The 57671-nt window shown below is 45.9% G+C and carries 50 protein-coding genes (2 of these 50 cut by a window edge); 35 read left to right on the top strand and 15 right to left on the bottom strand.

The window, feature by feature from the left end:
- The 3 genes from pstC to pstB all read left to right on the top strand — a co-directional run.
- Nucleotides 1–858, top strand: partial view of a phosphate ABC transporter permease subunit PstC gene (pstC, locus tag PAHA3_RS17085; protein ID WP_062835774.1) — the 3' portion only. 111 nt of this gene lie to the left of the window's left edge; only the last 858 of its 969 coding nucleotides appear in the window; its start codon lies off the left edge, out of view; it ends in the stop codon at nt 856–858.
- Nucleotides 855–1766: a phosphate ABC transporter permease PstA gene (gene pstA, locus PAHA3_RS17080; RefSeq protein ID WP_062835773.1), complete on the top strand. Its 912-nt coding sequence runs from the start codon at nt 855–857 to the stop codon at nt 1764–1766. The genes pstC and pstA overlap by 4 nt, the downstream gene beginning before the upstream one ends.
- A 97-nt stretch (nt 1767–1863) precedes the next feature.
- Nucleotides 1864–2619: a phosphate ABC transporter ATP-binding protein PstB gene (pstB, locus tag PAHA3_RS17075; protein ID WP_062835772.1), complete on the top strand. Its 756-nt coding sequence runs from the start codon at nt 1864–1866 to the stop codon at nt 2617–2619.
- A 7-nt stretch (nt 2620–2626) separates the two neighbouring features.
- Here pstB and PAHA3_RS17070 read toward each other — a convergent pair whose 3' ends face one another.
- Complete coding sequence (locus PAHA3_RS17070; protein WP_062835771.1) at nt 2627–2896, bottom strand: hypothetical protein; 270 nt, start codon at nt 2894–2896, stop codon at nt 2627–2629.
- Between the two features lie 696 nt (nt 2897–3592).
- Between PAHA3_RS17070 and PAHA3_RS17065 the strand changes: the two genes are divergently transcribed.
- From PAHA3_RS17065 to PAHA3_RS17025, 10 genes are all read left to right on the top strand, one after another.
- Entirely contained in the window at nt 3593–4222 is a 630-nt protein-coding gene (locus tag PAHA3_RS17065; protein ID WP_062835770.1) for a hypothetical protein, read from the top strand.
- Nucleotides 4223–4240: 18 nt separating this feature from the next.
- Nucleotides 4241–4903 (top strand): hypothetical protein, encoded by a 663-nt coding sequence (locus tag PAHA3_RS17060; protein ID WP_062835769.1) that lies wholly within the window; start codon nt 4241–4243, stop codon nt 4901–4903.
- 136 nt (nt 4904–5039) lie between these two features.
- Nucleotides 5040–5213: a MarR family winged helix-turn-helix transcriptional regulator gene (locus PAHA3_RS30730; RefSeq protein WP_268801808.1), complete on the top strand. Its 174-nt coding sequence runs from the start codon at nt 5040–5042 to the stop codon at nt 5211–5213.
- Nucleotides 5214–5398: 185 nt separating this feature from the next.
- The gene (locus tag PAHA3_RS17055; protein WP_062835768.1) at nt 5399–5707 is read left to right on the top strand and encodes a hypothetical protein; all 309 of its coding nucleotides are present in this window, start codon (nt 5399–5401) and stop codon (nt 5705–5707) included.
- A gap of 12 nt (nt 5708–5719) precedes the next feature.
- Nucleotides 5720–6865 carry a leucine-rich repeat domain-containing protein gene (locus tag PAHA3_RS17050; RefSeq protein WP_062835767.1) on the top strand — a complete coding sequence of 382 codons (1146 nt, stop codon included), beginning with the start codon at nt 5720–5722 and terminating at the stop codon, nt 6863–6865.
- 640 nt (nt 6866–7505) lie between these two features.
- Nucleotides 7506–11045, top strand: a complete 3540-nt coding sequence (locus tag PAHA3_RS29915; RefSeq protein WP_153028231.1) for an S-layer homology domain-containing protein — start codon at nt 7506–7508, stop codon at nt 11043–11045.
- Nucleotides 11046–11258: 213 nt separating this feature from the next.
- A complete protein-coding gene (locus PAHA3_RS17040) occupies nt 11259–12206 on the top strand; it encodes a helix-turn-helix transcriptional regulator (RefSeq protein ID WP_062835766.1) in 948 nt (315 codons plus the stop codon).
- Between the two features lie 67 nt (nt 12207–12273).
- Nucleotides 12274–12777: an EVE domain-containing protein gene (locus PAHA3_RS17035; protein ID WP_062835765.1), complete on the top strand. Its 504-nt coding sequence runs from the start codon at nt 12274–12276 to the stop codon at nt 12775–12777.
- Nucleotides 12778–12999: 222 nt separating this feature from the next.
- The gene (locus PAHA3_RS17030; RefSeq protein ID WP_062835764.1) at nt 13000–13593 is read left to right on the top strand and encodes a YdeI/OmpD-associated family protein; all 594 of its coding nucleotides are present in this window, start codon (nt 13000–13002) and stop codon (nt 13591–13593) included.
- Between the two features lie 120 nt (nt 13594–13713).
- Nucleotides 13714–13971 carry a type II toxin-antitoxin system HicB family antitoxin gene (locus PAHA3_RS17025; RefSeq protein ID WP_062835763.1) on the top strand — a complete coding sequence of 86 codons (258 nt, stop codon included), beginning with the start codon at nt 13714–13716 and terminating at the stop codon, nt 13969–13971.
- Nucleotides 13972–13997: 26 nt separating this feature from the next.
- Here the strand turns inward: PAHA3_RS17025 and PAHA3_RS17020 are convergent, their stop codons facing one another.
- From PAHA3_RS17020 to PAHA3_RS17010, 3 genes are all read right to left on the bottom strand, one after another.
- Nucleotides 13998–15320, bottom strand: a complete 1323-nt coding sequence (locus PAHA3_RS17020) for an amidohydrolase family protein (protein WP_062835762.1) — start codon at nt 15318–15320, stop codon at nt 13998–14000.
- A gap of 423 nt (nt 15321–15743) precedes the next feature.
- Nucleotides 15744–16355, bottom strand: a complete 612-nt coding sequence (locus tag PAHA3_RS17015; protein ID WP_062835761.1) for a TetR/AcrR family transcriptional regulator — start codon at nt 16353–16355, stop codon at nt 15744–15746.
- A gap of 231 nt (nt 16356–16586) precedes the next feature.
- The gene (locus tag PAHA3_RS17010; protein WP_153028230.1) at nt 16587–17717 is read right to left on the bottom strand and encodes a hypothetical protein; all 1131 of its coding nucleotides are present in this window, start codon (nt 17715–17717) and stop codon (nt 16587–16589) included.
- A 439-nt stretch (nt 17718–18156) separates the two neighbouring features.
- Here PAHA3_RS17010 and PAHA3_RS17005 point away from each other — a divergent pair, with 439 nt between their 5' ends.
- The 3 genes from PAHA3_RS17005 (at nt 18157) to PAHA3_RS16995 (ending at nt 21172) form a co-directional block, all read left to right on the top strand.
- Nucleotides 18157–18426: a hypothetical protein gene (locus PAHA3_RS17005; RefSeq protein ID WP_062835760.1), complete on the top strand. Its 270-nt coding sequence runs from the start codon at nt 18157–18159 to the stop codon at nt 18424–18426.
- A gap of 200 nt (nt 18427–18626) precedes the next feature.
- Nucleotides 18627–19664: an ROK family protein gene (locus PAHA3_RS17000; RefSeq protein WP_062835759.1), complete on the top strand. Its 1038-nt coding sequence runs from the start codon at nt 18627–18629 to the stop codon at nt 19662–19664.
- 251 nt (nt 19665–19915) lie between these two features.
- On the top strand, nt 19916–21172 hold the full coding sequence (locus PAHA3_RS16995; protein WP_153028229.1) for an MFS transporter: 1257 nt from the start codon (nt 19916–19918) through the stop codon (nt 21170–21172).
- Nucleotides 21173–21369: 197 nt separating this feature from the next.
- Here the strand turns inward: PAHA3_RS16995 and PAHA3_RS16990 are convergent, their stop codons facing one another.
- Nucleotides 21370–21975: a DedA family protein gene (locus tag PAHA3_RS16990; RefSeq protein WP_062835757.1), complete on the bottom strand. Its 606-nt coding sequence runs from the start codon at nt 21973–21975 to the stop codon at nt 21370–21372.
- Between the two features lie 313 nt (nt 21976–22288).
- Here PAHA3_RS16990 and PAHA3_RS16985 point away from each other — a divergent pair, with 313 nt between their 5' ends.
- From PAHA3_RS16985 to PAHA3_RS16975, 3 genes are all read left to right on the top strand, one after another.
- Nucleotides 22289–25456 (top strand): GNAT family N-acetyltransferase, encoded by a 3168-nt coding sequence (locus PAHA3_RS16985; RefSeq protein ID WP_062835756.1) that lies wholly within the window; start codon nt 22289–22291, stop codon nt 25454–25456.
- The gene (locus PAHA3_RS16980) at nt 25443–26321 is read left to right on the top strand and encodes an amidohydrolase family protein (protein ID WP_062835755.1); all 879 of its coding nucleotides are present in this window, start codon (nt 25443–25445) and stop codon (nt 26319–26321) included. Before PAHA3_RS16985 ends, PAHA3_RS16980 begins: the two co-directional genes overlap by 14 nt.
- Before the next feature lie 269 nt (nt 26322–26590).
- Nucleotides 26591–27754, top strand: coding sequence for an iron-containing alcohol dehydrogenase (locus PAHA3_RS16975; protein WP_062835754.1), 1164 nt, complete (start codon nt 26591–26593; stop codon nt 27752–27754).
- 150 nt (nt 27755–27904) lie between these two features.
- On the opposite strand, the gene PAHA3_RS16970 is transcribed toward PAHA3_RS16975, so the two are convergent.
- Complete coding sequence (locus PAHA3_RS16970; RefSeq protein WP_062835753.1) at nt 27905–28330, bottom strand: hypothetical protein; 426 nt, start codon at nt 28328–28330, stop codon at nt 27905–27907.
- A gap of 25 nt (nt 28331–28355) precedes the next feature.
- A complete protein-coding gene (locus PAHA3_RS16965; protein WP_062835752.1) occupies nt 28356–28772 on the bottom strand; it encodes a hypothetical protein in 417 nt (138 codons plus the stop codon).
- A 256-nt stretch (nt 28773–29028) separates the two neighbouring features.
- Between PAHA3_RS16965 and PAHA3_RS16960 the strand changes: the two genes are divergently transcribed.
- On the top strand, nt 29029–31089 hold the full coding sequence (locus PAHA3_RS16960) for a methyl-accepting chemotaxis protein (RefSeq protein ID WP_167350896.1): 2061 nt from the start codon (nt 29029–29031) through the stop codon (nt 31087–31089).
- Nucleotides 31090–31188: 99 nt separating this feature from the next.
- Here the strand turns inward: PAHA3_RS16960 and PAHA3_RS16955 are convergent, their stop codons facing one another.
- The 6 genes from PAHA3_RS16955 to PAHA3_RS16925 form a co-directional block, all read right to left on the bottom strand.
- Nucleotides 31189–31575, bottom strand: coding sequence for a RidA family protein (locus PAHA3_RS16955; protein ID WP_062835750.1), 387 nt, complete (start codon nt 31573–31575; stop codon nt 31189–31191).
- A 19-nt stretch (nt 31576–31594) separates the two neighbouring features.
- Entirely contained in the window at nt 31595–32971 is a 1377-nt protein-coding gene (locus PAHA3_RS16950) for an amidase (RefSeq protein ID WP_062835749.1), read from the bottom strand.
- A gap of 193 nt (nt 32972–33164) precedes the next feature.
- The gene (locus PAHA3_RS16940; RefSeq protein WP_062835747.1) at nt 33165–34193 is read right to left on the bottom strand and encodes an ABC transporter substrate-binding protein; all 1029 of its coding nucleotides are present in this window, start codon (nt 34191–34193) and stop codon (nt 33165–33167) included.
- A gap of 34 nt (nt 34194–34227) precedes the next feature.
- Nucleotides 34228–35094 carry an ABC transporter permease gene (locus tag PAHA3_RS16935; RefSeq protein ID WP_062835746.1) on the bottom strand — a complete coding sequence of 289 codons (867 nt, stop codon included), beginning with the start codon at nt 35092–35094 and terminating at the stop codon, nt 34228–34230.
- Entirely contained in the window at nt 35094–35870 is a 777-nt protein-coding gene (locus tag PAHA3_RS16930; protein WP_062835745.1) for an ABC transporter ATP-binding protein, read from the bottom strand. The genes PAHA3_RS16935 and PAHA3_RS16930 overlap by 1 nt, the downstream gene beginning before the upstream one ends.
- A gap of 230 nt (nt 35871–36100) precedes the next feature.
- Complete coding sequence (locus tag PAHA3_RS16925) at nt 36101–37780, bottom strand: PucR family transcriptional regulator (protein WP_062835744.1); 1680 nt, start codon at nt 37778–37780, stop codon at nt 36101–36103.
- Nucleotides 37781–37997: 217 nt separating this feature from the next.
- Between PAHA3_RS16925 and PAHA3_RS16920 the strand changes: the two genes are divergently transcribed.
- The 4 genes from PAHA3_RS16920 to PAHA3_RS16905 all read left to right on the top strand — a co-directional run bounded on the left by PAHA3_RS16920 (nt 37998) and on the right by PAHA3_RS16905 (nt 40415).
- On the top strand, nt 37998–38474 hold the full coding sequence (locus PAHA3_RS16920; protein WP_062835743.1) for a hypothetical protein: 477 nt from the start codon (nt 37998–38000) through the stop codon (nt 38472–38474).
- A gap of 98 nt (nt 38475–38572) precedes the next feature.
- Nucleotides 38573–38911: a hypothetical protein gene (locus PAHA3_RS16915; protein WP_062835742.1), complete on the top strand. Its 339-nt coding sequence runs from the start codon at nt 38573–38575 to the stop codon at nt 38909–38911.
- 220 nt (nt 38912–39131) lie between these two features.
- Nucleotides 39132–39797, top strand: a complete 666-nt coding sequence (locus tag PAHA3_RS16910) for a Type 1 glutamine amidotransferase-like domain-containing protein (RefSeq protein WP_062835741.1) — start codon at nt 39132–39134, stop codon at nt 39795–39797.
- 192 nt (nt 39798–39989) lie between these two features.
- A complete protein-coding gene (locus tag PAHA3_RS16905) occupies nt 39990–40415 on the top strand; it encodes a hypothetical protein (RefSeq protein WP_062835740.1) in 426 nt (141 codons plus the stop codon).
- 154 nt (nt 40416–40569) lie between these two features.
- Here the strand turns inward: PAHA3_RS16905 and PAHA3_RS16900 are convergent, their stop codons facing one another.
- Nucleotides 40570–40932 (bottom strand): iron-sulfur cluster biosynthesis family protein, encoded by a 363-nt coding sequence (locus PAHA3_RS16900; RefSeq protein WP_062835739.1) that lies wholly within the window; start codon nt 40930–40932, stop codon nt 40570–40572.
- A gap of 288 nt (nt 40933–41220) precedes the next feature.
- On the opposite strand from PAHA3_RS16900, the gene PAHA3_RS16895 reads away from it, so the two are divergent.
- The 8 genes from PAHA3_RS16895 to PAHA3_RS16860 all read left to right on the top strand — a co-directional run bounded on the left by PAHA3_RS16895 (nt 41221) and on the right by PAHA3_RS16860 (nt 54343).
- Nucleotides 41221–42249 (top strand): LacI family DNA-binding transcriptional regulator, encoded by a 1029-nt coding sequence (locus PAHA3_RS16895; protein ID WP_062835738.1) that lies wholly within the window; start codon nt 41221–41223, stop codon nt 42247–42249.
- A 181-nt stretch (nt 42250–42430) separates the two neighbouring features.
- Nucleotides 42431–43702 carry an ABC transporter substrate-binding protein gene (locus tag PAHA3_RS16890; RefSeq protein WP_062835737.1) on the top strand — a complete coding sequence of 424 codons (1272 nt, stop codon included), beginning with the start codon at nt 42431–42433 and terminating at the stop codon, nt 43700–43702.
- A 101-nt stretch (nt 43703–43803) separates the two neighbouring features.
- Entirely contained in the window at nt 43804–44691 is an 888-nt protein-coding gene (locus PAHA3_RS16885; protein ID WP_036668619.1) for a carbohydrate ABC transporter permease, read from the top strand.
- Nucleotides 44684–45529, top strand: coding sequence for a carbohydrate ABC transporter permease (locus PAHA3_RS16880; RefSeq protein ID WP_062835736.1), 846 nt, complete (start codon nt 44684–44686; stop codon nt 45527–45529). Before PAHA3_RS16885 ends, PAHA3_RS16880 begins: the two co-directional genes overlap by 8 nt.
- Before the next feature lie 91 nt (nt 45530–45620).
- Complete coding sequence (locus tag PAHA3_RS16875; RefSeq protein ID WP_062835735.1) at nt 45621–47117, top strand: glycoside hydrolase family 30 protein; 1497 nt, start codon at nt 45621–45623, stop codon at nt 47115–47117.
- 366 nt (nt 47118–47483) lie between these two features.
- The gene (locus tag PAHA3_RS16870) at nt 47484–50522 is read left to right on the top strand and encodes a beta-galactosidase (RefSeq protein ID WP_062835734.1); all 3039 of its coding nucleotides are present in this window, start codon (nt 47484–47486) and stop codon (nt 50520–50522) included.
- Nucleotides 50523–50904: 382 nt separating this feature from the next.
- On the top strand, nt 50905–52263 hold the full coding sequence (locus tag PAHA3_RS16865) for a glycoside hydrolase family 43 protein (protein ID WP_062835733.1): 1359 nt from the start codon (nt 50905–50907) through the stop codon (nt 52261–52263).
- A 235-nt stretch (nt 52264–52498) separates the two neighbouring features.
- On the top strand, nt 52499–54343 hold the full coding sequence (locus tag PAHA3_RS16860; protein WP_062835732.1) for an RICIN domain-containing protein: 1845 nt from the start codon (nt 52499–52501) through the stop codon (nt 54341–54343).
- 129 nt (nt 54344–54472) lie between these two features.
- On the opposite strand, the gene solA is transcribed toward PAHA3_RS16860, so the two are convergent.
- Entirely contained in the window at nt 54473–55606 is a 1134-nt protein-coding gene (gene solA, locus PAHA3_RS16855; protein ID WP_153028228.1) for an N-methyl-L-tryptophan oxidase, read from the bottom strand.
- A gap of 131 nt (nt 55607–55737) precedes the next feature.
- On the opposite strand from solA, the gene PAHA3_RS16850 reads away from it, so the two are divergent.
- From PAHA3_RS16850 to PAHA3_RS16840, 3 genes are all read left to right on the top strand, one after another.
- Entirely contained in the window at nt 55738–56295 is a 558-nt protein-coding gene (locus tag PAHA3_RS16850) for a GNAT family N-acetyltransferase (RefSeq protein ID WP_062835730.1), read from the top strand.
- A gap of 109 nt (nt 56296–56404) precedes the next feature.
- Complete coding sequence (locus tag PAHA3_RS16845) at nt 56405–57160, top strand: exodeoxyribonuclease III (RefSeq protein WP_062835729.1); 756 nt, start codon at nt 56405–56407, stop codon at nt 57158–57160.
- Between the two features lie 235 nt (nt 57161–57395).
- Nucleotides 57396–57671, top strand: partial view of an alpha/beta fold hydrolase gene (locus PAHA3_RS16840; RefSeq protein ID WP_062835728.1) — the start only. Its footprint extends 708 nt past the window's final position; only the first 276 of its 984 coding nucleotides appear in the window; the start codon lies at nt 57396–57398; its stop codon lies beyond the right edge, outside the window.

The following is a 57671-nucleotide window of genomic DNA, read 5'->3' as shown; positions in this document are numbered from 1 at the left end:
TGGTCCAATAACCTGTTTCGCATGGTATGCATCGGCAGTACGATCTTTGTATGTTTGATTCTCTTATGTATCTTGATTCTCATGCTTCGTACGGGCGTTCTCACCTTTGCGGATGTGTCGCTGCGTGAATTCTTTTTCTCCACCAACTGGGACCCGGAAAATGAACACTATGGTGCACTGACCTTTATCCTGGGAACGCTGGCTCTTACGGGTCTCACCATGTTGTTCGCTATTCCAATCTCCGTCATCATTGCTGTGTTTCTGGCCGAAATGACACCCAAATGGCTTCGTCATATTCTACGACCTGTATTGGATCTGCTGGTGGGTATTCCTTCTGTGGTGTACGGTTTCCTGGGACTGACCATCCTCATCCCCTGGCTAAGGGATATTAGCGGACGTGATCTGGCTGACGGATTACTCGCTGCGTCGATTGTATTGACCATTATGGTACTTCCCACGATTAGCCGGATCAGCGATGATGCCATATCTGCTGTGCCGAACAAATACCGTGATGCAGCCTATGCACTCGGTACGAACCGATTCCAGACGGTGACTCGTGTTGTCTTACCTGCTGCAAAAGGTGGGATCATGTACGCCGTCATTCTCGGGATGACTCGTGCGATCGGTGAGACGATGGCGGTGGTGATGGTCATTGGTAATACAGCACAGCTCGCGAATAGTCTATTCACACCAACAGCTGTACTGACCAGTAATATCGTCATGCAAATCTCTAGCGTCGAATTCGATTCCACCTGGAATCATGGTCTGTACATGATGGGCTTTATCCTTCTCGCGATTTCGATCCTGATGATCGTTATCGTAAGATTGCTTCAGAAGAGAGGGGACCGAAACGTATGAGTGTGAAGAAGCAGGCGAATGCTGTCGCCCCATCTTATTCTTTTGGCAAACGGAGAAGTTCATCGATGGTGATGGATCGCCTCTTTACTGGCATGGTATGGGGCGTTGGCATTGTCGTCATTTTATTTATTGTTGGACTGTTATTTCTGCTACTGAACAAAGGATTGCCACTGCTCAGCTGGGATTTCCTATACGGTGTTCCGAGTGAGATTGAAGAAGGAGGAGGGATCGGCCCGGCGCTGTTCAACTCGTTCTATGTGTTGATTCTGTCCCTGCTCATCTCTATCCCTATTGGTATGGCGGCAGGTATATATCTGGCAGAGTTCGCACCTAACAATAAGCTGATCGAGACCGTTCGTATTTGCGTGGAGGGATTGTCATCTGTTCCATCCATTATCTTCGGATTGTTCGGTATTGCCTTGTTTGTGGAGTTTTTCGAAATTGGTCTTACCATTCTGGGCGCAGCCGTCAGTCTGGCTTTCCTGAACCTGCCTGTGCTTACCAGGGTAACGGAGGAATCCGTCAGGACAGTTCCGGTGGAACTTCGCAATGGATCATTCGCGCTGGGTTCAACGCATCTCCAGACGATCCGTCAAGTGTTGTTTCCGGTCGCTATCAACGGGATCATGACAGGCATCTGCCTGACGGCAGGCCGGGCATTCGGTGAGAGTGCTGTCATTATTCTGACCGCTGGGGTGTCTACCTCCGGGGAGATGTGGGACTTTAATTTGCTATCGCCGGGAGGAACCCTTGCCGTACATCTCTGGTACATTCAATCGGAAGCCATTGTACCGGATGCCGAGGAAATTGCGCAGAAAACCACAGCGGTGCTGATCTTTGTGGCGTTGCTCATTAATGTTCTGTTTCGTGTACCCTTGTGGCTGAATGCACGTAAAAATCAAGCTTGATGAAAAGAGAATGGCGCTAATCGGTATCCTATGGAACAACGCCAACTGTTTAAGCTAAATCTGCAAATCATTCCATTTCAACCCGGGAGGGCGCCTTGTGCAACCTATTATTGAGATCAACAAATTGAATTTGTATTATGGTCAGTTTCAAGCGCTGAAGGATGTTTCCATTGAAATTCCTGAGCGGGCAATCACTGCTTTTATCGGACCATCGGGTTGTGGCAAATCGACCCTGCTGCGTACGCTGAACCGGATGAATGACCGGATACCCGGCACACGGATTGAAGGTAAAGTTGCCGTAGGGGGAACCGACATCTACAGTGGTGAAGTTCATGTCGAGACCCTTCGCAAGAAGATTGGCATGGTCTTTCAGCAACCGAACCCTTTTCCAAAATCCATCTATGACAATGTGGCCTTCGGTCCCAAACAGCACGGTATCCATGGCAAGAAAAAGCTGGATGAGATTGTGGAGCAGAGCCTGCGTTCCGCAGTCTTGTGGGATGAGGTAAAAGACAATCTGAAGCGCTCTGCGCTAAGCCTGTCCGGAGGTCAGCAACAACGCCTCTGCATCGCACGAGCACTGGCAGTGGAGCCCGATATTCTGCTGATGGATGAGGCAACGGCTTCGCTTGATCCCGTCTCCACCTTCAAGATTGAGGAGCTAACGCATGAATTGAAGGAGCGTTATACCATCGTGATGGTGACGCATAACATGCAGCAAGCGGCTCGCGTATCCCAGCAGACGGTGTTCTTCCTGAACGGCGAAGTCGTGGAGTATTCCGCTACCCAAAGCATGTTCGCTGAGCCAGTAGATGTGCGTACGCAGGATTATATTAGCGGTAGATTTGGTTGATTGTTTATTAGCTGAGAAATGTGGAAAGTCTTTCAGATATGATCTGAAAGACTTTTTTTCTGTTTTCGATTCTTCCAGCAGACCACGTTGTTCCATTAATTGTGTCATAACCAACCAAAAGTCTGTTTTGCATAACCTCATCTCCGTCAGGATGTTTAGGAACAATAGATGCTCCATTTCCCACATTGAAATATCCTCTCGAGACCTCGTCATTTTCGGTTCCACACCCAACAGAGTTATGATTTCCGAACCCTGGCGTGGGACCGTAGAGTGGCATCCCTTAGCGTTCCTCTTTATCTACTAATTTAGTAAGTGACATAAAATTTGTTAAGATGGTGTTTTTTTTAATGCATATTACGATTCTTCTGTCGCTATCTATCATAATCAAATTGAAGCTTATAATATGTCTTTCTCTGAAAAGATTTCAAATGAAACTCACGGAGTCGGTCATACTTTATCACAAGCGCACCCAGTTACGTCTCAGAACTCTGTAATCACACAAGGTATTCAATCTATTGGAGTCCAAGCTTGGGACAAAGGATGTTTTAATGTAAAAATTTCCAAATTAAAAAAATAGTAATTTTGTGATATTAGTTTATGGAGACAAAACTAAATATTGTCAGTAGGTTTATTAAGTATCCACGCTTATAAGGATCAATATCTGGAAGTAAACAAACTACTGATCATGACGATTTTATTATTGTTCGAACACTAAAAGGAATTTTTGTTTGAATTGTAATTTTATGAGTTATATTTATATAGGTTCTGATTGAAAAGAACCTCCCTTTCTTCCTGTACACTGTAGAGTAAAAAAATTCAGAAAGGGGTTAGATGTTACGAATTTTTGGAAATTGGAAACATTTCTCATGCTTGGATCGTCTAGGTCATTGAAAAGCGAAATACTCCTATGCTGTTACAGGGTCAATACAAAGAAGGGAGAAAGAATTATTGAAAAATTGGAGGTAAATTTTGAATGAAAATTAAAAAAATTAAATCATGGTTTCATAAACCGATGCTTTTAACTATCCCTTTCATGCTTTTATTTCCAACAGTTACAAACGCTCAATTGACAAATGGTGATGCGTTTTATGCTAGTAATGGTTTTTCTAGTACAACAATTGCAGCAATCCCTTGGTACAATGACTCTTCCATTGGAGGATTGGGATACACTACTCATCTAAGTGACGCCCGCGCTTCATGGGATGCCGTTAATACTGCTAATATTGGATGGAGTAGTCAAAGTTCTGCTAGTGCAGCAACACTTAGGTTTTATGCTGTAAACGATGCAAACTTGGGTTATTACGGAATTTTTAAGCTTTACAATTCTTCAGGAACAGAAATTAGTTCACAGCTTGAAACCCCTGGCGTAAGCTGGTATAAAGCAAATATTGTAATTGCTAATGCTAACGTTAATTCTTCGAATGCTAGTATCAAAAAACTAACTAGAGCAGAGACACAAGACATGATTCTGCACGAAATTGGTCATGCCATTAGTTTGAGACATCAGCCTGATACTGCGACTTCAGTTATGAGAAAAAACGATCTTACTATTTATGGAGCACCTACAACACTCGACAAAAATAATGTAGGATGGAAATACTAATTTAAGGAGGGTTACACAATGAAATTACGCATAGCTATAATTCCCGTCTTAGCAGTTGCCATGGGAGTTGTGATATACGCGGGCAGCACTACTCTAGGTCAGGAAAAAATCTCATCTGAATCTAAGGCTACGGCTGTCCAACCAGTCAATAAAACAATTCAACCAAAAGAGTACAAGATCGCTACCAATGAAGCCAAATTGATCTATTATAAGGATTTCAATTTACTTGATTCAGGCACAGAAATTGTTGTTATTGGGCATGTAGTTAACGACAATGGATTATATGATGTGAAGACGGATGACGGGGTGGTAATAGACCAATTAAGCCAAACTTCCATTAAAATTGATGAAGTTCTAAAGGGAGAAATACCAACAGATAATCCAGTTACAGTTATGGAATCTGCTGTGATTAAAGATGATGTGTTGGTTACATTGGAAGGTTACGTGAAAATGAATGATCAGGATCAGTATCTTTTGTTTTTAAGAAAAACTGGCGATAACACTTATGCAATCAATGGTACTTTCCAAGGGAAATTTAATATAGAGCAAACAAAACCAGAAGAACCATTTCAAGGTTTTACTATTAACGAAGAGCAATTAGATAAGGTTGAATATATTGGCGATGATCTCGAACATTTCAATACTCTGAAAGAAGAAGCACTAAATAAGTATGTAAAGTAAGTAGCAATTATATAAACTTAAAGAAGCCATATCTCTTTAGTTGAGAACGGCTTCTTTATTTGGTTTTACTTAGTCCGTAATCTGCCAAGTGTTTTGGTGCAACCCTGCAACCTACTACTTTTCACCTGTCCGCTAGTTGTACTCCTATGGTCCAACAAGTCCCCCGGCTTTGGCAGATGCAACTGAGATGGACCATAGCTCGGTCAGCCAATTAATCAAACAACTCAAAAATTCGGGATATGTAAGTAAAAAGCCAGACCCCGAAGATCGTCGCGGGGTGTTGCTGTTTCTTACAGAACTTGGTCAATAATCTCGACGATAGGTGCGTTTAAGGAGAAGGAGTCAGCTTTTTAAGAAACTGGATCGTTTCATCGCCATGCATGCATCGGCAGTTAATAGATTAGAAGTGTTGTAAGTAAAGTGTTAAAGCTACGGATTAAACGAAAGGTGACCGATATAAGAGGATGGGACTACTAGTATATACTTTCGGAGTGGATGATTATTAAAATTTGGATGCTTGTTCCAGCAGAAAAATCTATGCGTATTGAACTGGAGTCGTTTGAGCGAGAAGATGAACGAATGGATGCTTATTTTAAGGGGAATAGCGAGCATTGGGGGCCACCGGTATTCGTGACTAAACGAAAAGGTAACAAGAGTGATTGTATTAAATATACTATTACTTTTTTAGTGTTTTCGAAAAAAGCAAAAGAAGTGTTGACTCCTTTGATCGGAAAGGACGTCGAGTTCCTGCCTCTGATTCATGAGGAGCACGACATGTTCGCTGTAAAGGTGAATCGGATGTAGAATTTCATCGATATGACCAATCCAGTTAAACGAAGAATGGGTTATGGTTTTTTCTCGGAATACATACACATCCTACCAGAGAGAATTGAAGTGGATGCGCATTTGTTCTGTTTACCCCAACACCACCATTTAAGATTTTTTGCGACAGACACATTTAAAAAAGTGGTGGAAGAGCATAAGTTGAAGACCTTTCAATTCATTGAGGTATGGGATACGGAAAACACAGAGGAGATGAGAAAAGAACGTCTGAAAACATATGATCAATACTATGATGCTCTTGCGGACCGACAGCAGGTTCCATATGAAAGCGCAAGAAGCATGGTCGCATTAGGAAATGTTTTTCGTCATGATAATCACATATTACTTCAGGAAGATGACCAATTTCTGTTTGGGAAAATACTTGATAACGAAACTATTCAATGGATAAGGCCCACTTATATCCCACCCATATATTTTGAATGGCAATGGTACATGTATGAGTATTCTGAATGTGAGAGTGCTAGACAAGAGTATTTCGCAGAGGTATCCCACAGAGTAAACGGGCTAAAAGGAACGAAAGTTCTCTTCAAGGATGAAATTCTGGAACGCAGTATTCGGGTAGAGCTTCAAGTTTTCAAGGAGAATCTGACGGATATTAATCTTCTTCAATTAAGAAATATATTTCGTTATCATGAAAAAGGAAACGTTTACTATCTGGACGGAATCCAGTATGCCAAAAATCTGAAAAGCTTTAGCATTCGTGATACTCCTGATTTTGATCTAGACGAGCTGAGGTACCTTCCAGAGAATGTAGAAACATTATGTATCAACGATAATGGATTGACTAGCATTGCAAAATTAAATGGACTACATCATCTAACAAGATTTGATTCCATTCACATAGAAAATAACAAACTGGTTGATTTATCTCCGTTAATAAACTTCCCACAGTTACAGTGGATCAGGGCAAATCATAACCAGATCGAAGATATTCTTCCTCTTAATCAACTCAGGGAGTTGAAAACGCTTATATTGAACTGTAACCCAATTAGGAATATTCAGTTGTTGGAGCTGCCGGAGCTTCGCAGTTTAATAGTGGAAGGGGTACATACAGAGGATTGGAGCTTTCTGATGAAACAGTTCCCAAAACTGGAGAACGTAAGGATCTCTGAGAACTGAATGCCGGAAGCTTCACGTAAGACTATGAGAGCCGTTATCAAAAGCAAGCGATTCGAGGTGGATTGGATTCTGCCCTACGGAGGCAGTAGGACATATAATAAGTTAAGACGATAAGAGCAATCTAGCATGTCCTTATACCCTACATTTCACAAACAACTCACCCCCAGTTCACAATAGTAAAGATGTAAATGCTGATACAAAATCCCGCTCAACCCCAAGTACCTGCGGCTTCAGGGCATATCATGCCTATGATTCGTGGGTGCTTTATTACTATCCTCAACGTACACGTCACTCTGATCTTTTTACAAAACCCACTATTTACTCCGCTTCATCATTTCTCCTATGCCAGTTCTCCTCCTAATGATCCACAGCAGTGGTGGAACTTTCCTGAATCGTGAACAATCTCTGAATTTTGTATCACCTCCTAATTGCTGCGTTTTCCCTAGATTCACTCCCTCAATATGGAGCAGTATAGAGTATAACTTCGTTAGGATAAGTTAGAAAAACCTTTAAGGGAATATAAAAGAATGCAGGTATATGTAAAATTTTAAATACATGCTTCCAAGCCGTTGACCCTGCCCCCAAAAGTCTCTTATATTTACTCCCGACACAACAACTCAGAACGGGTGGTGGGATGATTTTGTTCAATAATAAAGGCAAGAAAATGCTCGCTATGCTTACACTTATACCCTTGGCTACAGGGTTGGTCATGGGTGCTTTTCCTACGGCTGTATCGTATGCAGATGCGGGGGATAACACATCGATCAACAGCTCGGTAACAGGTTCTTGGCAAACGGGAGATTTGCATGTACATACGTTTGAGTCTGATGATGCACAGGTTTCACTGGAGGACGTACTCGATGCAGGTTTAACCAAATATGGACTGGATTGGATCGCGCTTACGGATCATTTGCGGTTATCCAAGCGAGATCACAATGGCGTAGACATTCCAAATGGGTCAATCCCCATGTCCCAAGGAATGAATGAATATCAGGTACCACAGATCAAGGCCCTTCAGGATGCAGGCAAATACGCAGGTAAAACAATCTTCTCCGGTTTCGAATGGGACATGCCTACACATGAACACGTTGGGGTGGGGATTCTTACGGATGAGCCGAACTCAACCGAAGCGCTTAACGCTGCCAAGGAATTCGAGTACCGCTTCACGAATCGCGCAGCGAATCTGTTTAATGCAGCTGACGTAGCGAAATGGGATCAAAACGGAGAGCGTGCGTACACGTCTCATCAGGATGCGTTGGCTGCCATCAACTGGCTTGCAACGAACTATCCAATGACAAGTTATGCGATGATCAACCATCCTTCACGCGGCAAAAACAAATATACCATCGCCGACTTCCGTGAGTTCAACGATCTGGCTCCACAAGTGGTATTTGGTATCGAAGGCATGCTGGGTAACCAGATGGAACCGGATCGTGGAGGGTACAACACAAGTTACAATGTAGCTAATCCAACCGCAGATGATGGATACAAGTACCGTACATACGGCGGTGTAGACTATATGGTCGCCAAAGTGGGCGGTCTGTGGGATGCATTGCTGGGAGAAGGACGTCTTTTCTGGAACTATGGCAATTCGGACTATCATTTCAAGACGATTGGCACGAATTCCAGTGGTTATTTTCCGGGCGAATATGCCAAGACCTATTCGTGGGTTGAGGGTACAGGCATGCAGGCAGTACTGGATGGACTACGTTCGGGGAAATCATTTTCCGTATTCGGTGATCTGATCAACGCACTGGACTTCACGGCTTCCGGAGCGGGTGCTCAGGTTGAGATGGGTGGAGACCTTAATGTGACCCAAGGCGATGAAGTAGAGCTGAAGATCCGCTTCAAGAGTCCAACGACGAGCAATAACTATGAAAAACCAATTAACAGCGGCACGTCCGCTGGACAAGTACCCGTGGTGGATCATGTCGATCTCATCGCTGGGGATGTGACAGCCAAGGCCCAGAAGGGTACAGCCGCATATAACAAAGACACCAACGACTCTACCAAAGTACTGGCTACCTTCACATCCAACGATTGGACAACAGATGCCGAAGGTTATAATGTCATCACGTACAAGATCAAAGCTACAGACCAGGACAAGTATTTCCGCCTGCGCGGTACGAATCTGGGTATGAATGTGATAGGTGAGACTGTAAATGGTGAACCACAGCTTGATCCGAAAAATACAACAGCGGATGCAACGACCCGCTTTAATCAAATTAACGATAGCAACTATCGCGATCTGTGGTTCTACTCCAACCCAATCTTCGTGAGTGCTACACCGTACAGTGACGCACAGGCGGTAACCGATACAATTCAAGCAATCGATCTGGGCGATCTGAACGCGGTCCATTCCGATCTTACCCTTCCTGCTGAAGGGAAACACGGGGCTACCATTAGCTGGTCCAGCTCCAAGCCGGAACTAATGAATAACGAGGGCAAGCTGCTAATGCAACCGGACAATAATGAGCGACTGGAACTGACGGCAACCGTGCAACGTGGCACGGAATCTCAACCCAAAACGTTCACTGTCATTGTGGAAGGCAAGAATAATCAGGCGCTGGTGTTAAAAAGCAACATGACAACCGCTGACGGCCAGCCGTATCACACGGATACATGGACGAATCAGTCCGTAACCGTTAGTGTAACCAGCGCAGTATACGCACCTGCTACTTCCGCGATCATCGAGTTGTCCCGTGATGGAGGGCAGACGTACGAACCATATACAGAGAATACACTTATGGAGGTAACAGAGCCGGGAGAGCACAACCTTTTATTCCGAGCAACAGACAATCTGGAACAAACGTATACTTTACCTCTGGTCATTAAAATAGACCGTGAGATTCCCGTCATCACCCTGCAAGGTAGCAGCCAGATGACGCTGAATGTGGGAGACACATATAACGAGCCTGGAGCACAGGCTTCTGATAATGTCGGCATCCGTGGTTCCGTGCAGGTGGATGGCACGGTGAACACACAAGCGGCAGGAATCTACACCCTTCGGTATAACGTGAAGGATATCGCTGGTAATGCGGCACAGGAAGTTATCCGTACCGTGACTGTACAAAGCCGCTCAGGCAATGGTGGCGGGGGTTCAGGTGGAGGTAATGGAGGCAACTCTGGTGGGAATTCTGGAGGAAGTACACCAAGTGTACCAACAACGCCTACGGTTCCAACCACACCAACGAATCCGGAAACGGGGTCAGATTCATCCACTGAAGTGAAGGTTGAGGTGGAAGCGAATCAGCCTGTCCAAACGGGTTTGAAAGACATCGTGCAATTCAATGTTCCATCGGGAGCCATCGGTTCCAAGGATACGCTGCAAGTGTCTGTGGTTACCAAGGACAAGTTGCAGAATACAGCTTCCCTGAATGTACTTGGACAAGCTGTACAGATCAGCCGCAGTGGCGGAAGAACGTTGAATGATCAGGCGGCATTGAGCCTGAATGTGGATTCGGAAGCTCTGCCGAGTGGTACCCAACCTGCAATCTACTACTATAATGAAGCTCGTCAGAGCTGGGTATTTATCGGTGGCAAGACGAATGCAGCAGGAAGCATAACAGCTAATGTTAATCATCTGGGTACATTTGTTGTGTCCAGTTACACACCGGTGAATCTGTCTGACCTGAATGGACACTGGGCTTCTGACTACGCAGATCGCTTGTTGGGCATGAACGTGATTCAAGGTTACACTGATGGAACATTCCAACCATCCAAGAAGATCACAAGGGCAGAGTTTGTTACGTTGCTCAGTAAGGCGCTGGCATTGAAGTCTGTGGAGTCCGATCTGACATTTGCAGATCAAGGCAGTCTGCCAGACTGGGCAAAAGGTGATATTGCCGCAGCCGTGCAAGCTGGAATCGTGAACGGCTATGGTGATAATACATTTAAGCCCGATCGGACGATTACGCGTGCCGAGATGGCTGTGATGATGGCGAATGCTCTGGAAATAAGTTCAGATGCACAAGCCGGAATGTCTGTTAATACCTCCGTTAAACCAAGTTTCACCGATGCATCGCAGACGCCATCTTGGGCACAAGAAGCACTGGATGCAGCGGTGCAAGCCAAGATTGTGAGCGGATATACGGACCATACGGTTCGTGCAGGAAGTGAAACGACTCGAGCGGAAGCTGCAACGATGATCTATAACTTGTTGTTGGCCATGTACGTGTAAGAAGTAACAAAGAGAATTAACCGTATTTACAGCAGATATAATGTAGATAAAAAACTGATATCCTTTTGGGGTATCAGTTTTTTTTGAGATTGAGACTATCTCATCTTCGGGTGGCATGTAAGACGTGCCATAGCTGTAATTCACGAAACGAAAGGGCAAGTTACTGTGATAGAATGAGTTAGGTTTGGATGATGAAACGGTGGGGGCTAGAAAATGAACAAAACGGAGCGGCAGCTTGCGATTACGCTTGAATTGCAGCGAAGAAAGATGCTGAGAGCAGAAGATTTAGCTGCTCAATTGGAGACAAGTGTACGTACGATATATCGAGATATTCAGGCATTAAGCGAGGCTGGCGTTCCAATTATGGGAGCTCCGGGTCATGGGTATTCCCTCATGGAAGGATATTTTCTGCCCCCGGTAAGCTTCACCGCAGAAGAAGCGGTATCCCTGCTCATGGGAGCTGATTTTATCGAACAGAGATTGGATACAGCATACGCGATGGAGGCTAAGTCGGCTCAACGCAAAATTGAAGCGATTTTGCCAGAATCCGTTCGTGACGAATCCACACGTGTTCGGGAAACGATGCGACTGCTTCATACGGTTGAACCTTTAACCCGAGCGAGGGTGAAAACATACCTTAACCAGATACGTAATGCCATTCTGGAGCAACGTAAAATTAGCTTTATGTACCTGAAAAAAATGCCAGGAACGGATGGCAATCGATATAACATGCGTGAGGTTTCACCCTATGGACTCTCACTGGTTCAGGAGAATTGGGTGTTAATTGCACGTTGTGATATGCGACAAGACATTCGTCATTTTCGTTTGTCACGCATGACTGAACTTTCCGTGCTGGAGGATCAGTTCCTTTTGCCACCAGATTTTGATCTAAACAGTTATCGACCTCCTGATGACCGTAACGAACACATATTAATCAGGGCAAAACCCGAAATTGCTGACAAAGTTATGGAAGCCCTTCATTTTTATATGGATGCATTCAAGGAGCAAGAGGAAGGTGTGATTTTTCATTTTCGTGTCCGCTACCCGGAGGAAATATTGCATTATTTGCTTGGCTGGGGTGGAGATATCGAGGTCTTGGAGCCGGAGTCTTTACGCTTCCGGATGCAGGAAGTAGCCAAAAACATCTTAAAACACTACTGACATACACCTGTCAGTAGTGTTTTTTTATACTTTGATATATCACAGATCAAGAGGAGTGGGTTGCAGGATGAGAAGTACAACTGAAGTATTGAAATCATTGGAAACGACAGACAGCAGATATTGGATTGGCGTTGTATCTGCTTCTCATGTGAATGTAGCCGTAGAGGGAGGGTTTGCGCAGTTGTGCCATGGTAAGGCAGCACTGTTGCGACAGATGTCCGCGGGTGATTGGATGATATACTATTCTCCACGCACAGACATATCAACTGGCAAGCCACTTCAGGCGTTTACCGCTATTGGTCAGATTATCGACGACAGGGTCTACCAATATCAGATGTCGGAATCTTTTGTACCCTTTCGCCGAGATATCCGTTATCTTCCATGTCGAGAAGTAAAGATCGCAACGTTGTTAGACCATCTCACTTTTACACGCGGGAATCGCAATTGGGGGTTTCCATTTCGTAAAGGTCACTTTGAAATTGGGGCTGAAGACTTCATGATGTTAGCTTCCTCCATGTTGGAAAATGAGGCACAGTCACTACTGGATATTAGCTTAAGCCTGAAATGTTAACCAAACCAAAAGGCCATAGATTGTCTATGGACCTTTTTGCTTTATGGATAATCATATCCTCCACCGTTGATATTACATTTACGAAGACGCTGGTCTTGTTTCGTTGAGGTTTAAATCGCAGTGGAAAAGTCAATAAAAGCTCTGTAAGCAACGCTGTACAATCCACTGAAAACCAGTACAATTGAACCTATAAGAACATGAGATAAAGAGAGGTATTTCTCCATGACGGATACAAGTGGGAATCGCAAAGTTGACGGTTATTTGAAGAAACTCAAAACGTGGAAAGACGAGTCCACAAAGCTGAGAGAGATCATTCGAGATTTTGAACTGACAGAGGATATGAAATGGATGCATCCTTGTTACATGCTCGATGGAAAAAACATCGTTTTAATCCATGGATTCAAAGAATACGTGGCGATCCTGTTCTTCAAAGGCGCTCTGCTGAAGGATACACACGGCATTTTGGTCCAGCAAACGGAGAATGTACAGGCAGAACGCCAACTTCGTTTCACCAGTCTGGAGCAGATTGTAGAGCAGGAAGCTATGATCAAAGCCTATATCCAGCAAGCGATTGAAGTGGAACAGGCAGGATTGCAAGTGGAAATGAAAAAAACTGCCGAATATAGCGTTCCTGAGGAACTTCAGCAGCAGTTCGATGAGAACCCTGCTTTCCGAGATGCATTTGAAGCACTGACACCTGGACGGCAGCGGGCATATCTCTATTATTTCTCACAACCGAAGCAATCCAAGACAAAAGTGTCACGAATCGAGAAGTACATGCAGCCGATCCTGGAGGGCAAAGGATTGAATGATTAATCTTATAACAATATATTTTGGGGAAATTAAGAGTTAAAACGAGTTGAAAGCCTTTCAGATACAATCCGAAGGGCTTTTGCTGTTTTTGCTAAAAGTAAAGATAACAGGAGAGTGTCCCATATGATTCGAACTTACCAATACTACGCAATTTTTAATTTTGCTGAAGATGGAATTAATGTTACATTTCCTGATTTGCCTGGATGTATCACCTGTGGCGATTCAGTTGATGAAGCATTATTGATGGCGAAAGAAGCGCTTGAATTATTTTTGGATGGAGAACCTGTTGAAGACATTCCGCCTCCTCAATGGCTAATGCCTGAATTATTGAACCTTAAAGATAAAGCGTATTTAATTGAAGCAAGTATTACGTATTATTGATGAATTCTATGTTTACATATCTGAATTCACCAAACTGAGTTTAGGACATCGTCGACTTCTTTGATTCTTGTGACAGATGGTGTTTGAATCAGATTTCCTTTGACCATGACCATAGAGACGTCTGACAAAGCTTCGATATATTCCAGCGCATTTCGCTCCATAATAATCAGATCGGCATGTTTGCCGATATCCACCGTCCCTGTTACATCATCAACGCCCAGGATCTTCGCATTGGTTCGGGTCACCATGTCGATGACCTGTTTGTTGTTCAGGTTGGCCTGTCTCATGTAGTGGTCCATCTCTCTCCACATATCATAGTGAGTCACATAAGGCATGGCGGCATCGGTGCCGATCCCGAGGGTGATGTCGTTTTCGATCGCTTGTTTCACGCCTTTGAGCATGGAATCGTAGACGAGTCTGGAATTCTCTTTTACCGTTGCACTTACCTTCGTTACGCTGGTATCCAGTGAGGCGGATGGATAGGCGGCTTGCATGGTGGGGATGAGTGCAGTGTAGCCATTCAGGGCATTGGGATTATTTTTGTACAAACAAATGATTTCGTCATCCATCTCCGAACCGTGTTCGATCGTATCGACGCCACCCTGTAACGCAACGCGTAGACCTTCCGTGCTTTCCACATGCGCTGCCACCCGCAGGCCAATCTTATGCGCTTCATCGCAGATCGCTGCAACTTCGTCCACCGTCATCTGTAAACGTCCAGCTTCACCGACCATCTTCGCATCCGTCACGCCGCCCGTTACGCAGATTTTGATCAGATCCACGCCGTGTTTCACATTGATGCGCACATTCTTTCTGGCTTCCCACGGAGAGTCGCCCACAAGAGCCAGGAATGGAGCACCATGTCCGCCCGTTACACTTAGGAAAAATCCGGATACTAGCAAATTGGGACCGACAAAGTCACCATTATTAATCTCATCCCGTAGCTGGACGTCCGTGTAAAAGAATTCCCCCACGCTGCGCATCGTCGTTACACCCGCATGGAGTGCGGTTAGTGCGTTGCGTTTCATACGTTTTTTCAAAACATTTCTGCCGAATTTGGTATTCAGGATTCGATCATAGGCAAACTGCAACAAACCTTCACTGACCGAGAGACTGAACGGTTTCCCATCTGCAAAGAGATGCACGTGGGCGTTGATCAGTCCGGGCATAATGTATTTTCCTGAGAGGTCGATGGTTGTGTAGTGACTTGGTATATGCAACTCGTGATCTCGGCCGATATCCTGAATGAGACCTTGCTCATTGATGAGAATGGTCATGTTATTTTGCAGATTGCGGCTTGAGTCGCCGTGGATCAGATGGACGTTTTTTAATGCGTAAGCGGTGTTCATGTTGTGTTCCTCCTTAGAATGTGGGTGGGATTATATAAGTTGAAAGAGGGTATGTACACTTGCCACTCCGATGACAGAACAACCTTCGGATCGCTGTTATCCCCAGATTTTTTTGATACCCTCTTATTAGGGGGAAATCCGGTGATAGCTTATGCTTCCGATGTAGCTTTCTTTCAGAAAGCTCTCAGGCGAACGCTTCGCTTCCTCTGGTTATTTCTGTCCTCTCCGTTATTGTATAAATGTTGGTTCAACTTAAATAGTTTGGTAAATGGTAAATATTCGTCTTAAAAATGAATTATAAATTCATTTTTGTGTCAAAAAAATAGAGTGATTTAATGTTAGCGTTTTTTTTGCGTGCAAACCAAGTGAAGTTGATCTGATCTGCACGCTTTGGCTATCCGGCATAAATGATGAGATGGAGCGTTATTCGTTGAGACTCTTCATACCGTACAGTCTGTAAACATACAATGCTTCGAATATTTGCTTCCGGCTGTCCTCACTCATATCCCGCTTCAACAGATCCAGGTTCATGTCGATCACGTTGTGTGCGAGGATGTTCAGCAAGATCAAATTCTCCTCGGTACCAATCTCATACCGTTTATATTGGTTCTTGAGATAGGCCTTCTTCGTTTCGATCATCAACTCAACAAGCTCGTTCTTGGCGTTGGTGTAGATAGTGCCTTTATTCTTTTCGAAGATGATGACAATCTGATTCCGGTATTTACGTAGGACATCTACCTGTTCCTGTACCAGCGCCGACTTTCGCTCGCTATCCGTTTCCTCGAACAGGGTCTGGTTATCAAAGTGAATCGTCTCCACCAGCACATTTTTCAGATAATCCACCAGATCCGGCGGCACGACAGCGTAGAATAGTTCTTTCTTGTTCTTAAAATAAGTATAGATATTGCCCACGGAAATATTGATCTCATCCGCGATATCGCTCATCTTGGCATCCACATAGCCTTTTTCAAAAAAGACCTTGAGCGCCGCGTATTCAATCTCTTTCCTGACTTCGTCTTTCTTGGCTTGCACCATCGGGAACGACTCCTTAATAGTGAATGGATGATTCGTTATTAGGATGGACTTGTTTTGGGGATTTGTCAATATTAAGAGCTAAAGATTATAAATTAATCCTTCTCGGATTAGTGTAAATGAAAGCCCGCTTCAAGGTTTGAGCGGGCGACAGATAATTATATATTATGCAATTGATAGCGGGGCATCATGTACCAAAGATATTAGAAATAACCATAGAGATTTTTAAATTAATCAATCAGTCCAAGATTCTAATTTGCCATTGTAGAAGTATAGGTATGTTCTTCCGTACACCCATTGTTCAATTCTTAAGTTATTACTGTTATAAGAGTTTATCCTTTCTGGTGATCCCCAAGATAATCGAGCCTGTTGTGTGTTCATTCCAATGGATATTTTCTGTTGTATTATCTTATTCCAGATGTTAGATGACCAACTAGGGTAAGTAGTTTTAGGATTAACTGTATAGAATCCATTTTGTATTGTTGATGTATAGTCATCATAGAAAGACAGTTTAAAAGTCTGATTGGCTCCACTAGAACGCTTAGCTTTAATAATCAGGTTTTTTCCTTTTAATTTTACTGAAGTGAAGTATACTTTTTCTAAATGTCCTAGAGGGTTTGAAGATGGTAAATAATTTTTGTCTGCCCAATAATATTTACCAGTATAGTTATAACCTATTGTTTCGTAATGCCAATAATCTATAAAGGAATCTGGAGTACCATTAAGTATAAGTTCTTCATAGATGGTCCCGTTATTTAATTGAATAACAGCTTTCACGATAGTACTGCTAGATGAATAGTTAGATAGTTCCTTTACCCAGCCGATTTTTTCACCTTCATAAATATAGACCTTTTTCCCCATAAAGGATTTCAAATCAAAACTGACCTTGTCTAGTTGTTGCAGTAAACGTTTTGATTCTTTTTCTCCTTCGGGCCCACTCCAGAGAAAAAGAGATAGTGAATCAAAATCACTCTTTGCTTCGTATCCGGTTAATTTCTGAAAATTTGCTAGACTTAAATATGTACTATTATTGTAGAGAACAGAGTTTGTTGAGTCGATCTTAAAGGTACCATGATCCGAGCTAACAGTGATGGGTGTATTATAATTAATCTTGAAGCCTTTCAGCTTACTTAATAACTTAAGTGGCACATAAAAATCAGGATTTTTAATCTTGTCAATAGCATAACTTTTCTCACGCAATATGATCAGCTCTCCATCTACAAAAATAGAGTAGTCGAACCCTACATAAGCATTTTCAGGAATGACATAAGGCTTTGCTGCTGCTTGTACTGGATTACAAAAAAGAATAAATAAAATACTTAAGCTTACGAAGCTTACTAATTTTTTGATATTCAAGTTGTTCACTCCTAATTTAGTGTTACTGAGATACATTGATCCTAATTTTAATATCCTCCTTCCCTGAATGTTACTTTATCAAAATACATGAAAATAACAAGAGTACGTTTCCATTTAAAATCCTCGTATCATAGTAAATCATGAATCACTTAATGGTTAACTAAGGTATGAAAGACTTAAAGCATATAATATGATGATCCAGATGTTGTTTGTTACATTCTCAAATGAAGGATAGGATGGTTAGAGTCCCTTGAGAAAGAAAATAATATTAAATAATTCACCATCCACCTCTATATCTGCAAAGCTCAAAGATTACTATAAATTCAGTCAAATAGATGATTATTTTAATGGTATACGCTTTATTTGGAGTGAGATACAATGATACGTTTACGCGTACCACATCTTTTCTATAGTTATGTTATCCTCTCCTTAACAAAGGAGTGGTGAAATGACAAGTACCAACAGCGAAGACCTCGCTCCGCAGTACGCACAACTCATTGAACGCGAAGACGATTACGTCGACCAACTGGTCACATGTAACAAACTCATCCTGGACGCCATGGACATCATCGCGAAGCGGGCAGGGGCGCTACACATGGACACGGTGAAACAGGCTGCGTATCACCTTCATTCCATGGAACAGGATCTAAATCGAAAGCTATTTGAAGTTCGACTGGAGAAGAGCATCTTGGCAAATCAAATGAGCCAGTCTACATAAAATCACCTTAACTAAAAGGATAGTGCAGGATCACACAAGATGATCTTTAACTGTCTTTTTGTCTTTCCATCCATACAGTTTTCGCTCTCAAATAAGCATTGACTTTCCTCCCAAATCCCCCTACACTTCAATTATTAAAACACTTTTAAAAACATTCGTTGAATGGTTCGAAATGAACGAAAGGAGGCATATAACTTACCATGTTACCCACATCACACAACACCCAGCAGGTGAAGCGCATTAACGTTGAACTGGTGAAGAACACGCTCCGATCCATGGGCGTAGGCACCAAGGCTTCCATTGCGAACCTGACCAAACTCAGCGTAGCGACATGCGGCACAATCTTGAATGAGTTGCTTCAAACGGGTGAGATTATCGATCTGGGTCCCGATGAATCGAGCGGGGGAAGACCTGCCAGTCGTTATCAATTCAATGCGGACTATGCAAGTGTGCTGTGCCTGATTATTCGAACGGAGGGCGGCATTCACTCGATCACACATACATATGCCAATCTGAACGGAGAGATGGCGGACGAACAGACACTCTTTTTGGATGAGATTAATGTCCCGGTGGTAGAGAATCTGATTGCAAACCTGATCGAACAACACCACAATGTGCAGGCGTTTGGTATCGGTATACCTGGGGTGGCACACAACGGCGTGATTGGAATTTGCGATGTACCGGAGCTGATGTATCAGCCACTAGGGCCAAGGCTCAAGGAACAATATGAAGACGTGGAAGTGGTCATTGGCAACGACATGAACCTGACAGTATATGGACTGTACAACCAGCAGCAGTTTGAAGAAGAGAAGAACTTCGCAGTAGTGACGTTTCCGGAGAATCATTTTCCGGGTGCAGGCTTTATCATTGATGGTCGTCCGCTGACCGGGAATACACAATTTGGGGGCGAGGTGTCCTTTCTACCATTTGGCGTCTCACGGGAAGAGCAATTGCGAATGTTGAAAACGACGGAAGGATTGCAGGAACTCGTCACAAAGACGCTGATCTCCATCATTGCGATTATTAACCCGGCAGCGATTGTCGTTACGGGCGATACAATGGACCCGGCGATGCGGGATGACCTGTTACAAGGCTGTCTGGATCACCTGATTCCACAGGAGCATATGCCGGAGTTGATCATCCAAAGAGACACTCGGCGCGAGTATGTGACTGGACTAATCGCTGTTACACTGGAGAGCCTGACCTACCGCATTCAGGTGATTGAGAAGCAGTGGTAAAGGACAAAGGAACTTTTACAAGTATTCTATTTTTAGGAATAATGCTTAACTATGTTTCCTATTTCATATGTACAAATCATTGACACGATAACGGAGAGGGCAGAACCAATCTGAAGAACGCCTTTATCACTGTATTTTCACCTTTAGGAACGATTCAAAAAAAATACAGGGATAACAGCGGTCGGAAGATGGTACTGCAATCGTAGTTATAACGTGCAATCATTTTCCTGAACACAATGGAGGAACTTATTTTGAATCAGCAAGCAGGTACACAAGGCAACAAACGAAAGTTCAACAAGCTGTACGCCATACAGCTGGCAACAATTTTTCTGGGATTTATCGTATTCGGCATATCGGAAAATATTAAGGGACCGGCCATTCCGCGCATTCAATTCGACTTCAATCTGGATGAGAAACAGCTCGGGACGTTATTGTCCCTGAATGCACTTGGGTACCTGATCGCCTGCTCCTTCACGGCTATTCTGGTTCGCAAATGGGGCATCAAGGCGGTTAGCATCATATCGTTTGCATCAATGATCCTCTCGGGTATGTTCATTTACATGTCTCATAACTATCCACTCTTTGCTTCATCGTACTTCTTCATGTACATCGGTAACGGCATGCTGGAGATTGCTTTGGCGATTCTGGGTGCGCGGATCTTTGTGAAAAACACAGGTACGATGATGAACCTGTCCCATTTCTTCTATGGGCTAAGTTCAACGGTTGCACCCTTGCTGGCGACGGGTGTTATGTCTTTGCGCGTGTTCGGTCACGAATTGGACTGGCGCGGCATGTATCTGGTGATGTTGTCACTCTGTCTGTTACCAATTATTGCGGCGCTGCGCAGCAAATTCCCGGGTGACGATCTTCCTCATGAAGATCGGACTTCACTCAAGACGTTAACACGTGATCCAGCCATCTGGCTGATGGTGCTCATTCTTTCTTTTGGCGTGGTATCGGAGCTGGCGGTTGGAGGTTGGCTCGTTAACTTTCTGGAGAAAGCTTATACGTGGGATACGGTCAAAGCATCTGGGCTACTTTCTGCGTTCTTCCTCAGCTTCTCGCTGGGACGTCTGCTGCTTGGTCCACTGACGGACCGAATCGGATTTGTGCTATCGCTCATTCTTTTCTCTGCTTTCTCAGCGGTATGTACGTTCCTGGCGATTGGAGGCGGGGAGGGACTTGCGTTCTTCTTTGCTGTATCGGGGGCAGGTATTGCGATGATCTATCCAACGGTTATGGCGTTTATCGCACGCAGATATCCGAACGGCAGTGACACCGCGATTACGTTCACAGTTACTCTGATGGGGGTTGGTAGTGTTATTGGTAACTATGTGATTGGCTGGGTCATTGAAGGCGTGAAGAATATGTACGGTCCAACGACTCAGTTAGGGCTGCTGCGTGGACTTCAAGCGGGATATGGATTCATCGGTCTGTGCGCTGTGATCTGTGCGGCATCTGGAGTGGTGTTGTATGTGTATTTGAAAAGAAGGCAGGAACTGATTTAGTTATCAAATGAACTGATAAAGCCCCACTGATCGCCATGATCGGTGGGGCTTTGCATATGAATATACGAGTCGATTAGTACGGTATATCATCTATCACTAGTATCTTAACAAATCATAACCAGAGGCCATGTAGAGTAAGAATTTTTTTATCATATACCAGCCACTCTACTATACAGTCCGCATTTCCTCAGGCAAACCTATGACTTGTTCAAAGCCGTTCTTCTTTTCCAACGTTTCAAAAGCACATACAATCCAAAAGCACCTAAGAAAACCACCGCTGCCGGAACGATATAAGGCTTAACAATCTCGTCCACGTGCTCCCATTGAGAGCCTAACTTGAAGCCTAAGAAGATGTACAATGAGGTGATCGGAAGCATGGCCAAGAATGTAAAGATACTGAACTTAAACACATTCATCTTCGCCATACCACAAGGGATCGAGATCACGGTCCGAATGCCGGGTACAAAACGTCCAATGAAAGCTACTCCGCTGCCATATTTCTCAAAGAACTTATCGGAAGCGTCCAGATGGTGGGGGCGAATCAAGAAATACTTGCCGAATTTTTCGACCATCGGTCTGCCGCCGTATCGTCCCAGGGCATACAATGTCAGAGGTCCGAACGTTCCGCCTACGGTACCAGCCAGAATTGCCAGCCAAAGCTTCATATCCCCCAGATACACCCAATATCCCGCCATGGGCAGTACAAGTTCAGCGGGTACGAATTCAAACGACAAGGCAATGACGAGACCTGCGTATGACAAATCTTTGAAAAAGAGTATAAATTGCGTGATCCATTCTGTCATGCTTTCCCTCCATGAATCTATCTTTTTTATATATAAAAGAAACACTCCTGTACAAAGAGTAACAATAGCGAATAGAGCTTGTCAAAACTCACATGCATATCCGATTTAGCCCGTCACGGCGGGATATGTTAGGCCATACATAAGCGAAATCTCATTCGACATGAATGGAGCAGGCGTTTGGTCCTCGAACAAGTTGAACTGCATATCACTCCTAACACCAATATAACACTCTGAAAATGCTTCCAATTATAGTATGATAAGACTATCACTAGCTTCTTCACCATCCTGTACATAAAGAGAAGGAGATCAGAACATGACCGTAACTTCGATTATCGACCAGATCCATATTATTGAATACGATCCCTCTTACGCTGCCGCACTCGCGGATATGTGGAACCGCAGTAACGAAAGCTGGGGAGGTGGCACCAACCTTAGAACAGAGGAAACGGTTCGCCGGGAGATGGAGAGTTCGTCCAATCTTTATGCGTTTCTAGCTGTTCATGAGAAAGAGGTTGTTGGCTTCTGCAGTTTTGCTCATTACCGCTATGACGAGAGAGCGCTATATGTACCGCTGCTTAACGTACGTCCTGACTATCACGGTTACAAGGTTGGACGCAACCTGATCCTTAATGCTGTGCGCAAGACCGTGGAGGCCGGATGGCCTCGCCTGGATCTGTTCACGTGGGCAGGGAATACGAAGGCTGTACCAATGTACAAGAAATGCGGTTTCTTCTGGGAGAAAAAAGATGATAATGTGCATCTGATGAATTTCATCCCTACCATTTTGCAGACCGAAGCACTTGCTCCTTATTTCGAGGAGTTGGATTGGTATGCAGACAGCACGCGTGAACTCGTGATCGAGCCAGATGGCCGACGGGAGCGTGGTTTCGATTTCTTTGACTACACGTGGAAAAAGGGAGATGTCTCCCTGCGGGCTGAATTTGAAAAGTCGGGTCGCGGGCTGACTGCCCTCGAAACACCGGATTACGAAATCTCCACAGAAGTCGATGATCATGATCTGGTTTTCGGTTCCAGCTATAAGGTTCGCTATCGCATTAAGAACACTTCTGCATCCGAATTGGCGATTGAGATCAAGGGTGAGGATAACAAAAATATTCGATTTGCGCTGGATGCTGCACGAGCAGTGGCTCCGGGAGAAACCATCATCGTGGAAGGTGAGTTTCACCTTGATCCGATTACAGAGGAACAGAATAACAATAAGACGCATCCCGTTGTTGCCACCACATGGCTAATCAACGGTAAGAAAGCGGAGTTCAGGTTGGGTATCGCTCCGAAATTTCCAGCCAAGATCAAGACCGTTTTGCCTGTGAAGGAGCTCTATCCAGGCATCCTGGCGGAATTGGTCCTGAACGTGGAAAATAATGTGGATGCAGAAACGGAGTTCAGCTTGAACCTGCCTGAGGATGAATTCCTGGAATGGGCGGAGCGTTCGATACGCTTTACGATTCCTGCCAAAGGCAAAGTGTCGGTGCCAGTGCCTTTCACCTTACGTTCGTATGGTCTCTATTCCCAAGAAGTAGAAGTGACGGCTGTTCCAGTGGGGAGCCATGCGATCTCTTTTACAAGCAAACTTTCTGTACTGATGAAGGGAATCGAAGGGAAATATGGCGGGCAGATTGAGGACCAATGGGTGGCTGTCAATGGCGCATTCTCTCTTCATATGAGCAAACAAGATAATAACATGTGGATAGAATATCCGGGGTCCCGTCATTCATTCTGGTGGACTTATCCGAAGCTGGGTAAGCCGTTTACCGAAGAGTTATCCAAGAAACAAGCCAAAGAAGTGAATATTTATGCCGAAGGGGAACGTCAGGTTCTTGAAGCACGGTATGACTCGGAGGATTTCCCAGGCTTGCAGATTAAGTCCGTGGTCAAGCTGTCTGCGAATGGAATCGCTGAATTCCATCACGAGGTTGAAAATACACGAGATACGGCCTGGGAAGAAGACCTATTTCTGATGAATAACTTCGGTTTCTACGGAAACCAGCTAATTCTACCTTACCAAGGCCGTTTTGTGGATATGGAAGATGATTATGCAGGTGATCCGAACCATTGGGACAGTTCACAGATTACGGAAAACTGGCTGTTTTGCAAGGAAGAGTATGGCGCGTGCGGCATCTATTGGGACCCTTCTCTGAAGCTGCTTCGTCCCGAATACACGCTGGGGTTGCAGCATGAGCTTGGACGTATTGCCGCAGGAGCCGTTGTGCGAACCAAAGCAACTGTATATGCTTTGAACACGTTTGCCAAATGGCATGATTTCCGTGCGTTTGCACGGAAGCAGCGTAATCCGATCATTCCGTTGCTGGACAGTCATCTGGATATGACACTGAATGAGGGGAATCCATTTGCCCCTGATGTGCTTCAAGCAACGTTGAATGAACATAAACTGGTTCCGCTTGCGGGCAAGCTGGAGCTGTATGTGCAGCAGAGTGGCGAACCGGAGGTTATGGCAAATGCGAAGGAATTCAATTCGGAGCAGAATCTAAACTCCGCCAAGCTGACATTTTCACCAGACGAAGCGGACCGAGGCCAGCACGTGAGTGGTTGGAAAGTTCGTGGGCTATATCGGGGCGAAGATCGGATTCAGGAGCGAACGGCCCTTTGGTTCCCGCAGAGCGGAACAGAGGTGAAGCAGAAGATTGAAGAAGGTTCATCTGGACCCTTGTACACTGTAGATAATGGGGTATTGTCGATCGCTGTTGCTCCTGAATTCGGGAGTGTAGTACACTCCCTGAAATATGCAGGAGACGAATGGCTGGACAGCTCATACCCTGAACCCGCTCCACGCTCGTGGTGGAATCCGTGGTACGGCGGACTGGGTGTAGGGGTTCCAGGCATGAATGGTTTCAGCCGTCAGTTGGAACAGAGAGCCGCTTCCTGGACAGAGCACAAGGACCAATACGGCAACGTCTGGAAAGGCATAAAGCTGACCACCCGAATTGAGAAGCATGAAGCGAATCGGGGAATCACGATCCACCAGCATTATGTAATGCTACCCGGTGTTCCTGTGCTCTGTACGCTGCTTGAAGTGACCAACGAAAGCGGTCTGACGCTGACGAATTACTCGCTTGCGGAGGAACGTTTCCTCCAGCCTTCATCTGTCTTTGCGGAAGGTTGGATCGAGCAACCGGGTAAAGATCGATTCCCGCTAGGCAAGGTAGATGTGGGCCTGCCACTTGAAGACCTTTTGCGAGTCGGATCGGTTTCGCGTGATAACATGCTGCATGCGGTCCATCGTTACCCGAATCAGAATGCATGGGGTTTTGCCAATAATCAGGTGACGGGTCTGAACGTGAATCATCATCTGACAATCAAGCATGGGGAAACAGTCTGGACGGAGCCGACATATCTTGTCCTGGGGCCACTCCCACTGAGTTCACCGGATGTACGTGACCTTCTCAAACTGAATTTTGCAACTTCTACCGAGGAAAGGGAGGCTTTACATGCCGATCATTGATATTCACATTCATCTGTCGGACATCGACAGCTTTCACCGAACAGCGATAGATCTATCGAAAGTGGATTACTCTGCCGCTGGTCTTAAAGCGGAGTTCGATAAGAACGACGTCATTCTGGGCATCGGAATGGGGGTTACGGAGCAGACGAAGGGAGCATTCCCGGATTCCAGTTCCCCTAATCCGATGGGACTTAATCTGGAAGAGAAGGTTCCCTCATTCCTCATGGAATGCGTGGGAATCAATCCTAATGCGCTAGATGGTAAACACGCTCAGGACGAGCTTGATCGGATTGAAGCAAGACTGCAATCCCCTGAGGTAGCCGGAATCAAACTCTATGCCGGATACTATCATCACTATGTGTATGACAAAATCTATACCCCGGTCTATGAACTCGCAGCCAAGTACAACCTGCCTGTGGTGATTCATACGGGTGACACGTACTCCATGAATGGATTGCTCAAATATTCGCATCCACTGACCGTGGATGAATTAGCCTTGCAGCAGCGCGGTGTGAACTTCATGATCTGTCATCTGGGTGATCCCTGGGTGATGGATGCAGCTGAAGTGGTGGCGAAGAATCCTAACGTGTATGCGGATTTGTCTGGTCTTGTGGTGGGGGATCGGCCTCATTTTGAACGTTTCATGAACGAACCTTTGTTCATGGATCATTTCCGCCGGGCTTTGGTCTATTCGGATCATTACGAGAAAATGCTGTTTGGCACCGACTGGCCGCTTGCTCCTATCGATCTGTATGCCGAATTTGTCCGCCGACTTGTACCGGAGCAGCATCATGATAAAGTATTCTACCAGAATGCCTTTGGGCTGTTTCCGCGTATTGAACAGCGGATTGCCGATCTGGGGTAGAACCTAGGTACTGAATTCTTAATATCTGAGGGGACGTATAGCATGCCTGTCATGGAAGCATGAATCATGCGATGTTCATGTGAATCCCTATGAAGTAAGCTCCTGCCACTTTGCTGGCAGGAGTTTTTTGTCCAAGAGAACAGTGTTTTGCCATACTAGACTCCATACTCATCTGTTATCTCCTTCTTGCCTGTATTTGTTTTTACGAATAAAGAGAACTATAATGGTGGATGCACAAAATTTCAGACTTCTTTGGAGGAACATACGTTATGAGATCTTTTCAGTTTTACAATCCGACCCGGCTGATTTTTGGCAAAGGGCAACTTCAAGCACTACAAACCGAAGTTCCAAAATACGGAAATCGTATTTTACTTGTATATGGTGGTGGAAGCATCAAACGTAGCGGGCTGTACGATCAGGTAATCAGCCAGCTGAATGAAATCGGAGCAGAGGTGACGGAACTGGCTGGTGTAGAGCCGAACCCTCGTCTGTCTACGGTTCATAAGGGCGTAGAACTATGCAGAACACATAACATTGATCTGGTTCTTGCGGTTGGGGGCGGCAGTGTACTTGACTGTGGGAAAGCCATCGCAGTAGGAGCCAAATACGATGGAGACATGTGGGATGTTGTTGTACGTGAAGCCACTCCAGAAGGCGGACTTCCACTGGGTACAATTCTGACGATGGCAGCGACAGGCTCCGAGATGAACAACGGTTCAGTAATTACCAATCAGGACACACAGGAGAAATGGGCATGGTTCAGCGAGTATTCTTTCCCAGCGTTCTCCATTCTTGATCCAGTGAACACATACACGGTACCTTTGGATCAGACGGTATACGGTATGGTGGATATGATGTCTCATGTGTTTGAACATTATTTTCATCTGGATACGAATACACCGGTTCAGCTTGGGTTCTGTGAGACGATTCTTCGTACCGTCATCGATACAGCTCCTCGCCTGATCAAAGATCCGGAAAACTATGAACTGCGTGAAACCATTCTATACTGTGGAACAATGGCGCTTAACGATGTCCTGAATATGGGGCTTGCCGGAGATTGGGCTTCTCACAATATAGAACATGCCGTTTCGGCCGTGTATGACATTCCTCATGGGGGTGGCCTTGCAATCCTCTTCCCTCACTGGATGAAGCATAATCTGGATGTGGATGTAGATCGATTCAAACGTATGGCCGTTAATGTATTTGATATCAACCCTGCTGGAAAGTCGGACAAACAAGTGGCTGAAGAAGGCATTGAAGCATTGCGCCATTTCTGGACTTCAATTGGTGCTCCTAGCCGTCTGGCTGACTATGACATCGACGACAGTCAGATAGACGCAATGGCTGATAAAGCAATGCGATTCGGTCCGTTCGGATTCTTCAAAAAATTGCAGCGTGAAGATGTAGTACAAATTTATCAAGCTGCGCTGTAATTGCAAATCACACATTCTCATATATAGTGAGCTATTAAACAAGGACGTTCCTTTTTTACTGAGGAACGTCCTTGTTTTTATTATGACATCATATCTTGTGCGCTCAACCGTTTTTTCTGGACTTCAATGTCATTTGATCCCCTTTTCGAATTAATCCTTCGGTTCGATCACTGCCTCATTAACACGGGTGTCCTTTCGTTTCAGATACATCTTGCTTGGACGGTGCAAGAGTACGATGAGCAGGGCGAAGAGATGAACCAGGGTGAACAGGTTACTCTCATTCGGAATGGCAACGAATAGGGCCAGACTCAGAAACGTCACCGTGAGCTTGAACTTTCTCTTGGTGATGAATATAAAGGCGAGCAGGCTGGGACCGATGATAAACAACATTCTTGCTATAATTACGCCAGAGGCGTAAGCCAGATCATTTCCTTTGTATGAGAAGGCGAGATAGGCCTCCATGTTCTGGTTGAAGTCAATGAGAAACGCAATAAAGGACACAATCACGTAGATCAGTTTTACACTCAACAAAATGCGCACGACATTTAGTAACGTGGGTAATGCTGTTTTTACCATACCACTTCTCCTATTCTCTTCGAACCTATAACCGCAGATTGTTCTGGTTGTATTCTTCCCGAGAGCTTTCCTGCTTCAGATACACCTTGCTGGGCTTGTGGAGCAGCAGGGTAAGCAACATGAAGATGTGCAGCAAGACGAGAAAATTCTGAAAGAACACAACGCCGAAAAATAAGGCCAGGCTCATAAACGTAATCGTTAGCGTATAGCTTCGTCTGGAGATAAATACGATGGTCAGAATCGGGGGAACCAGAACCATGAGGACTCGGAGCCCGATACTTACAAAATAGGCGATCTGATCCGATAGCGGAAACGCGGAGTAATCCGCACTATCACGGAATAGATCTGCGATAAGGAATGCCATGGAAATCCCAATGAAGATGAATTGTACCCCTAACAGGGCACGGATGACATTTAATAAATTGGGCATTTTCGTATTCAATTAGTCGTCCCTCTTCCTGCACGATATGTATTTCATACATTATACGATGTTGATGTCATATTTTGTATTAACCCAAAGTCTACATTTTCCAATCGTCAACAGCGGCCTTGGACCTACAATCATCCGTCTCCAAAGGATAATAAAAATATTTTTGTAAGCGTTTTAGTGCTGGATGATTATTTGATAACGACCGATATAAAGTTAACCCATATTATATTGGACCCAACAAGAATGAGGATGGATGGTGAATGTATTCATGTTATTTGCAAAGGCGAGGCAACGCTTGACCAACATGTCTTTTCGCTTCAAATTACCACTAATGATTGGTCAGCTGGTGTGCGTCGTACTAGCCGTGACGGCAGTGCTATGCTACAAAGTGGCAGAGGACATTACATTGGACAAAAGCAGAGATGAGATCCAGTCGACCTCTGACCGGATTGGTGCAGGACTATTTACCTCACTCAGTCTGGAAGAGCAGTCTACGTTTCTGATCACAACACATCGGACATTCCAAGATTTACTGGAGATTCGGAATGCAGCAGAGGGCGAAGATAACGAAGCATTTTTCGAGGAAAACAGTGAACTTGTTAATAAAGCCAATGGGATATTGGCAGATAGCTTAGCTGGCATGGAGGGCAACAGTGTTCTGATTCTGGTGGATCGGAATGGAACCGTGGTTGCGGCGAACGACCCGGAGTCTCTTGGAGGTGAACGGGCAGACCGTGCCTATTTCCAGGAAGCCATCAAGGGACGTAACGTCATTAGCGAAGGCATCATTTCCAAGACGTTGGGCACATTGGGTACGGTGTTTGCATCCCCGATCTATAATGAGAACAAGCAAGTGGAGGGGGTACTTGTCTCTACCGCTTCTACATCATTCTTCGTGAATCAGTTGCAGAACGTCAAGATTAACGAAGAGGGTAAAGTTATTATTTTGGACCGAATCGGAACGGTCATGTATCATTCGGCAGACGAGAGTCTGGCAGGAAAGCCGCTGGAATCAGGGGAGTATCAGTCTCTGATCGATCTGGCTTCAAGTGATACATTGCAACAGGGGGAAGTGAGTACAGACGAGAAAGTGGTATTTTACTCGAAGATTCCTCGATCCGATTGGACGGTGATCGTCGAGGATACATATACGGATGTACGGAAGCCGCTGGTAGGTATGGCGAAGCAAATGTACATTGTTTTGTTCAGTGCCATTGCCGTGTCTATCATCGCAGGTATCCTGATCTCGCAGCTGGTGACCAGACCGATTAGCCGAATAACGCTGTTGTTCAAACAGTTGGCCGGAGGAGATCTGACGGTGCAGGCAGAAGGCAAATATACCGGGGAATTCAAAGAATTGGCAGACAGCTTCAACACGATGGCCGAGGGGAACAAACAACTAATCTCCAGCATGAACCGTTCCATCGGGGTCCTGAATACAAGCACTACCGAGCTGGACCAGTCTGCACAGCAGACGTCGACTTCTATAACCGATACAACAGCGACGGCCCTTGAGATTTCACGGGCGATGGAATCACAGGCGAACGACACGGAATCCATCGTGGATAAATTCATGAATGTTGGGAACAAGATTGAGAACGTGAATGAGATGTCACAGTCCGTTAGGCTTAAGGCGGATGAGATCACGGACGCATTTAAAAATAATCATGAGGTCATTGATGCTCTTATTGCGGTAAATGGACAGAATGAAGCGGAAGTGAGCAACATCTCACAGATTACGGTTCAGCTCGCCGAGAGTTCCTCCGGTATCCATCAGATTACGGGCACGATTGCCGAGATTGCGAATCAGACCAAGTTGCTGGCACTGAATGCTTCCATCGAGGCGGCGAGAGCTGGCGATCAGGGGCGTGGCTTCGCAGTCGTTGCTTCCGAGATTCGCAAGCTGGCTGAGCAGACAACGGCGCAATCAGAGGACATCAATCGTATTGTGATGCAGACCATAGCACATGTGGAGCAGAATAATCGCAGTGTACATGCCATTGAGGCGATTGCGGAACAGCATAAGCGCAGTGTGAGCCAGACCAAAGAAACCTTTAATTTTGTCACCCAAAATATGCAGGACATGATGAATCAGGTACAGGCGATCGCTTCCGAGATCGAGTCCATTGAGCGGGATAAGGATGATGTGCTTGGAGCTGCGCAGAATCTGTCGGCTTCAGGAGAAGAGGTCTCGGCATCCATTGAGGAAGTGACGGCAACAATGCAAGAACAATCGGGCATGACTGGACATCTGGCAGAGCTGGTGCAGACCATTAATGGACTCACCAAACAACTTGCTGAAGAATCATCCCGCTTCAAAACAAAATAGGAATATGAAAGAAACCCGTCTCTCAAAAGAGAACCGGGTTTCTCAACAAAGTGAGCACCTGTACCCATCTAAGGGTACAGGTGCTTTTTATGTGATGTGCTACTCTCCCCGAACGGATGGTGCATACGCCAACACTTCCATCTCAATTAAATAAGGGCCTAACCCGCTGAATACGGTAATACGGGCGGGATATGGCTGTTTAATCATTCGCGCATACACTTCGTTGTATTCGGGCTGATCCTCCACTCGGGCCAGATGGGTGGTTGCCTTCACGATATGATCGAGTGTAAGTCCGGCTTCTTGCAGGATCACCTCAATATTACGAATGCACTGCTCAGTCTGCTCCTTAATGCCGCCGATGGGCTCAAGTGTCTGTGGATCGACACCTACTTGACCTGCGACGTAGACCAAATCTCCTGCGCGGACGGCATGGGAGAAAGGAAGCGGGAACTTGGGTGCTGCACTTGCATGTATGATGGTAGACATCGTAGTTGTCATTCCTTTCCTAATAAGTGTGTATATTTGTTGTTAACTGATGCCAGTTCGTAGCCTGCTGATAATGATGGGCGATGGACAACAGGCGGTCTTCCCTCATGAGTGGACCGGCCAGCTGCATGCCGATAGGTAACTGTTTCCCTGAGGTGGTATCGAACCCGATGGGTACGGTGATGGATGGTAGACCCGTATTGGTGAACGGTCCGTTGAAAATCGGGCTTCCCGTCTTGTAGCCATAGGGGGCCACATATGGTGTTGATGGAGTCAGTAACACATCCACTTCATCGAAAAGCATCATCATCTCGCTGCGGAATATCGTTCGGATGCGCTGTGCCTGCAAATAGTCAACAGCACTCGTCTGGTAGCCGAGTTCAAGCTGCTCCCGCATCGTGTGGCCGTAACGATTAGACGCTTCTGCAAAGCGTTCCTGATGGAAGGCGGCAGCTTCTGCCCGCATAACCGTACGATGAGCAGCGACGGTCTCTTCCATATAAGAAGGCAGGTCAACTTTCTTCCATTGCATGCCCAGCTTCTCAAGCACAGCGATTGCCGCCTCTACGGCTAACAAGATCGCCGGTTCATCCGTCTGGAAGAAGTTGCTCGGCAGACCGATCACCATTCCTGAAATAGGATGCTCAAGAGCATTTGTTAAGTCTGGCTTGCCATAAGGAAGCGTGAAGGAGTCCAGCTCATCTTGTCCGGCCATCGCTTCCAGAACGATCGCGTTATCTTGGGCAGATCGAGTGAAGGCGCCAATATGATCCAGGCTCCAGCTGGCTGTGATGACACCGTTACGGCTAACCCTGCCGTAAGTGGGTTTCATACAGGTTAATCCGTTGTAAGCTGCGGGTCTAAGCAGAGATCCGAAAGTCTGTGTTCCGAGTGTGAAGGAGGCCATGCCAGCCGCTACTGCAGCGGCGGAGCCGGAGCTGGAACCGCCCGGCGTATGTTCTAGATTCCACGGGTTGCGGGTAGGTGGTTCTCCTCCTTGGAAGGCATATTCCGTCGTTGTTGTCTTACCGAGCAGGATAGCACCTGCAGCCTGAAGCTTATTAATCACAGTAGCATTCGTTCCGGGTACGAAGTCTGGATAAGTGCTTGATCCGGCCGATGTGCGTATGCCAGCGGTATGGATAATATCTTTGGCTCCATAGGGAATGCCATGCAGAGGACCGAGATATTCGCCATTCATCAGCTTGCGCTCAGACTCTTTTGCAGCCTGCAAGGCTTGCTCAGTGGTGACTGTAACGAAGGCTTGCACAGCAGGTTCTACTTTCTCAATGCGATTCAAATAGGATTTCGTAAGCTCGACAGGAGATATGGTCTTGTTTTTAATCAGTGTTGCGACTTCAGCAATCGTCAGCTCGTTCAGTGGTTTTGTAATCATCGCAGAGGCTCCCTCCTATGCGGTGAATTGGGTCCAACTTCTTCTGGCAATTTGAAGCCTCGAATCAGCTTCAAGTCGGCTGTAAATAGGGCAAGCTCCTCGCTGGTAATAACTCCGTATGCGTATTTCGCACTTTCAGTACGGCGGTGTGTGAGATAGTCGTCTTGGTTCAGAGTAATCACCCTTTCTCTCTCTATTTGGTGAAGCTTGAATCGATTATCTCCTCGTAAGCGAGGTCCTCCTTCAGATTGCCGATGAAGCGCTGCATTTCAATTGCGGTCTCGAAGGCGGATTCGTTGATGAGTCCCTCCGCAGGATATACCTTGCTGTCGATCATGCGTTGTACCGCTTGCTCCACGACGTTTTTGTCCAGATTCGGGAATTCCTTCACGGCAACTGCTTTTGTGCCTTCAGGATTTGATTGAATGTAGTCCAGGGCCTGCTCAATAGAGGTGACAAAGCGCTGGGTGAGATCAGGATTCTTCTCAATGAAGCTTGCGGTTGTATTCATCGTTGCAAAGGCAAAGTCAGGGTAATCCTTGGTGAAATCATGGACAATATGAAGTCCCTCTGCAATGCCTTGATCCAGCTGCGGTTCGTAAACGATAGCAATGTCGGCTTTGCCGGCTAATACAGCACCAAGCTCGGAGCCATTCTGAACCTCGGTGATCGTCACATCCTTGTCGATATCGATGTTATTGTCTGCGAATAACTTCCGGAGTAAACTGTTCGAACTTGTAGGTGCCAAGCCGACAACGATGGTTTTACCTTTGAAATCCGCTGTTGAACTCACAGTTACTCCTTCTCGCGCAACCGCCCATACTGGAGCACTGCCCGATAGAAGGACCAGTGAGCGAGCATCTCCGCCCTTTGCATTAGCGAATGCGACATGCTCAGGACCGTGGAAAGAGAACGCAGACTCGCCTGAGATCACCGAAGATAATGCTGTTGGACCGCTTCCGGCAGCGCGGATGGAGGTTAACTCAATGCGATTTTCCTCTAGGAATCCTTGGTTATTCGCTACATACAGCGGAAGGTAGAGCAGGTTGTGATACACCTCGGACACCATAATTTTGTCCACCTGCGTATTTGCTGTCCCCCCGCTATCAGATGCACCTGCGCCACTCGCAGGTGTTGTGGCATTGCTGCTGCATGCACTGAGCAGTGTGGTCAACATAACCGTCATCGTTGCTAGAAAAGCTATCTTTTTGAATGTACCCATTAGTCATCAGTCCCCTTTAATCGTTGTAGGTCAGCTATACAGATGTGGATTTGCTGCTGGTCTTGTTGTCATTCCATGGAAGGAGACGGGATTCGATATAACCAACACAGGTGTAGAGGAGCATGGCGACCAGCATAAGCATGAACACGCCGACCCATACGGCTGGAAGGTTGAACAGGTTACCTTCGACGAATACCATGTGTCCGAGCCCTTTGTCAGAAGAGATGAATTCTCCACCTACAACAGACACCAATGCCAAACCGATATTGATCCGGAAGGCCGAGATGATCCATGGCAGGGAGGAAGGAACGATAATTTTGCGGAAAATTTGTGATTTCTTTGCACCGAAGGATTTCATCAGATTAATCTGAGATTCGTCGATCTGATGCGTCGCTTGGTAGGCGGATAACAACGCTACGATAAATGTTGCCACGGAGGCCAGAGCAATCTTGGAGAAGAGGCCTGAACCGAACCAGATGATAATCATCGGAGCGAGGGCAATCTTCGGGATGCCGTTCATGGCTACAATGAATGGATCGAGCACACGGGCAACGGACTTGGAATACCACATGAGCAGCCCTGCCAATGAGCCGATTAAGCTTCCGGCTACGAAGCCAATAACGGTGGCATTCACCGTTGCGAACGCGTCTGTAAGCAGTTGCCCTGAGCTGGCCATGGTGATGGCGGCATCGAGAATGGCGCTTGGTGATCCCATGAGGAATCCGTTAACGAGCTTCAATCGAACGGCGGATTCCCAGATCACCAGGATGACCGCAACAATAATGAACCGCCACAGCATCGTCATCAGCCATTCTTTGGAGAAGGTAGATTGTCTGCGTTTACTCTTCGCAACTCCAGCAGGCTTTCCGGCAAGGGTAATTTCAGGTGATGTGCTCTTCATTAGCTGATCCTCCCCATCTGGATATCAAGCTCTGACCAGATCGATTCAAAATACTGCTTGAACTTCTGGTCGGAGCGGGCTTTCAGTGCTGAGCCATATTGCGAAGCGAGACCGATATCGTATACCTGTTTCACGGTCGTTGGTCTTTTGCTCATAACGGCAATGCGGTCGGAGATGGCGATGGCTTCCTCAATGTCATGTGTGATAAGCACGCCTGTCTTGCCCTCGGATTTTAGGATAGACAAGATTTCATCTTCCAGAATGAGTCTGGTCTGATAATCAAGTGCGGAGAAGGGTTCGTCCAGTAATATAATATCGGGCTGGGTAACGAGGGTACGTATGAGGGCTACACGTTGGCGCATACCACCTGATAGGGTGGAGGGATAGGCTTCTGCGAATGAAGCCAGGCCATAACGATCCAGATAATCCATGGCAATATCGCCGCGATCCTTTTTGGACAGGCCCTTCACTTCCAAGCCTAGCGTGACATTGTCCAGGATGCTTCTCCAGGGAAGTAACAGGTCCTTCTGCATCATATAACCGACATGCCCGGTGGTCTGATCGATCTCTTCGCCACAGACGATAACCTTGCCATTCGTTGGCTTGAGCAGACCCGCGATAATATTGAAGATCGTACTCTTGCCACAGCCGCTCGGTCCCACAATACTGAAGAACTCCTGCTTCTTGATTTGCATCGAAACCTCAGCGAGTACCTGAATATCTTCTCCGGTTGCACTGACAAATGATTTGGATACGCCTTGTATCTGTATAGCCATGATAGGTAGCCCCTTTCCTACAGCCTGATGTTTTTTCGTTTCTTGATGTGATTTAATGTTAATTAACATAACATTAATGAATATATTCCTAATCATATAGACTGTTGGTGCAGTTGTCATTAGTTACTATGAACATAAAAATAGAATTAAATCAGTTAAAATGCACAAATGAGTTTGGGCTGGGAAAAGAAAACAAAAGAACGTGTCATTAAACATGACACGTTATCGGTTTAAGACGTATGATTAGCATCGCTAGGGGCTGGATTAACATTCAGAAGGGACTCAAGTGCGAAGGCAAGTCGGAAGCGAAGGCTTTCCATCGGGTCCTTAATGTTCCTGCCGGTTAGTTTCTCGCATTTCTCCAACCTATAGATCACTGTATTGCGATGTACAAATAGCTCTTTCGCCGTATCAACGATCTGGCAGTGATTCTCATAGAAGGAGGACAAGGTTTTCATCAGTTCGCTACGCTCGTTTGGATCTCGGTCGTTGAAGGGCTTAAAGGTTTCTTGATGGAACTGCAGCATCTCATCGTGGGGAATCATGCGCAGCAGACGGCTTATATCCATGGTTTGATAGGAATGAGCGAAGCGTGTCTTTCGCATCTGATAGCCGGATTGGAGGGCCTTGACTGCTTCCTTATAGGAGAGTCCGATGTCCAACACATTGGTGTAGGAATTACCTATGCCGAAGGATAGGCTGAGCTGCGACTCTGAATACAGATTGCTCGCCATCCGCTCAAGCTGTTGAACAACGGTATGTTCGTCCCAAGACGATTCAGCCAAAAAGACGAGTATGCCGAACTGGTCATTCTTTGTGAACATGACGAAGGAGAGATCCAATTTGGCGAACTCCTGCTTAATCAACTCGTAATTAGCGTCTCGTTCCGAGATGAACCGCTCTTCCCCGGAGGAAGTAGAGTTCTGCTTAGGTATGCTCGCTAAGAATTCATCCTTTTTGGCAACAATGAGAACAGAACTTCCTTTGGCTTGCAGCCCATATTTCTTACCGCGATGCAGCGCTTCTTGTTCCGAACGAATGAACCCTTGAATGAGATCGGAGAAATATTCATTTTTGTACCGGCGGGAGCGTTCCTTGACTGCTTGTTTCTTGGTTAACTCCAGACCGATCACATTGACCGCTTGCTCCAGTGCCAGAGTGGAGAGCTTAGAGGTTGTGGAACTATCGTATAGTGCGATCAAGTAGCCCTCGTGCCGATCCGTGAAGATGGGATGAAGCTCAGCATGTCGATATTTATTAGCAGTAAGTAGGCAGATCCAGATTGTGGTATGGAAGGAAGGGTGCTCATCTATAAATGTCAGTAAGGGCGCGGCGAGAGACTGGTTATCCATCTGTTGTGCATAATGGGAGCTTGCCGTAATCTGCTTCTTTGAGCCAAGCAGCAGCACAGGTGAGGATAGCAACTGAGACAACGTATCTACGATGGAGGGTATGCCTTTTCCCTGCATCACCATCGTGGAAAATTGCTTGTGAATAGACAGGGCGTAGTGAAGCTCATGGGTTTTGTTCTGAAGGATGGCACTGATCGAATGTTGAAATATTTCACCGAGTGTATTGTCTATCTCAGACAGCTCGATGATTGGGAAGCCTAGCCTGTTGGCTGTCTCAAGCAGTTGCGGAGATAATTCAAGAGAGAAACGCTGTGTCTTCACAGCAAGCGCTGCACAGCCAATAGTATGCATGTCTGTAATGAATGCAAGATGAGCATCGGGACGATCTTTCAGGATATAGCCGTTCGTCAGCAGCATATCTCCCGGCTTCAGGAATTGGACAATATCTGGCGCATCCATAATATTAATCGATTGTACCAAACGATCTAGTCCACGATGTCCGGCAATCACTTTTGCTTTGGAGAGAATGGGGATAGTCAATAACTGTTGCAGATCCATCTTCAACCCACCGCTTTCATATTGATATGTTATAAAATCTAACATTAAGTGGGTTGGGCGTAAAGAAGAGTTTGGATAAAGAGGCTAAAAGATAGATGTAACAAATTTCTCATAAATATAAAAAACTTTCCAATAATTCAATGCGTTATATTAAATAGATCTAAAGAAAATTTGATCACTATTACCAACGCTATCACTAAAAAGGAGTTCTCAATCCATGAAACGAAAAGGAGTAGTATCGCTTTTACTTGCCAGTGTTGTTGCTGGTTCTATTTTAGTAGCATCGACTACAACTGCGGAAAGAGTCGTAGCCCAAACTCCGATGGAAGCAGCAACTGAATACTTTCAGGCTTACATTGCTAAGGATGTAGAGGGAATGATGTTCTATTCTAAAGATACAAATTATTTGGATGAGAAAAGTCGTGAAGAGGGATATGTTAAGGACTCTATGACCAATCCAACTACAGGGTATGAAATTGTGGAAAGCAAACAAGTCAACAAGGATGAAGTTCAACTTTATGTAGTTCAAAAGTATGCAGGACAAGGCTACGAACAGTCACCACCACTCCCGTATAAAATTTTTAAAAGCGAAAATGGATGGAAGGTTTTAGTAGAGCCACTAGAAATCAATACATTGACAGGTGAAATCACTAAAGGTACACCGATTCACGCTTTGCAGTATACAGATCAGTAGTTTTTTTAGCTGCTTTCTACTAAAACATAGTTCCAGTTGAACTAGAGGGCAATGGATTTATGAATGCAACTATAGAAAAGATTGAGGAGTGACCACCAATGAAAAAAATCTTTATCAGTACGGCATTAATAATGACTGTTTCGGCAGTGACTGCTTTAAGTATTTATGCGAGTAATTATTATGATGATGCTAAAGCGGATAACCCGAACTATCCAGATTTTGGTCCTGCAGTAAAACTATCAGAAGAGGAAATTAATAGAGCTCTAGAAAATGTCAGTGGTATAACGACATCTTTCGGAACATTTAATAGGGTACCCGAGAAAGACGCCTTCATTTCCGAGAAGGAAACGGTGGATAACTTAGATCATTTAACTGCTGATACCAAACAGATCCTTTCTCACGGTAATTACTTTGTGAAAAGTGATTCCGAGGAATAAATTTATCAAAAAAAGGAAGCAGTCGTCATTTGTTAATAGCCGATCAACCTGATCGGCTGCTTTTGTTCAGCTGACGGACAGATAAAGTGGTAACATAGTCCTTGTATTTTATTCCATATTATATAATTATGAGGGGTTATTTATAAAGTGTACAACGGTTTTTAAACGTAATGACTGAAGAATGGAAGTATATAAAGAATACATATGGAGGTAATTAATTTTGATTACTCACTACTATTTCAGTTGGTTTAATCATTTTTTTCCAGAGAAGGTGGTCCATTATTTACAGGAGGATATACAAGACAGAAAATCACTTGTTATGATAAGCGCTGACCCGTCCGGTTATACAGGTGAGCAAATTAACTTTGATGATATTTCTGAATGGACATGGTTGAATCAGGCTAACATTATTTTTGATGAATATCATTTCATTGATTATCGAATGCAGAAGAACGATGCCCAGCGATTAATTCACAACGCTTCTGTCATTTGTTGTTGCGGTGGAGATCCTGTTTTGCAGAACGATTTTATGGCGGATTATGAATTGTCGGATGCGATTAAGAACAGCAATGCCGTTATCATGGGTGCTAGCGCAGGTGCATTAAACATGGCTGCAAAATGGTTAAGCTTAAATAACACGGATGAAGTTGAAACAAGTACTATTTATGATGGTATAGGCTTTGATCATTTTGCCTACGAATCTCATTCTCAACGCAACTATGCCTCGTTTGTTCAAGGATACCTGTTCCCCTTGTCAGAAGAGATTGATGTTTATGCATCAGAACAGGAGAGCGCTATACGTGTAAAGGATGGCAAAATAGAAACAATGGGTCCTATATATTTAATTTCCCACTCAAAGATTCAGAAATTGGTTGAGACGCTCTAATTAAATGGGGTGGCTGTAACCTAACATAAATAAATAATTCCTTTTGATGTATAAAATCAAGACTTTCAGCGAATCGTCTCAGGTCTCCTCTCTATACTCGGAGATCGTTCAGGAAAATCAAGGAACAAATTGAGCAACCCTTTCTATGTATCATTCGTTAGAGTACGAGAGAGGTGATATGAAATTATTAAAATGAATAATAATATCTTAATGTTGGTATTAGCGGTATTCATGATAATAGCTGGGTGTTCATCAACCGAAAAAAATGAAGATACAATTACTGAACGTGTAGTAGCATCTGATTTTATTCTCGAAGTAACAACACCAACAGTTTTAAGTATGGGTGAGGCAATGAAAGTAAAAGGAACTCTAAAATATACAGGTAGTAAACCCGTCGAAGTTTTCCATGGAAAACCAATCATTCGTTTTTCCTTCTCCGGTAGTAACGAGGAGCGTAATTATGCGGATGTGGGATACGTAACTGAGTTTAAGTCAGGTCAAGTGGTTGAGGTTGAAGATGAGTTCATAGTAACCAAAAAAGGGAAACAAAATCTCTATGTGGAAATGACTGCGGATATCTCTCTAGCCATGAAACCAATTGAAATTGTTGTGAAGTAATCTGAGTGATATTGAACTGATAGGAAACGTTAGCTTAAAAATGAAATGTTTACAAGAATAATGCTTAATTAACTCGTTCTAAACTGATAAAAAACCTCCCGTCCCGCAGAAAACGTGGGATTGGGAGGTTTTGATTATAGTGTGAATTCAACGTTTATCGTACAAACCATCCAGTGGGTTGAGGGGCTATGTCTGCAGTATCTCGTAGATCATGGACTTTGACATTACTGCCATAGATCATGGAATCGCTACTCAGTCGAAATGAAGGGAAACTGTGCTCGGATTGCAGACGCAGACAGGGCTCAAAGTAAATCTGCTGCTGTTTGTTGATTACAAAGGGAAGCGAACCGGCTTCTACGGTAACATCATCGCTATCCGGTTCGTTTAAGATCAGAAGCACCGCAATTCCGTCACAACCGCATCCATCGGTATCATAAAACAATTTGAAATAGCCTGGTCGATCTCCCAGCTTTTCAGTAAGTCTTGCTTCTGCCAGCGGACTGACTTGAATGATCATGACGTTGTTCACACTCCTCTAATCCCAATGAATTCGCTTACAATTTAATATATGGACCATAAACGCAGATTAGAAGGGGAAATGAAGAAAAGCAAACATGTCCTATGAAATTATTGATGCTAATGAGTAATGCAACGAACCATTCACGTATGAATGTTATACCCGGAACTTCTATGGGTCCAGTGTGAAATCATTCGTCCGTCAATGAAACCCATTTCATCGCCATTCCTTATCTGGTATGATAAGCAGGGAAAATAGGGAAAATTAGAGAAAAAGGAAGGTTCCGCTATGACACCGATCACCATATACGACATCGCCAAAGAAGCAAATGTATCTGTCGCGACGGTCTCCCGGGTGCTGAATGATACGGCACCTGTGCGTGCAAGCACCCGAGAGAAGATTATGTCCATCATCGAAAAACACCAGTTCCAGCCCAACGCGCAGGCGCGCAGTCTGATCAAGAAAGAGACGGGCACCATCGCCATCATCCTGCCAGACATCACGAACCCCTTCTTTCCGGAAGTCTTCTGGGGCGCGGAGAATGAGGCTCGCGGATTGGGGTACACGTTTTTTCTGTGCAATACCGCAGGGGATTACAACAGGGAATCTGAATATTTGTCCATCCTGCGAGAGAAGCGGGTAGACGGAATTATTTTTCTCGGCGGGAGAATCAACATGCAGGTTTGTCCAGATGATATGGCTCAGGAATTGATTGACATGGGCAAACGTATGCCAATTGTGCTGGTTAATGGCAATATTGCCAAAGGCGGATTCCACCGAGTGTACACGGATGAAGGGGCAGGGGCAGCTCTTGTAGCTGAGCATTTGCTTGAACTGGGGCATCGTGATATCGCTTTTGTCGGCGGGTTGAAAGAGTTGTCCACCACGATGGTTAAGGTCAGAGCTGTGCAGAAGAAACTTCGCGAGCATGGGCTGGAAATACCAAAAGAACGGCAATTACTCGGCAGCTTCTCCATCGACGATGGTAAACGAGAGATGTCCAAATTGCTGGATCGTGACAATCCGCCAACTGCAGTCATCTGCGTGAATGACAACACGGCGATTGGTGCCATTAAGTCGACGATTGAGCATGGGCTCTCGATTCCGAAGGATATATCCATTGTGGGTTTCGATGACACGCCGCTCGCCAGTGCCGTTATACCGGAACTGACAACCGTATCCCAGAACACGTATCAGCTTGGCAAACAGGCTGTAGACGTGCTGCATGAGCTGATTAACCAAGGCAAACCGAAGAAGCAGATCATTCTGCAACCGGAGCTAATTGTGCGTCAAAGTACAGGACCTGCTGCAAGATAAGGGGCCCTGTAATTGGAAAAGAAAGCGTTGACATTTCCTTGAAGGGTGAAATATAATGAGTGCGTGAATGAAACCCCTTTCATAAAGTGGAACGGGTTTTATGTTTCAGCTTAATGAAACCCATTTCATGAAACGGGTTTCAGTGTAGTCATCCATTCATTATATCAAGGGGGCGTAACGTATGAGAAGAAGTCTTAAGGTCATTTCGTTAGTGATGCTGGTCATGGTAATGGGTCTGACAGCCTGTAGCAGCGGGAGTAACAACGGTTCTTCCGGCGAGTCCGGTGGCAAGGTTGATTTGAGCATGACGATCTGGGGCTCGGAGGATGAGAAGAAGATTTATCAGGAGCGACTCGACATTGTGAAACAGACGTATCCCGATATTAACGTGAAGCTGAACGTGGTGGCAGGGGATTATGACCAGAAAGTACAGACCATGATCGCCGGGGGAACAGCGCCGGACATCATGATGATTGCCGAGAACTATCAGGCGTACGCCTCCAAGAATCAGATTATACCGCTGGATGACATGATTCAGGCGAACAATGTGAACATGTCCGAGCGTTATTCCGATGATATTGCCAACCTGATGAAGTATGATGGCAAACAATTTGGTTTGCCGGATCGGGCAGGTGCGATGGTCCTCTTTTATAACAAAGATCTGTTCGACAAGGCTGGGGTGGAATACCCAACCAAAGATTGGACGCAAGATGATCTGATGGCGGCAGCTCAGAAGCTGACGGTGAAGGAGAACGGCAAAACGACACAATGGGGTTACTACCCGGGCAGCTGGTGGCCGCAATGGATGCAGCTAATCTACCAGAACGGTGGCTCATTGTTCGATGAGAGTGGCAAACCAACCTTCAATACAGAGCCTGTGCGTAAAGCATTACAATTCATGAATGACCTGACCTTCACACACGGTGCGGGACCAACGCCAACCGAGATTGCCGACATGGGGAATATCGGAGCCGATCCGCTGTTCGCTCAAGGTAAGATCGCTATGGAAACGACAGGGTTCTGGAACATCGGTTCACTTGCCAAGGTGGAAGGCATTAATTGGGATATCTCTCCGGTATGGGGCGAAACAAACGCATTCTTCAACGGGTTAACGATTACCAACGCTTCCAAACACAAGGAAGAAGCTTTCAAAGTCATCGAAGCACTGACCACACCGGAAGCACAGATGCCAATGGTCAAAGCCGGTCAGGATGCTCCTGCAACCAAAGCAGGTCTGTCCAGTGATGAATTCCTCAATGCTGAATATGGCGGCAAAAAAATCAACATGGCTGCGTTCAGTGAATCGACGATCTATGCTGAACCATTCAACCCGCAATGGAACGAAATGATGAAGCTCATTAACGATAAGCTGGGTGTGTATTTCAACAACAAAGCCTCGCTTGATGATACTGTAACTGAAATTCAGAGTGGACTGGAAAGACTCTACAAATAGAGGATTTTTCTGAACATGCACAAATAGCAGCGACAGCAGGACAGGTGGAATCGACGTGAATGCGGGTTCCATCTGCTCTCTGCGTCATGGGAGGGCTTAACGTGAGAAAAAAGGACGGGAAATGGTTCTACATCTTCATCTCGCCTTGGCTGATCGGGTTTCTGGGGCTGACCCTGGGTCCGATCCTGTTTTCCATCTATATGAGCTTCACGAATTGGGATCTGTTCCAGTCCCCTGAATTCATCGGTATCGACAATTACAAAACACTACTGACCGATGATCCGATCTTCTGGAAATCCGTCGGTAATACCTTCTTCTATGCGTTGATATCCATCCCACTGGGCATGTCGATCTCGCTCTGGATTGCCTATTACCTGAACAAGAAGATCAAAGGGATTACTTTCTTCCGTATTCTGTTCTATCTGCCTTCCGTCGTTCCGGTGGTTGCGAGTTCATTGCTCTTCATCCACTTGCTTGCACCGACGGAAGGATTGATCAACCAGGCACTTGCGATCTTCGGTATTCAGGGTCCTGCCTGGCTTCTTGATCCGAACTGGGTTAAACCAGCGTTAATTCTCATGTCCTTATGGGGTGTGGGTGGTGGTGTGGTATTGCTGCTTGCAGGGATGAAAGGCATTCCACAGGAGCTGTACGAGGCCGCTGCCATCGATGGGGCGAAAAGTACACAATCGTTCTTTCATATTACATTCCCAATGCTAACGCCCGTCATTTTCTTCAATCTCGTGACTGGTATGATTGGAGCGCTCCAGACCTTCGCGCAGGTATTTATCGTCACTGCCGGGGGACCTGACAATTCAAGTCAGATGGTTGTTCCCTACTTGTTCCAGAATGCGTTCCAATTCTACAAAATGGGGTATGCATCGGCGATTGCCTGGGTACTATTCATCATCATCATGGCGTTGACACTGGTTGTATTCCGTTCATCGGCGCTATGGGTGCACTACGAGGAGGGAAAAGCCAATGAGTAATCCATCGACTGTGGAGAAGACGATATCCTACATTTTTCTGATTCTGGTCGGGGTGCTGCTTGCTTCGCCTTTCCTGTACATGATCTCCATTGCACTGGCAAGTGATGCAACAACCGTCAAATCGGCTTTTACCTTCGTACCAATGGAGTTCCAATGGTCGAACTTTTATACCATCTTCACGAATAACAATCTTGGTACGTATCTCAAAAACTCGGTCATTATTACCGTCTTTACGATTATCGGATCGGTATTATCAGCTTCGATCGTATCCTACGGCTTTGCCCGAATCAAGGCAAAAGGCAGCCGTTTCCTGTTTATTGTGTTGCTCAGTACGATGATGATTCCGGGTGAGGTGACGATGGTACCGCAGTTCATCATCTTCCGTCATCTGGACTGGATTAATACATTTTACCCGCTGATCGTACCAAGTTTCTTCGCCGGAGCGTTCAACGTATTCCTGATTCGGCAGTTTGTCATGAGTATTCCAAAATCACTGGATGAAGCCGCCATGATCGATGGTATGGGACACCCGGGAATCTACTGGAAGATCATTATGCCACTGACTTATCCGATACTTGCTGCCATTGCGATCTTCTCATTCTCCTATAACTGGGGGAACTTCATGGGGCCGCTCATCTATATCAATGATCCGGAGAAAATGCCGCTGGCACTCGGCGTGCAGCTATTGACTACGGTAGGTGGTGGGCAGATGCCACCATGGAACCTTGTGATGATCGCTTCCCTGTTCCTAACCATTCCGATGGTGCTGGTATATCTGTTCGGACAACGTTATGTCTACGAAGCCAACATTAGCGGCGGAAGCAGCGGAATCAAGTAACCGAAGTGTCTGTAATGTGTGTATGTACTGAACCTGACGTTCCAGGTCAAACGAAGTAATTACCGTACATGGAGAAGGGATTGTATAGCCCATGGCGCATAAAGAACAACGCAGCAGGAGCAAACGGAACTATATCCTCATGGGTGTAGCCCTGATTGCCCTGCTGGCAGGAGGAGGAATTGTTATCAATCATTTTGCCAATGAATCATCCAAAACACTTGTATTCCAAGAGGAACCTGTACGTCTGAAGCTGGATCAGTCCTATGATCATTTTGAAGGTTGGGGTACGTCACTTGCCTGGTGGGCCAACGATCTTGGTGGATGGAAGGATCAGGCGAAGGTTAGTGAAGTGATGGATCTGGTCTTTGATCCGGAGAAAGGATTAGGTCTGAACATCGTTCGTTACAATATTGGCGGTGAGGAGAATCCGGAGATGAAAGCCCTCCGTCCCGGCGGGGATGTACCTGGCTTCCAGCCTGAACCTGGAGAGTGGGACTGGGGTGCCGATGCAGGTCAGCGTGCTGTATTACAGGGCTCGATGGAGCGCGGTGTGAACATTGCCGAAGCATTCTCCAATTCACCACCTTACTGGATGACGATCAGTGGATCGGTTACCGGAGCCGTGGATGGCAGCAATAATCTGCGTGACGATCAGTATGATGCGTTTGCCGATTATCTGACCGAAGTCGTGAAGCATTATCGGGACGAGTGGGGGATCACCTTCCGCACACTGAATCCACTCAATGAACCTTCCTCTGACTGGTGGAAGAAGGGCAATATGCAGGAAGGCAGTCATTTTACGAATGAGAAACAGGCCGAGATTATCAAGAAAGTCGCTGCATCGCTGAAGAGCAAAGGACTGGATGGAACCGTCATCAGTGCCGCAGACGATAACAGCATTGATGAGACGGTGTTTAATTTCAACCTCTATGATCAAGACACGCTGGACGTGATCCAGCAGATTAATACCCACTCCTATAATGGTAGCAAAATGGAAGAGCTGCGCACCCTGGCAGAACGCCATGGCAAGAAGCTATGGATGTCCGAGTACGGAACAGGCGGTAGCGAGCCGCACAGTCATGAGGATATGACCTCGGTGCAGGAGCTGGCAGAGCGAATCATGTTTGATCTGAAAATCATGCAGCCATCCGCCTGGGTATACTGGCAGGCCGTTGAAGATGAAGGCGCCAATAATAACTGGGGTTTCATTCATGCGAACTTTAACGGAGAAGAGCAGTATGAGATGACCAAACAGTATTATGGCATGGCCCAGTTTACAAAGTACATTCGTCCTGGCGCGACAATTATTCCAACGGATGGCGGACGCACACTGGCTGCCTATGACGAGGAACGTCAGAGACTGGTGCTGGTGATTCGTAATGAATTGTCAGCGGGAACAACGGCGTTTGAACTGGAAGGGTATGAATATGGAAAATCAGCCACTGCTCAGGTGTATCAGACTTCACCGGATCGGAACATGGAACAGCTTGAAGACATTCCGGTGTATGCCAACGGACTTGAAGTGCCTACCGCAGACAATTCCATCACAACGGTTGTACTGGAAGGCGTAACATTGCAGTCGAAGTAATAACAGCGATTGGAAGGTTGTTCTGTCATCGTAGTGCCCGTGTAGATTGTCTTTTAGTTCAACGGATTTGTTTCGCCTTATATTTTAAAAGAGTTATAGGACATATGAAACTATATAAATTGAACTAAACATTTACACCAAACGGAGAGGACAGAAAAAACCTGAAGAAGCGGAGCGTGCGCCTAAAAGCTTTCTGCAAGAAAGCTACATCGGAAGCAGACGCTATCACCAGGTTTTCCCCTTGAGAAAAGGGAATCAAAAAATCTGGGGATAACAGCGATCGGAAGGTTGTTCTGTCATCGAAGTGTGCAGTGTAAATAATCTTTAGTTTAATTTATATAAAATAAAGAGAAGGAGGGGATATCTTTGACAGAGAAAGCATCCCTTTTGCTGCAGGAACAGGAGAAGAACATCGCCAGGGCTGAGAATGGTGTTCAATCTGAATTAACGTACGATGCACGCAGCTTTTTTCTAAACGGAGAGCGAGTATTTCTGAACAGTGCCACGATCCATTATTTCCGTATGCCGAAGGAAGAATGGCGTGAAGTTCTGCTGAAGGCGAAGCTGGCAGGTATGAACTGCATCGACACTTACTTTGCATGGAATGTGCATGAACCTGAAGAAGGACAGTGGTCCTTTGAAGGGGACAACGATTGCGGAGCATTTCTGGATCTGTGCGCAGAACTGGGCATGTGGGTTATCGCGCGTCCGGGTCCATTTATCTGTGCGGAATGGGATTTTGGCGGTTTTCCATACTGGCTTGGTACGAAGGACGGCGTAAAATTCCGGGAAAACAATGAGACGTATCTGCACTATGTGAACCTGTACTTTGACCGGATTGTGCCGATTATTCGGGAACGCCAACTGTCCGCTGGGGGCACGGTCATTCTGGTTCAGGTGGAGAATGAATATGGATACCTCATGGATGACGCTGCTGCAAGTGACCATATGAATACGCTGAGAGATGGATTGTTGCAACGTGGTATTGATGCTTCACTAATCACTTGCGTTGGCGGGGCGGAAGGCACGATTGAAGGGGCTAATTTCTGGTCAGGTGCTGACGGGCATTATGAGAAACTTCGAGCTAAACAGCCGGACACCCCGAAGATGGTGACGGAATTCTGGACCGGATGGTTTGAGAATTGGGGAGGACCTTCGGCCATTCAGAAGACAGCGTCTTTGCTGGAGAGACGTATCATGGAGATTCTGCGTGCCGGGTATACCGGAATCAGTCACTACATGTTCTATGGTGGCACGAACTTCGGTGGATATGGCGGCAGAACAATGGGCAGCAGTGATATTTTCATGATTACGTCCTATGACTATGATGCACCGCTGAACGAATATGGACGGGTGACACCGAAATATGCAGTAACCAAAAATCTGTCCTATTTCGTCCATGCATTTGGGCCACTCCTGATGGAAACAGAGGAAATTCCAGAAGAACAGATCGTTGTACGTCATCCTGAAGGCGTGTCTGTGCGAGGCAGAAAGGCTGACAATCAGAAGATTTGGTTCCTGGAGAGTCACAAGGATGAACGCGAGACGATGCACATTACGTTGGAGGAAGGCCGAACTCTTCCGGTATCGCTGAATCCAGGACAGATTATTCCATTGCTGGATCGAGTACAGATTGCTGAACAGGTATACCTGACTGCGGGTACGATGATTACGGGCAATGAAATGATCAACGGAGAATTGAACCTGTTCATCGTGGCCGCTGCGGGGCAGCGCTCTGTTATTGAACTGGAAGCAGGGGCATTGAACGTCACAGGTAGCACCGTGCAAGTGCTGGTCGAACATGATTCGGCCAGGAACGTATATCGCTTCGATCTGTTCCATTTCCAAGAGCCGGGAACGATCCAACTGGAAGCAAACGGCACTCCGATCCGTTTCATCATTGTGGATCAAAAAATGATGAATCGAACATGGCGATTGGAAGCAACAGACCAAAAGGGACCACGTTATGTGATCGGCTTCGATGATGTGGACGTGTTGTCATCTGGTCAGGTCAAGGGCATGATTACGGATCCGGATCGCACAATTACGCTGCTTGGTGACTGGACCGATGGAGAACGGACGTTAACAGGTCGTGAGTTCCTTTCTGGCGAGGAGTCTGATGAAGGAAGACAACAGCAACCTTCATGGACAGCGCCGATTGCGCCAACATTGCCTGCTTCTCCAGAGCTGTCACGTGTTATGTTAACTGCGAAGCAGGGCTCGGCGAGTGCACAACCGGAGGACTTTTCCCGGTACGGACAAGATTTTGGTTATTTGTTGTATGAATGCGACTTTGAGAGTCCGACGGAAGGAATCACCAATCTCATTTTGCCGGATATCCAGGATACTGCCAGAATTATCGTTAATGGTGTTCAGCAGGCATTAGTGCGTCAGGTAGGCGCCGCAGGAGTGCAGTTACAAGTAGCCCAAGGGAAGAACAGACTACAGATTCTGGTGCAACATATGGGCAGATTGAACTTCTCTCCATATTTGGGTGAGAGCAAAGGTCTGGCTGGTCCTGTGTATCTGGATGGCAAAGTTCAGGATATTCTTCGGGATTGGCGTACGGAGAGTGGAAGTGTTCATCTTGATGAAGTGAATTCTCTCCAAGGGGCTCCACTTCTTAGCAGAAGCTTTACACTGGATAGCATGGATCGGGCCATTCTCGTGGGTGCCTTGAGCAAAGGTCTTCGTATCAATGGCACTGAAGTTCCGATGGAAGGCTATCAGGACTGGTTTGCTTTTCAGACGCTAGACATATCCCTCTATATCAAGCCGGGAGAGACGAACACACTGGAAATGCCGTATAGTCGTTCATCGCTGAATCGACTGGAACTGATCACGTATTCGAGTCAGGGAGAACTGAAGGATTGGCGTATGGCAGGCACGGACGCATTGTTTCCACAACAATGGGAGAGCTACGAGGTAGCCCGAGGAGCGTCCCATCGTAGAGTACAGGGGTCAATTCAGCGTGCGGCACAGCCTGCTATCGCCAAAGGTGGCAATTGGAGTGCCAATCCGGTGACCCTTACCTCGGATGATGGGATCTCAAGTGCTACGGTAAGTGAGAGGGCTCAATCTGTATCCAACCTTGTTCCAGTCCAAGGGTCGTACGGTCAGCCGGTCTGGTACCGCTGGCGTTTCGCGAAGCCTACGGTTTCGGAGCACCATAAAGTGAACCTAATGCTTCGCCTGACGGGAATGAGCAAAGGAACCATTCACCTGAATGGACATCATCTGGGCCGATACTGGCAGATTGGTCCGCAAGAGGATTACAAGATTCCTGTAGCCTGGTTACAGGAAGAGAATGAACTACTTTTGTTCGACGAAGAAGGCAGAACACCAGAACGGGTACGATTCTTGCTGGATGAGTTATCCCGTTATCCATGGGTTGTCGTGGAGTAGACTTAAAAATACCATCACATAACGCAAAAGTTTATCTTATACCGCAGTTAAACGATCTCATTTTCTTAGTCAAAATAACCCGGGTTCGTGAATCTTTAGGATTCAGTCTTGTGTGTGAATTGGGCTAAGGGAATGGGGTAACTGTGGTGATCAGGTCTGTATAATGAGCAAGGTAACTCTTGTAGAATCATTATTTGTAACCGTTTACATATTAAAAAGTGTTCATCCATGATCTGTGAAGGGAGTGATGCTTCATGTAATTGGAATTCGAACAGGCAGCCGAGAGGTGTTGCTCACAGGGATTACTCCCAAGTTATTTTATTTTGACAATAAGGTACAAGGTTTTAGCATGTTTATCAATCATGCATAAGGAGCTGACCTGATGTTAACGAAGAGGAAAGACAGAGCAAGTGGATCTAGCGGTTTCAAGGCCGGAATGATTCTGCTGCTCGGAACATTACTTCTATTAACCATGGTATTCCCGAATACAGCCAGAGCAGCAACAAGTGTCTATACGATATCCGCCTTTACGAACACAAGTGAGTCCAATATGTATATCTACGAATCCTATAATGCGACCCACTATGGTTTGCTGAAAGGGCCAGCCTATACACCTCCGGCCGATCTGATCCGCGATCCCAGCATCATGAAGCACACAGATGGCCTATATTACGTCGTCTACACCACGAACTGGTCAGGGAACACCATCGGCATCGCCTCCAGCCCGGATAAGGTAAACTGGACGTTTGTCCGTAACATTACATTATCCACTCCAACCACGATTGCACACACCTGGGCACCAGAATGGTTCAAAGACAGCAACGGCAGTCTGCACGTTATCGTGTCCCTCTCACCAGGCAACTATGAGAATTTCAAACCATATGTCATCACCGCTTCAGGCAGCAATCTGACGTCTACCTCATGGTCCGCACCTACTGAACTAGCAGGCATTGCTCCCAATTATATCGATACCTTTATTGTGAAGACAGGATCAACCTATCATGCCTTTACCAAGAACGAGACCACCAAATACATTGAATATGCGACATCCACCTCGCTTACCGGTCCTTATACTTTTAAAGGCACAGGGGATTGGGCAGGTTGGGGCTCTTGGGTGGAAGGTCCGGCGCTTGTTCAGCTGGATAATGGTTCATGGCGAATCTACTTTGACGGCTATGCGACACAAAAATATTATTACAGCGACTCTGCTGACAACTTCCAGACTTGGGGTGCCAAGCAGGAGATTGCGGGTCTCACCGGACTCGTCCGGCATATGACCGTATTGAAAGAGTCCGGACAACCGGGTGATATCCGCAAGCTGGAGTCCTTCAATGTGCCTGGCAGCTTCATTCGTCATTACAACTATCAGGCACGGATTGATGCGAGTGTTAGTCCAGCGGAGGATGCGCAGTTCCGAATTGTTCCGGGTCTGTCGAATACAACAGGCATTTCATTTGAGTCCATGAATTATCCGGGTTATTTCCTGCGCAATAATAATGGCAACATTACACTTGTGAAAAATGACGGCAGTGCTACATTCCGAAATGACGGCAGTGCTACATTCCGAAATGACGCCACGTTCAAACGTGTAAATGGACTTGCTAATACCAGTTGGACATCGTATGCCTCGTTTAGTAATCCAAACCTGTACCTGAGACATTATAATAATGTGCTGAAATTGGAAGCTGTCGTTACTGCACTCGATAAGTCAGACGCGACTTTCCGAGAAGTTGCACAATAATAGGTGTTTATTTTCTAAGTTAAACTATACATTTACACGATAACGGAGAGGTCAGAAATAACTTGAAGAAGCGAAGCGTGCGCCTAAAAGCTTTCTGAAAGAAAGCTGCATCGGAAGCATACGCTATCCCCGGATTTTCCCCTTTTTAAGAATAATTAAAAATCTGGGGATAACAGCGATCGAAAAGTTGTTCTGACATCGGAGTGCAAGTGTAAATTCATAAGGAGTGAAGCGGATGAAGTGGTTAAAACGAATGAGTTCGCTGCTGCTGGCAGGAAGTTTGCTTACAGGCAGCCTGGGTCTGGGGACAGAAGCATCTGCCGCAGGAGCTTACACGGCTGTTGCCGATCCATCAAAGCAATATCAAACGATGGAAGGCTGGGGAACATCTCTCGCATGGTGGGGCAAAGTGGTTGGAGAGTATTCCAATCGCGATGAGTACGTAGAGAAAATGTTCAACGCGAATACCGGACTGGGTCTGAATATCCTGCGGTACAACATTGGAGGTGGGGATAATCCATCTTCTAATATCCTCGAATATCGCAAAGCCGTTCCTGGTTACCAGCCTTCTCCCGGCGTGTATGATTGGAATGCAGATGCAAACCAGCGTTATATGCTGCAAGCTGCCAAAGCTCAAGGCGTGAATGTCATCGAAGCCTTTGCGAATTCCGCACCTTACTGGATGACGATCAGTGGTGGTGTGTCCGGTGCAGCTAATGGAGGGAATAACCTCAAGCCCGATTATTATGATGATTTTGCCGACTATCTGACTGAGGTCGTGAAGCATTTCCGGGATAACTGGGGAATCACATTCGATAGCGTAACTCCGCTCAATGAACCGATCTCCACGTGGTGGAAGCAGGGCAATGACCAGGAGGGCATGCACTTTGAACGAGCGGATCAGAACAACATTCTGAGTCAATTACAAGCCTCGTTGAATGCGAAAGGCCTGTCCACAAAGCTAAGCGCACCGGAAGAGTATAGTATCGATGATACCAATGTGTCATTCAACAGCTACAGCACTGCTGTGAAATCAGCAATCAGTCAGATCAACACACACACGTATGGTGGGAGTAATCGCACTGCTTTGCGCAACACAGCAACGTCTGCGGGCAAACATCTGTGGACCTCGGAATATGGGGACGGGGATGCAAGTGGACTTACCATGTCACGTACCATCCTCAAGGATATTCGCAATATGGGCGCAAGTGCGTGGGTGTATTGGCAAGCCGTGGATAGTGCAGAAGGATGGGGATTCTTCAAGAATGTGCTGAACAATACGCAAACGACCAGTTACACCGTGAACCAAAAATATTATGTCATGGGCAATTACAGCAAATTTATTCGTCCTGGATACAAGATTATCGGCATGAGTGATGCCAATACCCTTGCGGCCTATGATGCAGCTTCCGGTAAAGTTGTACTGGTTACAACCAATTCGGAATCGACGGATACAACGGTAACTTATGATCTCAGTCGTTTTAATAACACAGGCACGTCTACTCAAGTATATCGGACCTCTTCGACGGAGAAGTTGCAGCAACTGACCAATATTTCGGTACAAAATAAAACCTTTACCGCTACAGCCAAGGCCAACTCGGTCACAACTTACGTCATTTCCGGTGCATCTTACAATGGTGGTACAGGATATGAAGCCGGGGCCATCTACAAATTAATCAACCGTAACAGTGGACTTGCACTCGATGTGAACGCTGCTTCTACTACAGGTGGAGCAACGATCATTCAGTGGAATGATAATGGAGCAGCCAACCAGCAATGGAAGCTGGAGTCTACAGGCAACGGATATTACAAAATCCGCAATGTGGGCAGTGGGCTTTTGCTGGATGTGAATTCAAGTTCTACACAAGGCGGAGCTTCTCTGATTCAGTGGCAGGATAACGGGGGCAATAATCAACAATGGCTACCGATTGATGTGGGAGGATATGTGGTACTTGCCAATCGAAACAGTGGCCTGACGGTTGACATCAATCAAGGGTCTTTGACCGCAGGTGCCTCCACGATTCAATGGGCCGACAATGGCGGTGCCAATCAGCAATGGAGTCTCGTCAAAGTGAATTAGTGTGGGTCGGCATGAAATAACTATCTTACGTTTCCTTCTTTCTTGGAGGTGCAGTGCTTTGAGCAACACTGCACCCTCTAGGAAAGTAGCTATTTTATACATACATATGTTCATTCACCCGTCTTGTACTTAACGAAAACGGGATAGGGCGAACCTGCTAATATCCTGATCCGTGTGCCCCGTTTGCACCAAGTCGGCTAGAATTTGCCCAATGGCACTTGCGAACTTGAAGCCGTGACCGGAGAAACCACCTGCGAGCCACACACGTTCATGGGCAGGGTGCCGGTCGATAATAAAATCTTCATCCGAAGTAAATTCATACTTGCATACACTACCACGTTTCAATGCTCCAGCTGCCTGAGGCATATGAAGTTCGAGCAGCCTGCGCAGATCACCCTCGTCCGTTTCTTCCGCACCAAAAGGGTCCATGGTATTTCCTGGTGTCCACACCTGACCTGTATCATGACGCCCCATCTTCAGACCTGATCCGCCAATGCTTGGAAATCCATAATATATACCTTCTTTTCCTGCCAGTGTAAATCCAGGGAAATGTTCCTCATCATACAAAGCCTCTGGTACATCAAACCACCCAACCGTTTTACGCACAGCCTGAATCGGAAGATCCACGAAAGGTTTTAACGTCTGAAACCAGGCACCAGCGCTCAGGATAATTTGATTCGCATGGTATGTCTCACCACCTGAAGTCTGAACGGCCACGGAATGTGGTCCGTATTCGATATGCTCCACACGAGTGTGAGTTAACAAAGTAGCACCATGAGCCTCTGCTGCCTTGCGATAGGCACGGATACAGCGTTCACTATACAAATAACCCGCATCAGGCTCATACATACCCTCGTAATGTTCAGGTACTGTAATACCTGGCCAGCGTTTCATCACCTCGGCTGCGTGCAACGTTTCATAACGAATGCCTGCATCATCTGCATCGCTCAATCGGTTGTGGAAGGAGTGAATCTCCGGATCGACTACATTCAATACACCGGATGGAACAAAAAGTTGGTCTCCAGTCGTTTCCTCCAGCTCGTGCCATAACTTCTGTGCAAGTAATGCCATGGCAATATAGTCAGGCCCACCACTGTACACATGGCGAATCAGTCTGGTATCTCCGTGATGACTTCCTTCCGTATGCGGAGGATCAAAGGCATCGATTAATAAAGTTTTGCATCCACTGCGCGATAGATAATAACCTGCACTCATGCCCATGGAGCCAGCTCCAACGATAATAACGTCATATGATTGTGTGATAATAGCACGTCCTCTCCTATGTATCCTTTTCTACAGTAATGCCTTAATAGAACATATTAATAGTAAAAGCTTGATGAAGGCAAGTGTAGTAAAATGGACTTCTACAATGAATGTTGCAAAGGAGACCTCGCATGAGTGAGCAATTTAGATTTGATCTATTTCCATTAATTCAGACAGAACGATTCTTCCTCCGGTCAGCCGAGGCCAAGGACAGTCACGATTTGTTGGCGTTATATTCGGATGAAGCTGTGATTCAATATATGCCATTCACTCCCTTTGAATCTGTGGAGGATGCACAGGGTGAGATGAACTGGTATACGAAGATTTTCAAGGAACACACGGGTTTACGCTGGATGATTGAAGACCGTGAAACTCGTAAAGTGATCGGAACCTGTGGGTTCCTGAACTATGAAGATGTACATCACCGTGCAGAGATTGGATACGACTTGCGTTCCTCTTTCTGGGGCCGCGGTGTGATGACGGAAGTGGCACATGCTGTGTTACATTTTGGATTCACAAATATGCAGCTCAACAAGATTGAAGCGAAGGTTGAACCGGAAAACGAGGCGTCAATTCGCCTGTTACACAAACTTGGTTTTCAACAGGAAGGTGTACTGCGGCAACATGAGTTTGAGAAAGGCAGATATATTGACCTTGCGGTGTTCTCCAAGTTGCGAAGCGAAACATAGGCAAGTCAGCCCATAAGGATTCCAATGACTCCATCTCATTCCAGAGCCGTAAGGCTTGTCCCTCTGAATGTGCCCATGCTATATTGGAGAGATGTGAGGAGATGAGGATATGAAGCTGGTGTCCTGGAATGTGAATGGCTTAAGGGCATGCGTGACCAAAGGATTCATGGATTATTATCAGGAGAGTCAGGCGGACATTTTCTGCCTTCAGGAGACCAAATTGCAAGCCGGACAGATTGAGATGGACCTGGGGGAAGATGTTTATCAATATTGGAATTATGCGATCAAAAAAGGATATTCCGGTACCGCTGTATTTAGCCGCATCAAGCCTATATCCGTTCGTTACGGGATGGAGGAAGACAGCGAGCCGGAAGGCCGGATGATTACACTGGAGTATGATAATTTTTATCTGGTAAACGTCTATACACCTAACGCGAAGCGGGATCTGACCAGGCTGCCTTACCGTCTGGAATGGGAGGATCGATTCCGGGGGTACATTCTGCAATTGGAGGAGACTAAGCCGGTTATCGTCTGTGGTGACCTGAATGTGGCTCATCAGGAGATTGATCTGAAGAATCCGAAGCCCAATCTGGGCAACTCGGGATTTACCCTTGAAGAGCGTGGCAAGATGACCGATTTGCTTGCTTCTGGTTATGTGGACAGCTTCCGCCATCTGTACCCGGATCGTACGGATGTGTACAGCTGGTGGTCTTATATGCCAAAAGTTAGAGAACGGAATGTGGGATGGCGCATTGATTATTTTCTAGTATCCAATCAATTGGCACCTAAGGTGGCAGATGCGCATATCGACTGCCACGTGATGGGCAGTGATCATTGCCCGGTGGGTCTTACTTTGCAACTATAGGTAAAAGGATCATCGTGAGATAGATTGAGGTAAGAGTTTTAGAATACAAGTATAGATGAACTGCAAGTTTCCTGAATGGGAGATTTGCAGTTTTTTTTATTTCACAGGTAGGGGGGAGAGACTGGACTTTGGTTGGGGAAAGAACTGGACTCCGGATTGTTTCAATTCAGCTATTTCTTGGGTACGATTGAAGCATACATATACAGATGAACCTTTGGGATAAGGGGTAGAGAAGATGAAGAAGGGGTTACGGAGAGGGTTTAAAGTGCTGGGAGGCATAATGCTCGCCACAGGGCTTTTACTGCTGACGGGAACGGCGTATGAGGCTTATCAATCCACGCAGGATATGAAGTCCTATCCCCCGCCAGGCAAGTATTATGAAGTGAGTGGTCGCAACATGCATCTCTACACAGCTGGCAAAGGAGAGGTAACGGTGGTATTTGCCTCAGACTGGGGTACGCCCAATCCTTATGTGGATTTCAGCCCGCTATATGACAAGTTGAAATCACAG

Origin of the sequence: Paenibacillus amylolyticus, assembly GCF_001570725.1 — a bacterium.
Taxonomy (GTDB): Bacteria; Bacillota; Bacilli; order Paenibacillales; family Paenibacillaceae; genus Paenibacillus; species Paenibacillus amylolyticus_A.
The sequence above is the reverse complement of the archived record's forward strand: the minus strand, read 5'-3'. Positions and strand labels throughout refer to the sequence as shown.

What these genes read in the sequence shown, in the direction of transcription:
- PAHA3_RS16940 (WP_062835747.1), bottom strand. Translation starts at nt 34,193, where the DNA reads ATGGGTACATTCAAAAAGATAGCTTTTCTAGCAACGATGACGGTTATG.
- PAHA3_RS16875 (WP_062835735.1), top strand. Translation starts at nt 45,621, where the DNA reads ATGGCGCATAAAGAACAACGCAGCAGGAGCAAACGGAACTATATCCTC.
- PAHA3_RS16960 (WP_167350896.1), top strand. Translation starts at nt 29,029, where the DNA reads ATGTTATTTGCAAAGGCGAGGCAACGCTTGACCAACATGTCTTTTCGC.
- PAHA3_RS16915 (WP_062835742.1), top strand. Translation starts at nt 38,573, where the DNA reads ATGAAAAAAATCTTTATCAGTACGGCATTAATAATGACTGTTTCGGCA.
- PAHA3_RS16850 (WP_062835730.1), top strand. Translation starts at nt 55,738, where the DNA reads ATGAGTGAGCAATTTAGATTTGATCTATTTCCATTAATTCAGACAGAA.
- pstA (WP_062835773.1), top strand. Translation starts at nt 855, where the DNA reads ATGAGTGTGAAGAAGCAGGCGAATGCTGTCGCCCCATCTTATTCTTTT.
- PAHA3_RS16990 (WP_062835757.1), bottom strand. Translation starts at nt 21,975, where the DNA reads ATGACAGAATGGATCACGCAATTTATACTCTTTTTCAAAGATTTGTCA.
- PAHA3_RS16845 (WP_062835729.1), top strand. Translation starts at nt 56,405, where the DNA reads ATGAAGCTGGTGTCCTGGAATGTGAATGGCTTAAGGGCATGCGTGACC.
- PAHA3_RS17035 (WP_062835765.1), top strand. Translation starts at nt 12,274, where the DNA reads ATGAGAAGTACAACTGAAGTATTGAAATCATTGGAAACGACAGACAGC.
- PAHA3_RS16950 (WP_062835749.1), bottom strand. Translation starts at nt 32,971, where the DNA reads ATGATTACAAAACCACTGAACGAGCTGACGATTGCTGAAGTCGCAACA.
- PAHA3_RS17020 (WP_062835762.1), bottom strand. Translation starts at nt 15,320, where the DNA reads ATGAACACCGCTTACGCATTAAAAAACGTCCATCTGATCCACGGCGAC.
- PAHA3_RS17050 (WP_062835767.1), top strand. Translation starts at nt 5,720, where the DNA reads ATGACCAATCCAGTTAAACGAAGAATGGGTTATGGTTTTTTCTCGGAA.
- PAHA3_RS16985 (WP_062835756.1), top strand. Translation starts at nt 22,289, where the DNA reads ATGACCGTAACTTCGATTATCGACCAGATCCATATTATTGAATACGAT.
- PAHA3_RS16980 (WP_062835755.1), top strand. Translation starts at nt 25,443, where the DNA reads ATGCCGATCATTGATATTCACATTCATCTGTCGGACATCGACAGCTTT.
- PAHA3_RS16920 (WP_062835743.1), top strand. Translation starts at nt 37,998, where the DNA reads ATGAAACGAAAAGGAGTAGTATCGCTTTTACTTGCCAGTGTTGTTGCT.
- PAHA3_RS17055 (WP_062835768.1), top strand. Translation starts at nt 5,399, where the DNA reads ATGATTATTAAAATTTGGATGCTTGTTCCAGCAGAAAAATCTATGCGT.
- PAHA3_RS16900 (WP_062835739.1), bottom strand. Translation starts at nt 40,932, where the DNA reads ATGATCATTCAAGTCAGTCCGCTGGCAGAAGCAAGACTTACTGAAAAG.
- PAHA3_RS17065 (WP_062835770.1), top strand. Translation starts at nt 3,593, where the DNA reads ATGAAAATTAAAAAAATTAAATCATGGTTTCATAAACCGATGCTTTTA.
- PAHA3_RS17025 (WP_062835763.1), top strand. Translation starts at nt 13,714, where the DNA reads ATGATTCGAACTTACCAATACTACGCAATTTTTAATTTTGCTGAAGAT.
- PAHA3_RS16930 (WP_062835745.1), bottom strand. Translation starts at nt 35,870, where the DNA reads ATGGCTATACAGATACAAGGCGTATCCAAATCATTTGTCAGTGCAACC.
- PAHA3_RS17005 (WP_062835760.1), top strand. Translation starts at nt 18,157, where the DNA reads ATGACAAGTACCAACAGCGAAGACCTCGCTCCGCAGTACGCACAACTC.
- PAHA3_RS17015 (WP_062835761.1), bottom strand. Translation starts at nt 16,355, where the DNA reads ATGGTGCAAGCCAAGAAAGACGAAGTCAGGAAAGAGATTGAATACGCG.
- PAHA3_RS16935 (WP_062835746.1), bottom strand. Translation starts at nt 35,094, where the DNA reads ATGAAGAGCACATCACCTGAAATTACCCTTGCCGGAAAGCCTGCTGGA.
- PAHA3_RS16890 (WP_062835737.1), top strand. Translation starts at nt 42,431, where the DNA reads ATGAGAAGAAGTCTTAAGGTCATTTCGTTAGTGATGCTGGTCATGGTA.
- PAHA3_RS16975 (WP_062835754.1), top strand. Translation starts at nt 26,591, where the DNA reads ATGAGATCTTTTCAGTTTTACAATCCGACCCGGCTGATTTTTGGCAAA.
- PAHA3_RS17040 (WP_062835766.1), top strand. Translation starts at nt 11,259, where the DNA reads ATGAACAAAACGGAGCGGCAGCTTGCGATTACGCTTGAATTGCAGCGA.
- PAHA3_RS17070 (WP_062835771.1), bottom strand. Translation starts at nt 2,896, where the DNA reads ATGCCACTCTACGGTCCCACGCCAGGGTTCGGAAATCATAACTCTGTT.
- PAHA3_RS16970 (WP_062835753.1), bottom strand. Translation starts at nt 28,330, where the DNA reads ATGGTAAAAACAGCATTACCCACGTTACTAAATGTCGTGCGCATTTTG.
- PAHA3_RS16905 (WP_062835740.1), top strand. Translation starts at nt 39,990, where the DNA reads ATGAATAATAATATCTTAATGTTGGTATTAGCGGTATTCATGATAATA.
- PAHA3_RS16925 (WP_062835744.1), bottom strand. Translation starts at nt 37,780, where the DNA reads ATGGATCTGCAACAGTTATTGACTATCCCCATTCTCTCCAAAGCAAAA.
- PAHA3_RS16860 (WP_062835732.1), top strand. Translation starts at nt 52,499, where the DNA reads ATGAAGTGGTTAAAACGAATGAGTTCGCTGCTGCTGGCAGGAAGTTTG.
- PAHA3_RS16895 (WP_062835738.1), top strand. Translation starts at nt 41,221, where the DNA reads ATGACACCGATCACCATATACGACATCGCCAAAGAAGCAAATGTATCT.
- PAHA3_RS16955 (WP_062835750.1), bottom strand. Translation starts at nt 31,575, where the DNA reads ATGTCTACCATCATACATGCAAGTGCAGCACCCAAGTTCCCGCTTCCT.
- PAHA3_RS17000 (WP_062835759.1), top strand. Translation starts at nt 18,627, where the DNA reads ATGTTACCCACATCACACAACACCCAGCAGGTGAAGCGCATTAACGTT.
- PAHA3_RS17060 (WP_062835769.1), top strand. Translation starts at nt 4,241, where the DNA reads ATGAAATTACGCATAGCTATAATTCCCGTCTTAGCAGTTGCCATGGGA.
- PAHA3_RS16865 (WP_062835733.1), top strand. Translation starts at nt 50,905, where the DNA reads ATGTTAACGAAGAGGAAAGACAGAGCAAGTGGATCTAGCGGTTTCAAG.
- PAHA3_RS17030 (WP_062835764.1), top strand. Translation starts at nt 13,000, where the DNA reads ATGACGGATACAAGTGGGAATCGCAAAGTTGACGGTTATTTGAAGAAA.
- PAHA3_RS16880 (WP_062835736.1), top strand. Translation starts at nt 44,684, where the DNA reads ATGAGTAATCCATCGACTGTGGAGAAGACGATATCCTACATTTTTCTG.